This window comes from Pleomorphomonas carboxyditropha, assembly GCF_002770725.1.
In the GTDB taxonomy this organism is placed as follows: Bacteria; Pseudomonadota; Alphaproteobacteria; order Rhizobiales; family Pleomorphomonadaceae; genus Pleomorphomonas; species Pleomorphomonas carboxyditropha.
In genome coordinates this window covers 113,154-168,824 of the sequence record NZ_NQVN01000010.1, presented here as the reverse complement: position 1 = coordinate 168,824, position 55,671 = coordinate 113,154, and the positions used below count along the sequence as shown (strand labels likewise).

Here is a 55,671-nt window from a genome sequence, read left to right as displayed (position 1 = left end):
CCCCTGCCGCCGCTGCCCGCCCCACGCCCGCACCGGCGCCGGAAATGCAGGAACGGCGCAAGTCCGACAGCTACTACGACACCAAGTCGTCGATCTTCTCGGCGCTGATCGAGACCATCGACCTCAGCCAGCTCGCCAAGCTCGATATCGAAACCGCCCGCGAGGAGATTCGCGACATCGTCGGCGACATCATCACCCTGAAGGCGGTGGTGATGTCGATCTCCGAGCAGGAAGAGCTGCTCGACGACATCTGCAACGACGTGCTGGGCTATGGCCCGCTCGAGCCGCTGCTCGCCCGGGACGACATCGCCGACATCATGGTCAACGGCGCCAACGCCACCTTCATCGAAGTGGCCGGCAAGATGGTCAAGACCGGCGTGCGCTTCCGCGACAACGTCCAGTTGATGAACATCTGCCAACGCATCGTCAGCCAGATCGGCCGCCGCGTCGACGAAGCCTCGCCGATCTGCGACGCCCGCCTGCCGGACGGCAGCCGCGTCAACGTCATCGCGCCGCCGCTCGCCATCGACGGGCCGACGCTGACCATCCGCAAGTTCAAGAAGGACAAGCTGACGCTGCCGCAGCTCGTCAAGTTCGGTTCGATCACCCCCGAAGGCGCCACCATCCTGGAGATCATCGGCCGCTGCCGCTGCAACGTGCTGGTCTCCGGCGGCACCGGCTCCGGCAAGACGACGCTGCTCAACTGCCTCACCGCCTATATCGAGCCGACCGAACGCATCATCACCTGCGAGGACGCCGCCGAGCTCCAGCTCCAGCAGCCGCACGTCGTCCGCCTGGAAACCCGCCCGCCCAATCTCGAGGGCGAGGGCCAGGTGACCATGCGCGACCTCGTGAAGAACTGCCTGCGCATGCGCCCCGAGCGGATCATCGTCGGCGAAGTGCGCGGCCCCGAGGCCTTCGATCTCCTGCAGGCGATGAACACCGGCCACGACGGCTCGATGGGCACGCTGCATGCCAACTCGCCGCGCGAGGCGATCTCGCGCGTCGAATCGATGATCTCCATGGGCGGCTACACGCTGCCGTCCAAGACGGTGCGCGAGATGATCGTCACCTCGGTCGACGTGATCATCCAGGCGGCCCGCCTGAGAGACGGCTCGCGCCGCATCACCCACATCACCGAGGTGGTCGGCCTCGAAGGCGACGTGGTGATCACCCAGGACCTGTTCGTCTACGACATCGTCGGCGAGGAGAGCGACGGGCGGCTGATCGGCCGGCACCGGTCGACCGGCATCGGCCGGCCGAAATTCTGGGACCGTGCCCGCTATTATGGCGAGGAGCGGCGGCTCGCCGCCGCCCTCGACGCATCCGAAGCGCCGGCGCCGGCCGGCGCCTACGCCTGATCATCCGCGAGCGATAGGGGAGAGGAGCATGCAGATCGATATCCGCGTCCTCGCGATGATGGGCCTCGTCGGGTTTTCGATCGCCGCGCTGCTCTACGGCTTCCTTTACGACCGCATCGAGCGACAGGCATCGGTCGAGCGGCGGCGCACGCTGGTGGCCGCGCCGTCGGCCGAGGTCGAGCGGACCAGGGCGGCGGCCGCCACGCCGACCGCCCGCCGCCGCAACGTCCAGGAGACGCTGAAGGACCTTGAGGTCAAGCAGAAGCACAAGGCGTCGAAATCGACCAACCCGCCGATGCAGCTCCGGCTCCAGCAGGCCGGCCTGACCCTGTCCATCGGCCGCTTCTACACCTACAGCGCCGTGACGGGCCTCGTCGTCACGCTGGTCTGCTTCCTCGTCGGACTGCCGCTCCTCCTGGTGCTCGGCGCCGGCTTCGTCGGCGCCGTCGGCCTGCCGCGCTTCCTGGTCAACTTCATCCGCAAGCGCCGCCACGCCGCCTTCATCGACGAGCTCGCCAACGCCGTCGAGGTCATCGTCCGCGGCGTCAAGGCCGGCCTGCCGCTCAACGACTGCCTCCGGATGATCGCCAGCGAGGCCAAGGAACCGGTCAGGAGCGAGTTCCGCACCGTCATCGAGGCGATGCAGCTCGGCATGCCGATCGACGAGGCGGTCGTCCGGATGTACGAGCGCGTGCCGCTGCCGGAGACCAACTTCTTCGGCATCGTCCTCTCCATCCAGTCGAAGGCCGGCGGCAACCTTTCCGAGGCGCTCGGCAACCTCGCCAAGGTGCTGCGCGAGCGCAAGAAGATGCGCGCCAAGATCCAGGCGATGAGCATGGAGGCGAAGTCCTCGGCTTCGATCATCGGCTCGCTGCCGATCATCGTCACCGCCCTCGTCTACATGACCAGCCCGGGCTACATCATGGTGCTGTTCGTCACGCCGATCGGGCAGATCGTCCTCGGCGTTTCGATTCTCTGGATGCTGATCGGCGTCTTCGTCATGAAGCGCATGATTTCCTTCGATTTCTGAGGACCACCATGGGCGCGATCATCGATACCCTGCGCGATCCGGTGGCCCTGATGGCCATCCTGGTGTCGCTCGCCATCTTCGCCACCGTCCTCAGCCTCGCCATGCCGCTCTTGTCGAGCGACCGCCTGCCGGCGCGCATGCGGGCGGTGGCCGACGAGCGCGAGAAAATCCGCCAGCGCGAGCGCGCCCGGCTCGCCGAGGAGGGACGCGGCTCGCTGCGCGGCAAGGAATCCAAGGCCTACATGCGCCGCCTGGTCGAGCGGCTGTCGCTCAGGAAGGCGCTGCTCGACGACAAGGGCGAGGAAAAGCTCAAGCAGGCCGGCTTCCGCAGCGAGGCGGCCACCACCACCTTCCTGTTCGCCCGCTTCGTGCTGCCTTTCGGCTTCCTGCTCATCGCGATCTTCTACGTCTTCGTCGTGCTGAAGATCGACCGCCCCTTGCCCTTCAAGGCCGGCATCTGCCTGGTGATCGCCTATGCCGGCTTCTACCTGCCGGTGATCGTCGTCTCCAACGCACTGCAAAAGCGCCAGCAGTCGATCAAGCGCGCCTTTCCGGATTCTCTCGATCTCCTGCTGATCTGCGTCGAGAGCGGCATGTCGATCGAGCTCGCCTTTCGCCGCGTCTCCGAGGAGATCGGCAGTCAGTCGCTGCCGCTGGCCGAGGAGCTCAGCCTGACCACTGCCGAGCTGTCCTTCCTGTCCGATCGCCGGCAGGCCTACGAGAATCTCGCCAACCGCACCGGCCTCGATGGCGTCAAGGCGGTCTGCCTGGCGCTCATCCAGTCCGAGCGCTACGGCACGCCGCTCGGCCAGACGCTGCGCGTGCTCAGCCAGGAAAACCGCGACATGCGCATGAACGAGGCCGAGAAGAAGGCGGCGGCGCTGCCGCCCAAGCTGACCGTGCCGATGATCCTGTTCTTCCTGCCGGTGCTGTTCGCCGTCATCATGGCGCCGGCCATCATCAAGATCACTTCGCTGCATTAAGGGCGTCAGCGCATATGGAAAAGCCCCGGAGACCGGGGCTTTCTTAACATTGCTATGCTGGAGCGCCTACTTGGTGCCGTACATGCGGTCGCCAGCGTCGCCGAGGCCGGGCACGATATAGCCCTTCTCGTTGAGGTGGCTGTCGATGGCCGCCGTGAACACCGACACGTCGGGATGCGCCTCGGTGAAGTGCTTGATGCCTTCCGGTGCCGCCAGCAGGCAGACGAAGCGGATGTCGCGGGCGCCGCGCTCCTTCAGCTTGTCGACGGCGGCGATCGACGAATTGCCGGTGGCCAGCATCGGATCGACGACGATGGTCAGCCGGTCGGACAGGTCGGCCGGCGCCTTGAAGTAATATTCCACCGGCTGCAGCGTCTCGTGGTCGCGGTAGATGCCGATGTGCGCCACGCGGGCCGCCGGCACCAGATCGAGCATGCCCTCGAGCAGGCCGTTGCCGGCGCGCAGCACCGAGGCGAACACCAGCTTCTTGCCCTCGAGGGTCGGCGCCGTCATCGTCTGGAGCGGCGTCTCGATCTCCACCTCGGTCAGCGCCAGGTCACGCGTCACCTCGTAGCAGAGCAGCGTCGAGATCTCGCGCAGAAGCCGCCGGAAGCTCGCCGTCGAGGTTTCCTTGTTGCGCATGATGGTCAGCTTGTGCTGCACCAGCGGATGATCGATGACCTTGACGCTCATGGGTTCCTCGCGGGCTTTGAGTTTCGGCGACCATAGAGGCTCGAAGCCGCCTCCGAAACCGGCATTTTCCCCGATCTCCACCAGATTCAGACCGGTAGCCGGGCGAGGAGCCGCGCTTTCGTCGCCGCGTCGCAGAACGAATCCTCGATCGCCGTCCGCGTCACCGCCGCGAGCTCGGCATCGGTCAGTCCGAAGGCGTCGCGCGCCACCCGATATTCATGCCCGACCGACGTCCAGAAGAACGGCGGATCGTCGGTATTGAGCGAATGACGCACCCCCGCCGCCCTCAGCGCCGGCAGCGGATGATCGGCGTAGTCCCGGTAGACGCCGAGCGTGACGTTGGACACCGGGCAGACTTCGAGATGGATGCCCTCCTCGGCGATGCGGCGAACGAGGTCGGCGTTCTCGACGGCGCGCACGCCATGGCCGATGCGCTTCACCGGAATGGCGTCGAGCGTCGCCGCGACGCCCTCCCAGGAGCACCATTCGCCGGCATGGCAGGTGAGCGGCAGGCCCGCCTCGGCGGCGATCTCGAAAGCGGCGGCAAACTCGTGCGGCGCGTGCAGGCGCTCCTCGCCGGCCATGCCGAAGCCGACGACCTCCGGCACCAGATTGTTCACCGCCGCCCGCGCCGCCTCGACGCCGCGCTCCGGGCCGTAGTGGCGCTCGATGAGCGGGATCACCCGGCCGACGATGCCGGTCGCCGCCTCGGCCCGGCGCAATCCCTCGACGATACCCTCGAGATAGGCGCGGTAACCGAGGCCGGAACGTGCCCCGAAGTCGGGCGACACGAAGAACTCGGTGTAGATCGAGCCGGCGGCGGCGGCCTGCCGCTGGTAGACCTCGGCGACCTCGGCAAAATCCTCGGGCGTGCGGAAGACCGAGGCGGCGAGGTCGTAGGCGACGAGGAAGGACGAGAAATCCGTCCAGAGATAGCGCCCCTCGTCGTCGAACAGCCGCGACACGTCGACCCCGTAGCGGACGGCGTTGCGGCGGACGAGCTCCGGCGCGGCGCCGGCCTCCAGATGGACGTGCAGTTCGGCCTTCGCCACCGAAGGCGCGGCGGTCGGTTCGGTCATCAAGCGTCTTTCAGATCAGCGAGCGGCCGTGCAGGCCCGGCGCCAGGCCGAGCCAGGCGGCGACGGTCTCGGCCATGTCGGCGAAAGTATCGGTCCGGCCGGCCGAACCGGGCGGCACGCCCTGGCCGGCGAACAGCGCCGGCACGCGCTCCCGCGTGTGGTCGCTGCCGCGCCAGGTCGGATCGCAGCCATGATCGGCGGTGATCAGCAGCATGTCGCCCGCGGCCATCGCCGCTTCCACTTCCGGCAGGCGGCGGTCGAAGGCCTCCAGGCAGGCGGCATAGCCGGCGACGTCGCGGCGATGGCCGTATTCGGTGTCGAAGTCGACGAGATTGACGAAGACGAGGTCGCCGGCACCGGCTTCGCCGAGCGCGGCGATGCCGAGGTCGAGGTTGCCGTCGTTGGACTTGCCCTTGCGGCCGATGGTGACGTTCTGGTGGGCGAAGATGTCGCCGATCTTGCCGATGCCGTAGACCTTGCCGCCCGCCGCCTCGACGCGGGTGAGCAGCGTCGGCTCGGGCGGCGGCACGGCGTAGTCGCGCCGGTTGGCGGTGCGCTTGAAGCTGTCCCTGGTTTCGCCGACGAACGGCCGGGCGATCACCCGGCCGACGCGGTAGGGATCGACCAGCCGGCGGGCGATCTCGCAGTCGGCGAGCAGCTTGGCAAGGCCGAAATGCGTCTCGTGAGCGGCGATCTGCATCACCGAATCGGCCGAGGTGTAGACGATCGGCTTGCCGGTGCGGATATGCTCCTCGCCGAAGCGGGCGATGACCTCGGTGCCGGAGGCGTGGCAGTTGCCGAGGATGCCCGGCACGCCGGTCTCGCGCACATAGGCCTCGATCAGCTCGGCCGGGAAGCTCGGCGGCTCCGGCGGGAAATAGCCCCACTCGAAGGGCACCGGCACGCCGGCGATCTCCCAGTGGCCGGACGGCGTGTCCTTGCCGCTCGACACCTCGGCCGGGGCGGCATAGCGGCCCTCGGCGGTGGTGCGGGAGAAGCCGGCCGGCTTCCGGCCGGTGGCGAGTTCGGCGGCGAGGCCAAGGCCGAGGCGCTCGAGATTGGGAAGCGAAAGCGGGCCCGACCGCAAGCCCTCCCGGTCGCCCCGCCCGGCCGCGCATTCGGCGGCGATATGGCCGAGCGTGTCGGCGCCCTCGTCGCCGAAGCGGGCGGCGTCCGGCGCGCCGCCGATGCCGAAGCTGTCGAGCACGATGACGATGGCTCGTTTCATGGTTCCTCCCCGGCGCCCGGTCGGCGCCCAGATCTCTTGCAAAGCTCCGGGGCGGCGCCGTCCGCGGCCGTCCCGGGAAGTTGTTTTAACCGCCGACCCGCTCGACCACCGACGGCCCGCGCTCCGGCCGGTCGCCCAGCCGGTAGGCGGCAACGAGCGCCGCCGCCGCGGCGTCGGCCGCCGACTCGCTCGCCGCATGCACGAAGCCGAGCGGCCGGTCGGGACCGACGTCCTCGCCGCGCCCGGCCAGCGCCGAGAAGCCGACCGACGGATCGATGGCGTCCTGCGGCCGGGTGCGGCCGCCGCCGAGCCCGACGACGGCAACGCCGATCGCCCGCGCGTCGATCGCCGCGACGGTGCCGGCCTGCGGCGGAGGCACCGGCTTCACCACCGGCGCCTTGGCAAGATAGGTGTCGGCCTTCATCACGAAATCGATCGGACCGCCGAGCGCGCTGACCATGCTGCCGAAGATTTCCGCCGCCCGGCCGGAGGTGAGGGCTTCCTCGACCGCGACGCGCGCCTCGCCAAGGTCGGGGCGAAGGCCGCCGATCACCAGCATTTCGGCCGCCAGCGCCACCGTCACCTCCCACATGCGCGGGTCGATGCGCCTGCCGGTCAGGAAATCGACGGCGAGCTGCACTTCCAGCGCGTTGCCAGCCGCCGTGCCCAGCGGCTCGTGCATGTCGGTGATCAGTCCGATGGTCGGCAGGCCGGCGCCATTGGCAACGCTGACCAGGCTTTCGGCCAGCGCCCGCGAGTCTTCGAGGCTTGCCATGAAGGCGCCGGTGCCGGTTTTGACGTCGAGCACCAGCCCGTGAAGGCCGGCGGCGAGTTTCTTCGACAGGATCGACGCGGTGATCAGGTCGATGCTCTCCACCGTGCCGGTCACGTCGCGGATGGCATAGAGCCGCTTGTCGGCCGGCGCCAGATCGGTGGTCTGGCCGATGATGGCGCAGCCGACCTCGCGCACCACCTTGCGGAACAGCTCGTTGTCCGGCTGCGTCCGGTAGCCCGGCACCGCGTCGAGCTTGTCGAGCGTGCCGCCGGTGTGGCCGAGGCCGCGGCCGGAGATCATCGGCACGAAGCCGCCGCAGGCGGCGACGGCCGGCGCCAGCATCAGCGACACGGTATCGCCGATGCCGCCGGTCGAATGCTTGTCGAGGGCCGGTCCCGGCAGGTCGGACCAGTCGAGCACAACGCCCGAGTCGCGCATGGCAAGCGTCAGCGCCACGCGCTCGTCGATGGTCATGCCGCGAAAGAAGGTGGCCATGGCGAAGGCCGCCACCTGCCCCTCGGTCACCGAGCCGACCGTCAGGCCCTCGACCATGAAGGCGATCTCGTCGCGGCCGAGCGCGGCGCCGTCGCGCTTGCGGCGGATGATTTCCTGCGGCAGGAAGCTCATGCGGATGCTCCGTAGGCTGCCCCATACCCCTTGATGACGCGCGGCAGGAGGCGCCGCAGCTTTTCGGCTCCCTTCGGCGCCGCCTCCTTCACCTCCTCGTGGCTGAGCTCCTGGTCGGTGAGGCCGGCGGCCGGGTTGGTGACGGTGGAGACGGCGGCCACCTCGAGGCCCATGTAGCGGGCGAGGATCACCTCCGGCACCGTCGACATGCCGACGGCGTCGCCGCCGAGGATCTTGGCCGCGCGGATTTCGGCCGGCGTCTCGAAGGACGGACCGGTGAACCAGACGTAGACGCCCGCATGCAGCGCGATACCCTCGGCGGCCGCCGCCTCGCGGAACAGCTCCTGCAGGCGTGGGTCGTAGGCCTGCGACATGCCGACGAAGCGCTCGTCGCCGAGTTCGCCGACCAGCGGGTTGGAGCCGGTGAAATTGATGTGGTCGGTGATCAGCATCAGCTCGCCCGGGCCGACCTCCAGGTGCAGGCCGCCGGCCGCGTTGGTCAGGATCACGGCGCGGCAGCCGATCAGCTTCAGCACCTCGATCGGCGTCTTCATGACCGCCGCTTCGCCGTGCTCGTAATAATGGGCGCGGCCCGACAGCACCGCCACCGGCTGGCCGGCGATGCGGCCGACGATCAGCTCGCCCTTGTGGCTGGAGACGGTGGAGACCGGAAAGCCCGGCAGCTCGGCGAAGGAAAAGCGGACGGCGCCCTCCACGCTGTCGGCGAACGAGCCGAGCCCGGAGCCGAGCACCATGCCGACGAGCGGCTTCAGATCCGTCCTGGCGGCGATCATCGCCGCCGCGCGGGCGGCGTTGGAGATTTCGGACATGTTCGTTCACTCCTCCAGAACGAAACCGGCCGGCAGCAGCTCGGCCATGGTGAAACGCTGGCTGGCGCCGTCGGGGTCGGCGGCCCAGATCTCGGTGGCCGGCGACGCCGCGAATTCCATCAGCCGCTGGCGGCAACCGCCGCACGGCGTGCAGAAGCGGCCGCCCGGCACGCGCTCGCCATCGATGCGGCTCGCCACCACCACGGCGCGGACGATACGCCTTGCACCGCCCATTACCAGATGGCCGATGGCCGTCGTCTCGGCGCACCAGCCCTCGGGGAACGAGGCGTTCTCGACATTGCAGCCGGAATAGACCTTGCCGTCGTCGGCCAGCAGCGCCGCGCCGACGGCGTAGTTGGAGTAAGGGGCGTAGGCCCGGGCGCGGGCGGCGCTCGCCGCCGCGAACAATTGGTCGAAATCGGCCATCTCAGCGCTCCTTGACGTAGGGCACGCCGCCGGCCTTGGGCGGCCGGGCGACGCCGATGAAGCCGGCGAGCAGCACGCAGGTCAGCACATAGGGCAGCGCCTGGAAGATCTGCACCGGCACCTCGCCGATGCCCGGCACGCTCTTGCCCTGCATGAAGTTGGCAAAGGCGTCGAGGAAGCCGAACAGCAGGCAGGCCAGCATCACCGGCACCGGCCGCCACTTGGCGAAGATCAGCGCAGCGAGCGCGATATAGCCCTTGCCGGCCGACATGTCCTTCACGAAGCCGGCCGACTGGGCGATGGAGAGATAGGTGCCGGCGCAGCCGCAGAGGATGCCGGCGCAGATGGTCGCGCGATAACGCAGCCAGGTGACCGAGATGCCGGCGGTATCGACGGCGCCCGGATTCTCGCCGACCGCCCGGAGGCGCAGGCCGAAGCGGGTGCGGTAGAGCACCCACCAGGCGGCCGGCACGGCGAGGAAGGCCAGATAGGTCAGGATGTTGTGGCCGGAAATCACGTTGGCGTAGAAGCGGCCGAAGAAGCCCATCTCCCTGAGCTCGGCGGCATAGGGGAAGACGATCTCGGTGAAGCGCGCCGAGGCGGCGAGCGGCGGCGTCCGGCCGCCCTGGCTGAACCAGGCCTGCCCCAGCACCGCCGTCAGGCCGGAGGCCAGGAAGTTGATGGCGACGCCCGACACGATCTGGTTGCCGCGATTGGTGATCGAGGCGAAGCCGTGGATCAGCGAGATCAGCACCGACACGGTGATGCCGGCGAGAAGGCCGAGCCAGGGCGAGCCGGTCATGAAGGCGGCGACGGCGGCGGCGAAGGCCGAGAACAGCATCTTGCCTTCGAGGCCGATGTCGAACACGCCGGCCCGCTCGGTGAACAGGCCCGCCAACGCGGTGAAGATCAGCGGGATCGACAGGCGGATGGTCGAGCCGAGGATCGAGATGAGGTCGAGGTTTTCCATGGATCTCCTCCTCAGGCCTTGCCGAACCGCTGCCAGACCCGGACGATGGCCGGGCGGAACAGGTATTCGAGGGCGCCGGCGAACAGGATCACCAGACCCTGGATGACGACGATCATGTCGCGGGTGATCTTCGGCATGTCGAACGACAGGGCGTCGCCGCCCTGGTAGAGCACGCCGAACAGGACGGCGGCGAGCACGATGCCGAGCGGGTGGCTGCGCCCCATCAGCGACACGGCGATGCCGACGAAGCCGGCGCCGCCGACGAACTCCACCTGCAGGCGGGCCGAGGCGCCGAGCACCGGGTTGAGCGCCATCATGCCGGCGAGGCCGCCGGAGATCAGCATGGTGATGATCACCGTCTTCACATAGGGGATGCCGGCGTAGACGGCGGCCGTCGAGCTGGCGCCGAGCGTGCGGATCTCGTAGCCGAGCTTGGTCCGCCAGATCAGCAGCCAGACGGCGACGCACATGACGAGGGCGATCAGGAACGACACGTTGAACGGCGCCGCCCCGAGCCGGCCGCCGAACAGCGCGATCAGCCAGTCGAGCTTGGGAAGCTGGCCGCCCTCCAGGAAAACGCGGGTTTCCGGCGCCATCTTGCCCGGCACGATCAGCACGTGGACCAGCAGATAGACCATCATCGCCGCGCCGATGAAGTTGAACATGATGGTGGTGATGACGATGTGGCTGCCGCGCTTGGCTTGCAGCCAGGCCGGGATCAGCGCCCAGGCGGCGCCGAAGATCGCCGCGCCGATCACCGCGAAGGGCATGGTCACGTACCAGGGCACGTAGTGGTCGAGGGCGAGCGAGGCCAGCGCCGCGCCGAGGCCGCCGACATAGGCCTGGCCTTCCGAGCCGATGTTGAACAGGCCCGCGTGATAGGCGACGGCCACCGACAGGCCGGTGAAGATGAAGTTGGTGGCGTAGTAGAGCGTGAAGCCGATGCCCTCGCCGTTGCCGAGCGCGCCCTGCAGCAGCAGCTTGACGGCTTCGAGCGGGTTTTCGCCGATGAACCAGACGACGACGCCGGAAATCAGGAATGCGACGACGAGGTTGAGGAACGGCATCAGGCCGTAGGTGATCCAGTTGGGAAGCGGTACGGACGCGGTGCTCATCTCGGCCTCACGCGGCAATGCCGGCCATCATCAGGCCGAGGGTCTGTTCACCGGTATCCGGCGTCTTCTCGCCGACCACATGGCCGGCGAACATCACGAGGATGCGGTCGGAAAGCGAGCGGATCTCGTCGAGCTCCACCGATACCAGCAGCACCGCCTTGCCGGCGTCGCGCATGGCGATCAGCCGGCGGTGGATGAACTCGATGGCACCGATGTCGACGCCGCGCGTCGGCTGCCCGACCACCAACAGCGACGGGTCGCGCTCGATCTCGCGGGCGACGACGATCTTCTGCTGGTTGCCGCCGGAGAAGTTGGCGGTCTTCAGCCGGCAGTTGGGCGGCCGGATATCGTATTTCTCGATCTTGGCCTTGGCGTCGTCGCGGCAGGCGTCGAGATCGAGCAGCGGTCCCCGGCCGTAGCGGCCGTCACGGTGATAGCCGAGGACGGAATTCTCGCTTTCCTCGAAACCCAGCACCAGGCCCATGTGGTGCCGGTCCTCTGGAATGTGGCCGAGGCCGAGCGCCCGCAGGCGGGCGGCGTCGAAGCCGGCGACCGGCTGGCCGTGGATCATAATCTCGCCGGAGACCGGCTTGCGGATGCCGGTGATCGCCTCGAGAAGCTCCGACTGGCCGTTGCCAGCGACGCCGGCGATGCCGACCACCTCGCCGGCGCGAACATCGAAGGAGACGTCGTCGACCATGACGACGCCGCGGCCGTCCTTGACCGTGAGGTTCCGGACCGACAGCACGACCTCGCCCGGCGAGGCCGGCCCCTTTTCGACGCGCAACAGCACGCGGCGGCCGACCATCAGTTCGGCGAGCTCCTCCACTGTCGTCTCGGCGGTGCGGCGGGTCGCCACCATCTCGCCGCGCCGCATCACCGAAACCGTGTCGGTGATCGCCATGATCTCGCGCAGCTTGTGGGTGATGAGGACGATGGTCTTGCCCTGGTCGCGCAGCACGCCGAGGATGCGGAACAGGTGATCGGCCTCGGCCGGCGTCAGCACGCCGGTCGGCTCGTCGAGGATCAGGATCTCGGCGCCGCGATAGAGCGCCTTCAGGATCTCGACACGCTGCTGCAGGCCGACCGGCAGTTCCTCGATGATCGCGTCGGGATCGACTTCGAGGCCGTAATCGGCCTCGAGGCGCTTCAGCGCCGACCGCGCATCGGAGACGCCCCGGCCGAGCAAGGCGCCGCCCTCGACGCCGAGCACCACGTTTTCGAGGACGGAGAAATTCTCGACCAGCATGAAGTGCTGGTGGACCATGCCGATGCCGGCGGAGATCGCCGCCTGGCTGTCATGGATGACGGTGTCCTGGCCGTTGATGCGGATCGCGCCGGCGTCGGCCTGGTAGAAACCGTAGAGGATCGACATCAGCGTCGACTTGCCGGCGCCATTTTCGCCGATGATGCCGTGGATCGAGCCCTTGGCGACGGTGAGGTTGATGTTCCTGTTGGCGTGGACGGCGCCAAACTTCTTGTCGATGCCGATCAGTTCGATGGCGGGCGCTGCGGTCGGGGATGGGCTCACGGCTTGACGGCTCCGGATACGAAAAAGGCGCAAGGCACGCCCGAAAACCGGCCATGCCTTGCGCCCTCATGACTGCGAGATCACTTCGGGCAGGAGTTGTCCGACATATAGTCGTGCACCTTGATGGCACCGGAGACGATATCGGCCTTGGCCTTCTCGACCGCCGCCAGGATCTCGGGGGTGATCAGCGGCTTGTTGTTGTCGTCATAGGCCCAGGCGACGCCGTCTTCCTTGATGCCGAGCGCCTGCACGCCGCCGGTGAACGTGTCACCCTTGGCGTCGGAGAAGGCGTTGTAGACGGCGAGGTCGACGCGCTTGACCATCGAGGTCAGCACCGAACCCGGATGCAGGTAGTTCTGGTTCGAATCGACGCCGATCGAGTACTTGCCCTGGTCGGCCGCCGTCTGCAGCACGCCGATTCCGCTCGCACCCGCCGCCGCGTAGATCACGTCGGCGCCCTGGTCGATCTGGCCCTTGGTCAGCTCGCCGGCGCGCACCGGATCGCTCCAGGCGGCGCCGGTGGTGCCGACGTAGTTCTGGAACACGTCGTTGCCGGCCTTGGCCGCGCGGGCGCCCTGATCGTAGCCGCACTCGAACTTGCGGATCAGCGGAATGTCCATGCCGCCGACGAAGCCGACCTTGCCGGTCTTGGAGAACAGGCCGGCGACGGTGCCGACGAGGTAGGAGCCTTCCTCTTCCTTGTAGACCACGGAACGGACGTTCGGCTTGTCGACCACGGCGTCGACGATGACGAACTTGGTGTCGGGGAACTCGGTCGCCACCTTCTCGATGGCCGACGTCCAGGCGAAGGAGACGGCCACCACCGGGTTGAAGCCCTTGGAGGCAAAGTTACGGATCGCCTGCTCGCCCTGGGTGTCGCCGGTCGGCTCGAAGTCGCGATACTCGATGCCGGTCTCGGCCTTGAACTTCTCGGCGCCGGTGTAGGCCGCCTCGTTGAAGGACTTGTCGAACTTGCCGCCGGTGCCGTAGACGAGCGCCGGCTTGATGTCCGCCGCCATCGCCGTGCTCGCCAGCATGGCTGCGACAAAGGTAGCGCCGATCAGTTTGTTGATCATTGTGTTCCTCACCCCTTTTGGAAGGAGCCCCCGTTCGGGCTGGTCGGCGGAGGAAACCCCAAATTGCCCCTCCCCCGAGTGGCGCATACCTAAGCATGCTTTCCAGCGGTTTGCATCGTCTTTCTTCGGTTTTTGACCAAATGGACAATATTAATGCACAACGCTTTCGGGGGAGGCAGACGCTGCCGGATAACGCGCCAACACCGGCGGAATTGTGCGTCCCGGACGCGTCGCCGGACCGCCGCGCGCCGGTATTGTCGACCGATCGCCGCTGCAATTTTACGCGTTTGCCCGTAGAATAATGGGCTAGCCGTTCGCCTTCATATGGCGGCCGCCGAAATTTCCGAGGGCGAGGAGCAAAACCGATACCGTTTCAGGGGGAAAGGCGCTAAGAGCGTGCCCAGCGAGTTCCCTGCTGCATCCGAAGGACACGATGACCGCGCCGACCGCACCCGCCATCGCCCCAGCCATCGCGCTCGTCGCCCACGACGCCCGGAAGGACGAGATGGTCGCCTTCGCCCGCACTCACGAGCGCTGGCTTTCCGCCTTTCGCCTGTTCGCCACCGGCACCACCGGCGGCCGCATCCAGGAGGCCTGTCCCTCCCTCGACATCACCCGCCTGAAGAGCGGCCCGCTCGGCGGCGATCAGCAGATCGGCGCCATGATCGCCGAGGGGCGGCTCGGCGGCCTGTTCTTCTTCATCGACCCGCTGTCGCCCATGCCGCACGACGTCGACGTCAAGGCGTTGACCCGGCTGTCGGTCGTCTACGACATCCCGATGGCCCTCAACCACGCGACGGCGGAGCTGCTGATCCGCTCCGGCGGTCTCATCCATTCCGTCCCCGTTTCCTCAGACTGAGCGAAGACCACGATGTCCCAGAGCGTCTCCAGCGTCGTCACCTTTCCGGTCCTGTTCGCCGACATCGGCGGCACCAACGCCCGCTTCGCCCTCCTGACCGACGCCGACGGCGACATCCGCCATTTCGACACCGTCGAGACGCGGCTGTTCCCGACCGTCGAGGACGCCATCCAGAGCGCGGTCATCGATGCCGGCGCGCCGGCGCCGAGGTCCCTGGTGTTCGCGCTGGCCGGGCCGATCGGCGAGGAAAGCACCCAGCTCACCAACTGCCCGTGGGTCGTCACCCCGAAGCGCCTCATCGAGCGCTTCCGGCTCGACCACGTCATCCTGTTCAACGACTTCGAGGCGCTCGGCCTTTGCCTGCCGGGCCTGAAGCCGAAGGATCTCGTCACCGTTGGCGGCGCCCTGCCGCCCGAGCGCGGCACCAAGGTGGTGATCGGCCCCGGCACCGGCCTCGGAGCCGCCGGCCTCGTCGACGCCGCCGGCCTGTGGGTGCCGGTGCCCGGCGAGGGCGGTCACATCGACCTCGCGCCGGTGACGGCCCGCGACTACGACATCTGGCCGCATATCGAGCGGGCCGGCGGCCGGGTCACCGGCGAGACGATCATCTGCGGCGCCGGCCTCCTGCGCCTCTACCGGGCGGTCGCCGCCGCCGGCAAGAACTTTCCCGCCTGCGACACGCCGGCCGCCGTCACCGCCGCCGCCGAGGCTGGCGACCCGATCGCGGTCGAAACCGTCGCCCTGTTCGCCGAGCATCTCGGCCGGATCGCCGGCAATCTCGCCCTGACCTTCCTGGCGCACGGCGGCGTCTATCTGGCCGGCGGCATCGCGCCGCGCATCGTCAAGGTATTGCAGCAGGGCAGCTTCCGGGCCGCCTTCGAGGACAAATATCCGCACCAGAGCCTGATGGCCGCCCTGCCGACGGCGATCATCGTCCACGACCGCCCGGCGCTGGCCGGCCTCGTCGACTTCGCCCGCCGCCCCAGCACCTTCGGCCTGCGCCTCGACGGGCGGCACTGGCGCGGCTGAGCAACGACAAAGTGAACGGGAGAGAGGCGCCCGGCGGTCGTCATCTGCTATAGGATCGGCAGAGGTGTGACATGACCGATAGCTCCGTCCGTTCCTTCGACATCCGCGGCATGACCTGCGCCGCCTGCTCGGCCCGCCTCGAACGCGTGCTGAAGAAGACGCCGGGCATTCTCGACGCCCGCGTCAACCTCGCCCTCGAACGCGCCGACATCGCCGTCGGACCGGCGGTAACGCCCGAGGCGATCGCCACCGCCGTCGACCGGGCCGGCTTCTCGGCCATCTTGAGATCCGACGATCCCGTCGTCGCCCGCGCCGAACGGGAGGCGCGCGAGGCCGAGGCCGCGGTAGGCCGCCGTCGCACCGCCTGGCTGCTGGCGGTCTGCGCCCTCATGACGCTGCCCTTCGTCGTCGCCATGGTGGCGATGATGGCCGGCTTCGGCCATATCCTGCCGGCCTATGTGCAATTGGCGCTGGCCACCGCCGTGCAGATTCTCGCCGGCCGCCGCTTCTATCGCGGCGCCTGGAACGCCCTGCGCGGCGGCGGCGCCAACATGGACGTGCTGGTGTCGCTCGGCACCACCGCCGCCTGGGGCTTCTCGGTCTACATGATGGCGACCGTCCATCACATGGTCGAGGAACACCTCTACTTCGAGGCGTCGGCCGTGGTGCTGACGCTGGTCCTGCTGGGCAAATTCCTCGAAGAGCGCGCCAAGGCCTCCACCACCCGCGCCGTGCGGTCGCTGATGGCGCTCCGCCCGGAGACGGCGACCAGGCTTGCCGAGGACGGCAGCCAGACCGTGGTGCCGGTGACGAGCATCCTGCCCGGCGACCGCGTGCTGATCCGCCCCGGCGAGCGCGTGCCGGTCGACGGACGCATCCTCTCGGGCGAGAGCCATTTCGACGAGGCGGTCATCACCGGCGAGAGCCTACCGGTGCGGCGGGCATCCGGCGAGCCGGTGGTGACCGGCGCCGTCAACGGCGAGGGCGCCGTCACCGTTGAGGTGGGCGCCGTCGGCGAGGAATCGACGCTCGGCCGCATCACCCGCCTGGTGGAAAACGCCCAATCCGGCAAGGCGCCGGTGCAGCGCCTCGTCGATCGCGTCGCCGCCGTCTTCGTGCCGGTGGTGGTCGCGGTCGCCGCCATCGCCTTCGCGCTCTGGCTCGCCTTCGGCGGCAGCCTCGAGCAGGCGCTGGCCGCCGCCGTCGCCGTGCTGGTGATCGCCTGCCCCTGTGCCCTCGGCCTCGCCACGCCGACCGCCCTGGTCGCCGGCACCGGCGCCGCCGCCCGCGCCGGCATCCTGATCAAGGACATCGAGGTGCTGGAGCGCGCCGCCCACGTCGGCGCCGTGGTGTTCGACAAGACCGGCACGCTCACCGTCGGGCATCCGGAACTCCAGGAACTCGTGGCCGCCGACGGCATGGAGCCGGCCCGGCTGCTGGCGCTGTCGGCCGGCGCCCAGACCGGCTCGGAACACCCGCTCGCCCGCGCCACGCTGGCCCGCGCCGTGGCCGACGGCATCAATCCGCTCGCCGCCGACGACGTCACGGCGGTGCCGGGCAAGGGGCTCACCGCCCGCGTCGACGGCGCCGACGTGCTGATCGGCACCGCCGCGCTGCTCGACGAGCACGCCGTCGACCACGCCGATATCGACCGGGCCGGCCTCGGCCGCCTGCGGCCGGAAATGACGCTCGCCTACGTCGCCGAGAACGGACGGGCCATTGGCCTGTTCGGCTACGCCGACGCGCTGCGGCCGGAGGCGCCGGCCGCCGTCACCGAGCTGCGCCGGCGCGGCATCCGCACGCTGCTGCTCACCGGCGATCGGCCACCGGCCGCCCGCGCCATTGCCGGCGCCGCCGGCCTCGACGACTGGCGGGCGAACGTGCTGCCCGAGGCCAAGGCCGCCGAGGTCGAGGGCTTGCGCGCCGCCGGCGGCCGCCTTGCCATGGTCGGCGACGGCGTCAACGACGCGCCGGCGCTCGCCGCCGCCGATGTCGGCATCGCCATGGGCTCGGGCACCGACGTCGCCATGGAAACGGCCGGCATCACGCTGATGCGCCCCGATCCGCGCCTCGTCGCCGCCGCCTTCGACATCGCCGCCGCCACGTCGCGCAAGATCCGCCAGAACCTGTTCTGGGCCTTCATCTACAACGTCATCGGCATTCCGCTCGCCGCCTTCGGCCTGCTGACGCCGGCGCTGGCCGGCGCCGCCATGGCCATGAGCTCGGTGTCGGTGGTGACCAACGCCGGCCTGCTCACCCGCTGGGTGCCGAGGCTGCCGCCGGTCGGGTCGGCGAAAGGCTGAACGATCAGGGAATGCAGCGGCCGTCGCGGCCCGGGCGACACTGAGCGGCGCGTGTATTGACCGGCGCCGCGGGGCCGGGCGTCCGCCCGAGCGCCCCGAGGTCGAGCGGTCCGCCGGCGAGGACGGGCGGACGGGACGCCTGCCCCCGCTGCGCCGCCGACGCGAGGCCGGACGGCCGGACCGGCGGCAACGGCGCGGCGATGGCCGGCGACGCGATCGAGGCAACGGGCGGTTCCGCCGGCTTGGACGGTTCGGACAGCTTGTCGATCATCGACGTCATGGCGTCCGGCCCGACGGCTTCGAGCTTCGGCGCCGCTTCGCCGCCGATCAGGCGCGCAAAGCCGCCGTCCATGGTGGCAAGGCGCGCATAGCCCGACGCGGGATCGGCTGAGAGTCCTGGAATGTCGGGATAGAGGCGCGGCGCGGTGAGCGGGCCGACCACGGCCACCGGCACCTCGAAATCGGGGTAGCCCTTCATCTTCGGCCTGAGCCGCAGGTCGAGCGCCCCGCTCGCCAGGCCGAGACTTCCCGAGCCCGACAGTTGGAGACCGCCGGCCGCGAAGGCGAGATTATCGCCCGTCGCCACGCCCCTGGCCAATTTCAGACGACCGGACAGTTTGTCGAAGCCGACGCGGCCCGGATCCGCCCCGACGCCGACCTGCACAGCGCGCGCCAGCCGGCCGATCAGAGCCACCGGATCGAGGCCGTCGAGAACGCCGTGCGCGACGGAGAACTCGGCCGTGCCGGCGGCCGACTTGAAGAGATCGGCCCGCGTCTTCCCCGCGGCGCCGATATCGGCCGTGAGATCGAGTTCGCCATCGACGGCGGCGCCGATGACCGGCGCCAGGCTGGCGAGGCGCGCGCCCTCGAGCTTGCCCTTGGCGGCGAAGGCGGGCCGGTCGCCCGCTTTGACCGTCAGCGTCGCCGTGCCGCTGCCGCCGCCGAGCGACAGCCGGGGAAGCCCGATCTCGGCGCCCTTGCCGCCGACGCGAAGATCGACGGGGCCGCCGGCCGCCGCCACCGGACCGGCGGCGATCCGGCTCGCCTCGATCCGCAGATCGGCGTCGATGGCGGCCGCGAGCTGCCGGCCGGCGCCGGACAGCGCATCGGCCAGCACGCCCGCCAGGGCGGCGACGTCGACCGTATCGCCGCTGAGACGGCCGGTAAGGCGGCCGCGGTCGCCGGCGGCGGACAGATCGATCAGGCCGCTGAAGGCGCCATCGCCGAGCATCAATCGCGCGTCGGACAGCGTCAGGCGACCGGCGCCTGCCTCGAGCCGGCCATCCAGCGAGGCGCTATCCGGCAGGCCGGCGACCCCGGCGAGGGCCGACAGCCGGCGGCTTGCCAGCGTCAGGCTGCCGTCTGCCGCCAGCGCGACCGGATCGACGTCGCCGTCGAAGCCGGCGGACAGGGTCGGCCCGTTGAGCCGAAGCTCGACCGGCGCGGCGCCGCCTTCGATCAGCCGGCGCGGCGCCGCCGTCGCCTCCAGGAAGACGACGCCCGACGATACGGTCGCCTGGCCGGTGAGGCGCGCCGGCTTGTCGAGACCGACCACCGACAGATCGGCGGAAAGTTGCGACAAGGTCGGCAGTGCCGCCCCGCCGACGAGCGGCAGACCGCCGAGTTTCCCATCCCTGAGCTGGCCGGCGCCATCGACCGCCAGCGTCGCCGCCAGTTCGTCGGTCGACCGGCCGTGCGCCGACAGGCGGAGATCGCCGGCAAGACGACCCGTCAGCGGCAAGGCAAGGCCGGCGAGGGCCACGACATCGCCGACCTCGGCGTCCTTGACGGCAAAAAAAGCCCCGAGGCGCCGGCCGTCGCCGTCGGGGACGAGATCGAGCCGGCTCGACAGCGTGCCCTGGCCGGCCGTCGCATCGAGCAGCGCGCCGAAGCGCCCGTCGCGGTCGACGGCGGTGAGCCGGACGTTGCGGATGCTGCCGGCGGCAAGCGCGAGGTCGGCGAGCTTCAGGTCGAGCCCGGCATCAAGGGGCGCGCGGCCGGCGACCGGGTCGAAGCCGAGACGGGCGGCAAGGCTGGCCAGCGTCGCCAGTGACTCCGCCGGCAATCGCCCGAAATCGGCGTGAAGATCGACGGAGGCGCGCGGAGGCCCGAGATCGAGCGCGGCCGACAGCCGTCCGCTGCCGCCGAACGCCGTGGCCGACGCATCGATCATTTCCGCCCGGCCGGTTGCCAGCGTAACGGCGCCGTCGAGCCGGACCGGCCCGGATGCGACGGCAAACGGACCGCCGAGGGCGGCGGCGTCCGGCACCATCAGATCGAGGCGGCCGGCGAAGGCGCCACCGGCAAGGCCACCGTCGAGGCCGAGGCTCATTGCCGGCGTGGTGAAATGCGCCCGGGCAGCGCCGGCCGACCCGGCCTCCATCGTCAGCGACAGCGGCGTGCGATTGAGCATCGCCTGGAGAACGAGACGATCGCCACCGTCGGCACGGCTGGCCGAAACCGTGACCCCGTCAAGGCTGGTTTGCACGCCACCGGCCGAAACACTGAGCCGTCCATCGGTGGCCAGGAAATGCCGGCTGGTTGCCCGGCCGGCCAGCTCAGCCAGCGCGCCGATCGCTTTCGCCGGATCGAGGTCGCCGCCTTCGAGGGACAGACTGAGTGTTGGCCGCTCGACCGTCACGCTGCCGAGCTCGGCCGAGCCGGACAGGAAGGGCAGCGGGCCGAGAGCCAGCAGGAGCCGGTCGGCATGCAGGTTGCCGAGGCCGTCGGGCAGCACGATCCCCACGTCGGTGGCCACGACGCGCGGCGTCGGCAGCAATTCGAGGTCGGCGTCGCCGACCTTGACCACCGTGCCGGTTTCCGCCTCGAAGGCGGCGATGGCCGGCGCGACGAACTTGTCGAGCGGAAACAGCGGCGCCATCGCCAGGCGCAACGCCAGGACGACCAACACCAGCCCCGACAAGGCCGTAACGACGCGAACCATGCCTCCCCGATCCCCCGATGCCTGACCGGCCCGCACCGCCCTCCCCTCCGAGAACCGATGCAAGTTTCTATAATACCAGTCCTTTCGGCCTTTGGCATCCTTCTCCGGCTATCCGATGGGAGAAGCCCCGTGCCGCAGCGCAAAAAGAAATACGTGCGGAGCAAAAGACTTGGCTGCGGTGCACCATTGCCCCTATGCTGGCTGCGCCGCGACAGGACGCGGCGACGCGGCAAGAGGCTCCCCATGTCGAGGGCGAAGCAAAGCACTGTCATCCGGAAATACGCCAACCGGCGGCTCTACGACACCGGCACCTCCAGCTATGTCACGCTGCAGGACCTCGCCGCCATGGTGCGCGCCAATGTCGATTTCATGGTGATCGACGCCAGAAGCGACGAGGACATCACCCACGAGGTGCTGACCCAGATCATTCTCGAGGAAGAGACGCGCGGACCGCATCTCCTGCCGGTCAATTTCCTGCGCCAGCTCATCCGCTTCTACGGCGACGAACTGCAGGCCATGGTGCCCGCCTTCCTCGAATATTCCATCGGCCAGTTCGCGCGCGAGCAGGGCAAGATGCGCGGCATCGCCGGCGAGGCGCTGGGCGCCTCGACCCTCAGCGAGAAGCTCGGCGAGCAGGTGCGGCTCAACGCCGAATCCTTCGAACGGGCGGTGCGCGCCGCCCTGCCCGGCGAGGGCCCCGAGGAAGAGGCGTCCCCTGCCGAAAGCCGCGCCGCCGACATCGGTGCGCTGCGCGACGAGCTCGAGGCCATGCGGCGGCGGCTCGACCGGCTGGCGCCGGAAAGCGAATAATTCGGCCGATAGCATTTTCGAGCGAAGTGGACACCGGTTCGCGTGAAGAAAATGCGTCAACTCAATAAGATAGAGCGTTTCCGCGTTTCCATGAAATGCGGGAACGCTCTAGGCCGGCGCCACGGCGAGCGGACCGCGCAGCCAGCCGTCGTCGTGGAGACCGTCGAGCACCGTGGCGCCCGGCCCCGCCCTGAGGCGCGGCTCGCCGATCAGCCGGCCCTGGAAGGCGGAGATGCCGAGTTCGGCGAGCAGCGCCGCCGAGGCCTCGTCCTGGACGAATTCGGCAACGGTGCGGATGCCGAAATGACCGGCTAGCGTCGTGAGTGCCCTGACGAACACCACGGCGTCGGCGTCGTGGCCGATATCGCGGATGAAGGCGCCGTCGATCTTCAGCCAGTCCGGCTTGATGTCGCGCAGCATCCTCAGCGACGTGTGCCCCGAGCCGAAGTCGTCGATGGCGATGCGGCAGCCGATATCGCGCATGGTGGAAACCAGGCGCCTCAGATCGTCGATGCGCGACAGCGCCGCCGTTTCGGTGATTTCGATGGTCAGCCGCTTGAGCGCTTCGCCGTCGCGGCGGGCACCGGCCACCAGCATGCTGAGCCAGGCCGGATCGGCCAGCGTTTCCGGCGACACGTTGACCGAGAGCCTGAGGGCCGGGGAGGCCTGGAGATCGGCCATCACCAGCGTCAGCGCCCGCATGTCGAGCCGCCGGATGAGGCCGAGCTTTTCCGCCGCCTCGACATAGGGACCGCCGGAGACGATCTCCCCCGACGGCAGCGCCAGGCGGCTGAGCGCCTCATAGGAAATCACCGCCCGGTCGCCGGCGCGGGCGATCGGCTGATAGGCCAGCACGAAGCGATCCTCGGCCAACCCCCGCTGGATCGCCTCGGCGATCTCGATATTGCGGCGGCGGAGGGCGTCGCGGGCAGCCGACGGCTCGTAAAGGGCGAGGTGACGATCGACGTCGCGCCGGGCGTCGCCCAGCGCCTCTTCGGCACGGTTGGCGGCCATGGCGCCGGTGAGCGCGTGCTGCGGCAGCATGACGGCCCCGATGGCGATATCGGCGCGCACGCTGGCGCCGTCGCAGTCGATCGCCTCGCCGCGCACCGCCTCGCGGAAGCGCTCGGTGGCGATGATCAGCGCGTGCTCGTCGCAGTCGTTGAGGACGGCGCCGAACTTGTGGCCGGAAAACGAGCCAAACACGTCGCCCTGCCGCATCCGGCGCAGGATGCGCTCGCCGGCGACGTCGATCACCCGGTCGCCGGCCTCGTAGCCGAAATTGGCGTTGATGCGGCCGATATCCAGCACGGCGATGATCAGGAACACCGCCGAGCCGCCGTTCGTTTCCAGCAGCTTCAGCCGATCGTCGAGGCTCTGCAGCAGTTCGTCGCGGTCGAGCCGCCGGTCCGGCCCGTAGAGGCGGACCGGCGCCGCCGTCTCGACGCCGCGCGGCAGCACGCGCACCGTGCCGCGCGCGCCGAGCGCCGGCCGGCCATCCGGCCCGAACCAGCTGCCGCTCTCCTCGATGCGCACGCCCTGCGGCTTGCCGCCGCGCGGCATCAGGTCGTAGACGATCCGGTAGTCGGGACCGACGCGGTCGGCGGACAGCACCGGCGGCGGCGCCGCGGCGAGCCGTAGCGTCGCCGCCTGCGGCCCGATCAGACGATGGAGCGCCCGGCCGGACAGCGGCACTTCATAGGCCGGCAGATCGAGCACCTCGCCGGCGTTCGGCGACCAGCGCAAACGGTCCTCGGCATAGTCGTGCTCGTAGGCGGCGACGCCCGCCGCCGCCATCGCCGCGCCGATGGCGCCGCCGGCCAGTCCATGTCCTTCCGAAGAAACGGGATCGTCATCCATCAGCCGCCGTCCTCGTCCGTTTTGGAACACCTACCGCAACGCTCCCCGCACGGGAACCGGGTTTTTGATCCATCGGTTACCGATCCATCCCCGAATGGCCGGCCCCGTCGACGTATTTTCAGCCGGCAATCTTGCGGATTAACCTTTTGTTAACCATTCTGGAAGTGTGGCGCGCCGGTTGCTCGGCATGCCCTGCGTCGGTTCATTTCGTGCCGGAACGGCACAGTTCCCGAAAGGCCCGCAACCATGATCGGATCGATCGGCTCCATCGGCGAGAGCGTCCGCGGTGAGGGCATCGACAAGACGGTCCGCCGCGCCTCCGGTCGTTATGTCGAGGCGGCCGAGGGCATGTCCACCGGCGGCGAGCGGCAGCTCGCCTTGGCCGATCTCCGCGCCGCGCCGCAAAAGGACGCGCTCCACGCCGCGATTGCGGCGGGCAACCCCGCTTCCGCGCCCTTCGTCGCCCAGCTCGCCGCCCTTGGCCTCGGCGACGCCGTCGCCGGCGAGCGTCGCGTCCGCCGCGATCCGTCGCTGATCGCCGCCCGGGCCGACGCGCTTTATCGCGACGGCTACCGCCGTGTCACCGACCTCGAGCCGGGTTTCTTCGGCGCCGCCGAATACTGACGCCGCCTCTCAAAAACAAAAAGGCCGGCGCAAGGCACCGGCTCTTTTCAGGTCGATATCCCGGCCGTCGGGGACGGCCGAGCGAATCTCTTGTCAGGCTTCCTTCGGCGCCAGGATCTGGCGGCCACGGTACATGCCGGTCTTGAGATCGACGTGATGGGGACGACGCAGCTCACCCGAGGTCTTGTCCTCGACGTAGGTCGGCTGCTTCAGGGCATCGGCGGACCGACGCATGCCCCGCTTGGACGGCGAGGTCTTTCGCTTGGGAACTGCCATTGTCTTCTACTCCATCGCCCGCTCGGAAGGGGGAACCGCAATGGTCCACCGTTCGGGCGCGCGGGCGCTCGTTCCTAAAGATGCGGCCTTATACAGAGTGTAGCGCCGCTTTGCCAGTGCCTGCCCGGAAAAAAGTGCGCCTCTCCGTCGCAATCCCGATGGCGGCCCGACGCGGCAAGACAGCCGTCCGTCACGGTTTCAGGCACTCGACGTAGGCGCCGGACTGGCCGACGCGCCGTTCGATGATGCGCGACAGCGTCCTTTGCGCCCGGCTCGGCTTCAAGGGATTGCGGACGGCCGGATTGGGCAGGGCGGCGGCGATCAGCGCCGCCTCGCGCCGGCTCAGCTTCGACGCCGGCTTCTTGTAGTAATATTGCGCCGCCGCCTCGACGCCGTAGACGTTGGGACCGAGCTCGGCGATGTTGAGATAGATTTCCAGCGTCCGCCGCTTCGACCAGACGAGATCGGCGTAGAGAGCGAGCGGAATTTCGAGGCCCTTGCGGATGTAGGAGCGCGACGGCCACAGGAAGACGTTCTTCACCGTCTGCATGGTGATGGTGCTGGCGCCGCGGTTGGGGCCGCCGTCCCGGCTCAGCACCGAGCGGAGCTGCGCCCAGTCGACACCGTCGTGAAAGCAGAACTGGCCGTCCTCGCTCATGACGACGGCCTGCTTCATGCTGGGCGCGATATCGTCGAGATCGACCCAGGTCCGGCTGTAGCCCTGCAAGGTCATGAGGTCCCAGACCATCAGCGTCGAGACCGGCCGGACGAACAGATAGAGCGGCGTCAATATGAACGGCAGGACAACCGCCACCGCGGCGGCGACCGAAAGCCGTCTGAGCCAGATCCGCCAGCCAGATCGCCTCACAGCCGCCGCCTCCTCGTCACTCGCCGCCGGCTTGCCTTCGGCCATCGCCTCGCTGAGATCGCTCATGCCCACCCGCCTGTCCGTTTTCTCATAAACCAACGGCACCGGCCGGGCAAACGGCGGAAAAGGCGGCAGCCGGCTGGCGCCATCCCCCACCCGCCTGACGTTCCACTTTTGCAGAAAGGCGTCACAAAAAGCCGTTCTTTACGGCAATTGCCCGCAATTTATACAGAAATGCTATAATTTTGACATGGCGCGAATTGAGGCATCATGAGACCTTCTACTTGTGAGCGCTGCTTTGTCGGTCTTCCGTCTGGGTCTTCCTCCTGATCCACCGTGGCACTCCAGCTTTCCTCCCAGAACTCAGGCCGGTAACCCCGGCCTGTTTTTTTTGCGTTGCCCGCTTCGGCGAAAGCGCAAGAGAAAGGCCGGGGATCGCTCCCCGGCCCCGCCGCCCCCTGTCTTTTGTTCTTTGATCAGTCGTCACCCATGGCAACCAGCGTCGCATTGCCGCCGGCCGCCGCCGTGTTGATCGACACCACCTGCTCCAGCGCGAAGCGGGCGAGATAGTTGGGGCCGCCCGCCTTGGGGCCGGTGCCCGACAGGCCCGAGCCGCCGAACGGCTGCGAGCCGACCACCGCGCCGATCATGTTGCGGTTGACGTAGACGTTGCCGACCGGCAGCCGCTCGACGATGCGCTTCACCGTCGCCTCGATGCGCGAGTGGATGCCGAGCGTCAGGCCGTAGCCGCTTGCCGCGATGTCCCCGATGACCCTGTCGAGGTCCTTCGCCTTGTAGCGAACGACGTGCAGCACCGGCCCGAACACCTCCCGGTCGAGCGCCGCCGCGTCGGGCAGCTCGATAACGGTCGGCGCGAAATAGGTGCCGCCGGCCAACTCCCCCTCCGGCGTCCGGCCGGAAAACAGCACGCCGCCCCTGCCCTGCCAGGCCGCCACGTGAACGGCGAGCTTTTCCGTCTGCTCGCGATCGATGATCGGGCCGACGTCGGTGTCCGGCCGCCGCGGATCGCCGACCTTGAGCTCGGCCGCGGCGCCCCTGACGAGGTCGATCATGTGGTCGGCGACGTCGTCCTGCACGAACAAGAGCCGCAACGCCGAACAGCGCTGGCCGGCCGAGCGGAAGGCCGAGGTGATGACGTCGTCGGTCACCTGCTCGCCGAGCGCCGTGGCGTCGACGATCATGGCGTTGAGGCCGCCGGTCTCGGCGATCAGCGGCACGATCGGCCCGCGCTTGGCGGCGAGCGCCCGGTTGATGGCAAACGCCGTGTCGGTCGAGCCGGTGAAGGCGACGCCGGCGATGCGCGGATCGGCGGTGAGCGCCGCGCCGGCCGTGCCGTCGCCGACCAGAAGCGCCAGCGCCGAAGCCGGCACGCCGGCCTCGTGCAGCAGCCGCACCGCCATGGCGCCGGTGAGCGGCGTCTGCTCGGCGGGTTTTGCCACCACGGCGTTGCCGGCGGCCAGCGCCGCCGCCGTCTGGCCGACGAAGATGGCGAGCGGGAAATTCCAGGGCGCGATGGTGGCGAACACGCCGCGGCCGCGATAGGCGAGCCGGTTTTCCTCGCCGGTCGGTCCGGGCATGGCGACCGGCGCCGCGAACAGACGCCGCGCCTCGGCGGCGTAATAGCGGCAGAAGTCGACCGCCTCGCGCACCTCGGCGACGCCGTCGGCTAGCGTCTTGCCCGCCTCGAGCGCCAGCACCGCCAGGAACGCCGGCAGCCGCTCCTCGAGAAGATCGGCCGCCCGCTCGAGCGCGGCGGCGCGCGTTTCGGCCGGGGCCGCCGACCAGGCGCGGAACCCTTCGGCGGCCGAGGCGACCGCCTTCCTCACCGTCTCGGCATCGGCGTCGACCGCCCGGCCGATCTCCGTCCTGCCGTCGACCGGCGACAGCAGGAGGCGCGCCGCACCGGCCGCGTCGGCGCCGTCGATGATCGAAGCGGCGATGCCGAAATCGCTGCCGACCGCCGCGATGGCGGCGAGCAGCGGTTCGAGCGCCTGCTCGTCGGCCAGTTCCACGCCACGCGAGTTGCGGCGGGCACCGAAGAGGTCGGCGGGCAGCGGGATGCGGGCGTGGCGGGCGCGGTCGCCGCCGGCCAGCACGTCGGCGGGACGGGTGAGCAAGGTCGAGATCTCCACTTTCGGATCGCCGACGGCGGCGACGAAGGACGAATTGGCGCCGTTTTCCAGGAGGCGGCGGACGAGATAGGCGAGAAGGTCCTTGTGGCCGCCGACCGGCGCGTAGATGCGGCAGGGTTGGCCGTCCTTCTCGGTGACCTCGCGATAGAGCGTGTCGCCCATGCCGTGCAGCCGCTGGAACTCGAAATGCCGGTCGGCACCGGCGATCTCCGACACCTCGGCCACGGTCAGCGCGTTATGGGTGGCGAACTGCGGATAGAGGCGCGGCCGCGACCTGAGCAGCTTTTCGGCGCAGACGAGATAGGAAAGATCGGTCGACGCCTTGCGGGTGAACAGCGGATAGTCGGCAAGGCCCCGCTCCTGCCCCCGCTTCATCTCGGTATCCCAGTAGGCGCCCTTGACGAGACGGACCATGAAGCGCTGGTTCAGGCTTTCGGCGAGATCGATCATGTAGTCGATCACCGCCGGCGCCCGCTTCTGATAGGCCTGCACGGCGAGGCCGAAGCCGTCCCAGCCGGCGAGCGACGGATCGGCGGCGACGGCGGCGATCACGTCGAGCGACAGCTTCAGCCGGTCGGCCTCCTCGGCATCGACCGTCAGGTTGAGGTCGTAGCCCTTCGCCGCCCGCGACAGTTCCAGGAGCTTGGGCACCAGCTCGGCCATCACGCGCTCGGCGTTCAGCGCCTCGTAGCGCGGGTGCAGCGCCGACAGCTTGACCGAAATGCCCGGCCGGGCCGGCAATGCCTCGGAGCCGGCCGACCGGCCGATCGCCTCGATGGCCTTTGCATAGTCGGCAAAATAGCGTTCCGCGTCGGCGGCGGTGCGGGCGCCCTCGCCCAGCATGTCGTAGGAATGGCGGTAGCCCTTGCCGGCCAGGCCGCGGGCGCGCGACAGCGCCGCCTCGATCGAGGTGCCCAGCACGAACTGGTGGCCCATGATCTTCATCGCCTGCCGCGTGGCGGCGCGCACCGGCGGCATGCCCAGCCGCTTGACGAGGCCGGTTATGACGTTCTCCGGCGTCTCGCCCGGCTGGAGCACCCGCGTGGTCACGCCGAGCGCCCAGCCGGAGGCGGCCACCAGCCAGGGGTCCTCGCCCTTGCCGTGGAAGCCGAAGGCGGCCGAGGCGAGCTTGTCCTCGATCAGCCGGTCGGCGGTGGCGCCGTCGGGCACGCGCAAGAGCGCCTCGGCCATCACCATGATGGCGAGGCCCTCGCGCGTCGTCAGCGAATAGGCTTTCAGGAAGTCCTCGACGCCGCCGATCGCCGACTTGCCGTCGCGGATCGCCGCGATGAGCCGGCTGGCGTGCGCATCGACGCGCGCTCGCGCGTCGGCATCCTCCGGCCGCGCCGCCAGGAGACGCCGGACCACCGCCGTCTCGTCCTCCGCGTAGGGCGGCGAAAAACACGGAGCCCGGAGGGGCTCGGAAAGAACTGCAGCCATGTGGTCTCCGGAAGGTTGCCGCCTTCGGGGGCGGCTTCTGTTTATAATCCGCAGGATAGCAGCAGGCTTTCGGTGACACTCTCCTTATTGAGGTATAGAATCGGGACTATTCGCGGAATGAACCGTTTGTCTCCGTGAATCTTCCGGAATCATTCGTCTTGGAGGGCCTCGCGATGGCGTCGGCGGTGAGTGATCGGTCTCAGCACGGCAAGGACATTCCGGGCCTCGATCGAATCGACCGCCGGATCCTCGCCGCGCTTCAGGAAGACGGCCGGATCACCAATCTGGAACTCGCCGAGAAGATCGGCATGTCTGCGACGGCCACCGCCGAGCGGGTCAAACGACTGTCGCGCGACGGTTTCATCGTCGGCTATACGGCGCGCCTCGATCCGCTGCATCTGCAGCGCGGCCTGCTGGTGTTCGTCGAGATCAAGCTCGACCGCATGAACCCCGAGGTGTTCACCACCTTCGCCGCCGCCGTGAAGAAGGCGCCGGAGGTGCTTGAATGCCACCTGATCGCCGGCGGCTTCGACTATCTGGTCAAGGCGCGCGTCCGCGACATGGAAGCCTATCGCGAGTTCCTGTCCGAGGTGCTGATGACGCTGCCGGGCGTGCGCGAGACCCACACCTACCCGGTGATGGAGGAGGTGAAGAACACCACCGTGCTGCCGGTATGAAGCACCTTCGTTGCCTTGACCCGAACGCCGGGCCGGCGCTACCACAGCGGCCACCCATTGCCCGACCGGAGCACCGATGACCGCCGCCTTCGAAGCCGCCCTTGCCGATTTTGCCCGTGCCCTGGAGGCCGGACTGGCGGCTCGTCTCGGCGCGGCTCCCCGGCCCGGCGAGATCGCCCGACCGGCGCGGCTGCTCGCCGCCATGCGGCATGCCGTGTTGGCCGGCGGCAAGCGCCTCAGGCCGTTCCTGCTCGCCGAAGTGGCGCGTCTTCTCGACCCCGGCCTGACGGTCGACGCGCTGATGCCGGCGGCGGCGGCCATCGAGTGCCTGCACTGCTATTCGCTGGTCCACGACGACCTGCCGGCCATGGACGACGACGCGCTCCGGCGCGGCCGGCCGACCGTCCACGTCGCCTATGACGAGGCGACGGCCATCCTGGCCGGCGACGGCCTCTTGACGCTCGCCTTCGACCTGCTCGCCGATCCCGCCTGCCACGCCGACCCGGCGGTGCGGGCGGCGCTGGTGCTCGATCTCGCCCGGGCCGGCGGCCTCGGCGGCATGGTCGGCGGCCAGATGCTCGATCTGGCGGCGGAAGGGCGCTTCGGCGACGGCGCGGCACCCGGCGAGGCCGGCATCCGCGAGTTGCAGGCCATGAAGACCGGCGCGCTGATCCGCGCCGCCACGGTGATGGGCGCCCGGCTCGGCGGCGCCGGCGAAGACGAGCTGCGCCGCTTCGGGCGGTTCGGCGATATCCTCGGCCTCGCCTTCCAGCTTGCCGACGACCTCTTGGACGTCACCGCCACCGAGGGGGAGATGGGCAAGGCGGTGGCGAAGGACGCCGCCCATGGCAAGGGCACGCTCATCGCGCTTCTCGGCATCGACGCCGTGCGCGCCGAACTCGACCGGCTCGTCGCCGAGGCGACGGAGCTGCTCGCGCCGTGGGGCAGGCGCTCCGAGACGCTCGCCGCCGCCGCGCGCTTCGTCGCCGAGAGGCGGCGCTAAATCTCGAGCTTATTCGGCCGCCGGCTTGCGATCGGCCCTCTCACCGAACCGCTGCTCGATATAGTCGAGCACCAGCGCCTGGAAATCGCGGGCGATGGTCGGGCCGCGCAGCGTCGCCGCCTTCTGCCCGTCGATGAACACCGGCGCGGCCGGGTTCTCGCCGGTGCCGGGCAGGGAAATGCCGATGTCGGCGTGCTTGGATTCGCCGGGGCCGTTGACGATGCAGCCCATCACCGCCACCTGCAGCGCCTCGACGCCGGGGTAGCGCTGCCGCCACTCCGGCATGGCGTCGCGGATCTGGTCCTGGATGGTCTTGGCCAGTTCCTGGAACACCGTCGAGGTGGTGCGGCCGCAGCCCGGACAGGCGGCGACGATCGGCACGAAGCTGCGGAAGCCCATCACCTGTAGCAGCTCCTGCGCCACCATCACCTCGCGCGTGCGGTCGCCGCCCGGCTCCGGCGTCAGCGACACGCGGATGGTGTCGCCGATGCCCTGTTGCAGGAGGTAGCCCATCGAGGCCGACGAGGCGACGACGCCTTTGGTGCCCATGCCGGCCTCGGTGAGGCCGAGGTGAAGGGCATAGTCGCCGCGCGAGGCGAGCTCGCCATAGACGGCGATCAGGTCCTGCACCTGGCTGACCTTGGCCGACAGCACGATGCGGTCGCGGGCAAGGCCGATCTCCTCGGCGCGGGCGGCCGACAGCAGCGCCGACTGCACCATCGCCTCACGCATCACCTGTTGCGCCGTCATCGGCGAGCCCTTGGCCTTGTTCTCGTCCATCAGGCGCGTCGCCAGCTCCTGGTCGAGCGAACCCCAGTTGACGCCGATGCGGATCGCCTTGCCGTGGCGGGCGGCGATCTCGACGATGTCGGTGAAGTGGCGGTCGCGCTTGGCGCGGACGCCGACGTTGCCGGGGTTGATGCGGTATTTGGCGAGCGCCTCGGCGCAGGCCGGAAACTCGGCGAGCAGCCGGTGGCCGATGAAATGGAAGTCGCCGATCAGCGGCACGTCGACGCCGACCCGGTCGAGCCGCTCGCGGATGCGCGGCACGGCGGCGGCGCTGTCGTCGCGGTCGACGGTGATGCGCACCAGCTCCGAGCCGGCGCGGGCGAGCGCCATCACCTGCCCCACCGTGGCGTCGACGTCGGCGGTGTCGGTGTTGGTCATCGACTGCACGACCACCGGCGCGTCGCCACCGATCTGCACCTTGCCGACGACGACGGGAACCGAGCGGCGGCGCGGCGCCGGACCGAAGGAGTGGGACATGCAATCCTCAACTGTGGCTGTGCGAATGGTCGTGTCGATGGCCGGCCGACCGGCAGGCGGCGCAGAGGCCGCGCACCTCCAGCACCGAGGTCGACGGCGAAAAGCCCTCGGCCGCCGCGATGCCGGCAAGCAGCCTGCCGAGCTCGGCCGGTTCGGCCTCGGTGGCCGAGCCGCAATTCTCGCAGAGCAGGAACACCAGCGGCGCCTCCGGGCCGGAGGCGGAATGGCCGTGCTCCTCGATGCAGGCGAGGAAGGCGTTGCGGCTCTCGATGCGATGGGCGAAGCGGTGGGCAACCAGGAAATCGAGGGCGCGGTAGACCGAGATCGGGCTCGGCCGCCGCGCCTTTCCGGCGATGCGGTCCATGATCTCGTAGGCCGACACCGGCGCGTGGCTCTCCAGCATCGCCTCGAGCACCTGCCGCCGCTGTTCGGTGAGACGCAGGCCCTCGTCGCGGCAGCGCTCCTCGGCGCGGGCGACGGCGCGGCTGCGGCAGGCCTGATGATCGTGGTCGGAATCGTCGAGCAAGGTTCTCTCCAAGCGTTCGCACAGTATATAGTCGGCCGAGCCGTCCGGAGAAAGACTGATTGTCGCGCCGGCCGCCCCGTCCGCCCCAGCCAGAGGTCCGCCATGCGCTTTCCCGCCGTCGACCGCAGCATCCTGATCACCGGCGCCTCCTCCGGCATCGGCCTTGCCGCCGCCACCGTCATGGCCGGGCGCGGCTGGCGGGTGTTCGCGACGGTGCGCCGGGAGGAGGACCGGCAGCGCCTCGCCGCCCTTCCGGGGGTGACGCCGCTTCTGATGGACTATGCCGATCCCGCCTCGATCGCCGCCACCGCCGAGGCGGTGCTGGAGGCGACCCATGGCCGGCTCGGCGTCCTCTACAACAACGGCGCCTACGGCCAGCCCGGCGCGCTGGAGGACCTTACCACCGAGGTGCTGCGGCACGTGTTCGAGGTCAACGTGCTCGGCTGGCACGACCTGACGCGCCGGCTGATCCCGGCCATGCGCCGGGCCGGGGCCGGACGCATCGTCATGTGCTCGTCGATCCTCGGCTTCCTGTCGATGCCCTATCGCGGCGCCTACAACGCTTCCAAGCACGCCATCGAGGGCCTTGCCGACAGTTGGCGGCTGGAACTGATCGACGCCGGCATCCATGTCGCCACGCTCCAGCCGGGGCCGATCGCCACCAATTTCACGGCGGCGTCGATGCGGAAATTCCACGAGAACGTCGACGTGGAGGCCTCCGCCAACGCCGAGGGCTATCGCCAGCGCCTCGCCGACATGCGGCGGCCGCCGGAGGCTTCCTTCTTCCGCAAGCCGCCGGAAGCGGTGGTGGACTGCCTCGTGCACGCCTGCGAATCAGCCCGGCCGCGCCCCTACTACCGGATAACCTGGCTCACCAAGGGCGCGGCGGTCGTCAAGCGCCTCCTGCCGGCCTCCTTGTTCGTCGCGCTGCTGCACCGCGCGGCGAAAGCCGGCAATTGATCAGCATCGGCAATGCCTTGGGCACCAGGCCGACGCGGCATGGCCGGTCCTGGACTTGCCTGCAAAACGGACGGAAAACCACCGCTTTCAGCTTCACATCAGCGACATCATCAGCGTAGAGTATGCGGGCGTGGGGCCGGCCCGGACGCCTGCCTCGGTGAAGGAGAGCGTGAGGTGACGATCGCCGTCTCGCCGGACGCACACCCGGCGCTGGTGTTGAACGCGGACTATCGCCCGCTGAGCTATTTTCCCTTGTCGCTATGGTCCTGGCAGGATGCGATCAAGGCGGTCTTCCTCGACCGGGTCAACATCGTCTCCGAATACGACGTGCTGGTGCGCAGCCCGAGCTTCGAATTCCACCTGCCGTCGGTCGTCTCGCTCAAGACCTTCATCAAGCCGTCGCGCCAGCCCGCCTTCACCCGTTTCAACGTTTTCCTGCGCGATCGCTTCGAGTGCCAGTATTGCGGCAGCCGCGAGGACCTCACCTTCGATCATCTGGTCCCGCGCTCCAAGGGGGGCCAGACCACCTGGGAGAACGTCGTCGCGGCCTGCTCGCCCTGCAATCTGAAGAAGGCCGACAAGACGGTGTCGGAAGTGGGCATGACGCTCGCCGGCCGGCCGTTCGCCCCCACCGTGCACGACCTTCACAACAACGGCCGGCTGTTCCCGCCCAACCATCTTCACGAAAGCTGGCTGGACTTTCTCTACTGGGACGTCGAGCTCGATCCTTAAAACATCATCCGACCGGAGTGAAAAGATGATGCTTAAGGAACAGTGCTCTAAGCCAGCAGTTGTTCAGCCGCCTGCCGCTCTCGGGCGATGCGGCGCAGGATTTCCGAGCGCACGGTCGGCGCGCCGAAATAATAGCCCTGCAACTCGTGGCAGCCGGCCTCTTTCAGCGCCTCGGCCTCCTCGGCCATCTCGATGCCCTCGGCCGTCACTTCGGCGCCCAGCGTCTCGGCCAGCGCCACCGCCGCCTGGACGAGGCTCTGCGACGCCGGATCGCGGATGACGTCGATCACCACCGAGCGGTCGATCTTCACCTTGTCGAAGGCGAAGCGGCGCAGGTAGGCGACCGACGAGAAGCCGGTGCCGAAATCGTCGAGCGCCACCGACACGCCGAGCGCATGCAGCGCCTCGACGCTGCGGCGCGCCCGCTCCGGCTCGGAGGCGAGGAAGCTCTCGGTGATGTCGAGCTCCAGCCGGTCCGGCGGCATGCCCGACCCCTCGAGGATGGCGGCAAGCGCATCGGGAAAGCCGGGATCGCGGAACTGGGCGGCAAACACGTTGACCACCATCTTGAGGCCGCCGAACGCCCGGGCGTCGCGGGCGACCCGCCGCAGCACGTAGGTGCCGATCAGGTCGCTCATCCCGGCCTCCTCGGCAATGGCGAGGAACACCGCCGGGCTGACCGGACCGGCCGGACGGATCCAGCGGACCAGCGCCTCGACGGCGGCAATGCTGCCGGTCTTCGCCGAGATGACCGGCTGATAATGCACCTGGAGGCCGTCGCTCACCGCCGCCTCGCGCAGCTCGGCGGCCAGCGTCGCCCGCGCATGGCGATCGGCATCCATGCCGGCGTCGTAGAGATCGACCCGGTTCTTGCCGCCGGCCTTGGCGACATACATGGCGACATCGGCCCGGCGCACCAGCTCGCCCGGCGTCAGCCGGCCGTCGGCGTCGGCGGCCACGCCCACCGAGCAGCCGACCTTCACCGTCCTTCCTTCGAAGTCGAAGGCCTCGTCGAGGAAATCGACGAAGCTCTCGCCGAGGCCGCGCGCCCGTTCTGCGGCATCGCCGCCTTCCACCACGACGGCGAACTCGTCGCCGCCGAGACGGGCCAGCGTACCGTCACCGCCGACCAGCGCGCGGAATCCGGCCGCCGCCGCCCGGATCAGCCGGTCGCCGACGTCGTGGCCGTAGGTGTCGTTGACTTCCTTGAAGCCGTCGAGATCGGCGAACAGCACGGCGATGGCATGGTCCGGACCGGCATAGGCCTCGGCGAGCCGCTGATGGAAGGAGGCGCGGTTCGGCAGGCCGGACAGCGGATCGTGGCTCGCGGCGTGGCGGGCCGCCGTCTCGTCGTGGCGCAGGCCGCTCATCATCTTCCAGATGGTCACGACGAGAACGCCCATCACCACGAACAACAGTCCCAGAACGCCCAGCACCGGCAGGCGGGCGCGCTCCATCGCCTCGGTGCCCGACACGCGCGGTTCCCAGCCGATGGAGCCGAGGAGCGTGCCGGCGGCCGAGGTCAGCGGCACGGCATTGGCCCCGACCGGCGCCGGGCCGAAGGCGAGATGCCGGACGCCGAGCGCGTCGGCCATGGCCGTAAACTCCGTTCCGGTCATCGGCCGGCCGACCAGGAGATAGCGCGGCGGACCGGCCCGCGGCGCGCCGGCGCGCGGCTCGATCTCGCGCACCCCCGCCACCAGCGGACCAAGGCGGGACTGGACGAAGCCGGTCGCCGGCCGTTGCGGCTCATGGCGCGCGGCGGCGACGAGAGCGGCGACGTCGGCCCGGCTGATGCCGATGCCATCCGGTCCGGCCGCCCGTCCCTCATGGAAGGCGCGTATCGGCATGCCCTCGGCATCGACCACCAGCAGCGTATCGAAAAAGCGGCTGCTTTCGGCGGGAAGGCGCAGATCGCCGCCCGTCAGACCGGCGTCGCCTTCATCCAGCGCGGCGGCGTTCCAGGCGGAGAATTCGCTGGCGGCCAGCCCCATCCGGGCGAGCGCCTCGTCTTTCAGCACGTCGACCACCTGGGCAATGCCCCGCCGATCGATGTCGTTCACCTCGGCCGCCATCCGCGCCATGGCCAGATAGACCACCGCCGCGGCGGCAAGCGCCGTCAGCACGGTCGGGACGACCACACCGAAGACGAACTCCATCCAGCGGCGGTTGACGAAAAACAAGGCAATCATCCATCGGTTCTATCTTGCGCAACCTAGCCCGATACCGTTAAAGGCTCGCAAATTCCTCCGAATATCCTCGGAAAAATACAGATCCGGCTTGCCTCTTTCTGCGGAACGGGCTCGCCGGACCATCAGGAGAGCCAGGCAACCATGTCGAACCGCGCCCGCGCTACCCTGATCGGCCTTGCGGCCATCGTCATGTGGTCGATGCTCGGCGTCTTCACCGGCGGCTCGGGGGCCGTGCCGCCCTTCCTGCTCAACGCCCTCTGCTTCGGCCTGTCCGGCACGGTCGCCACCATCTGGCTGATCGCCCGCGGCCGAGCCAATGTTCTGAGGCAGCCCCTCAAGGTGTGGGCGGTCGGCACGCTCGGCCTGTTCGGCTACCACGCGCTCTATTTCACGGCCTTGCGCACCGTGCCGCTGGTGGAAGCCGGCCTCATCAACTATCTCTGGCCGCTGCTGATCGTGCTGTTCTCCGGCCTCCTGCCGGGCGAGCGCCTGCGCATCCATCACCTGGCCGGCGTCGTGCTCGGCTTTTCCGGCGCGGCGCTTCTGGTGACGGCCGGCCGGTCGCTGGCGCTCGACGGCGGCTACGCCTTCGGCTATCTCGCCGCCTTCCTCGCCGCCGTGGTCTGGGCCGGCTATTCGGTCGTCTCGCGCCGCTTTGCCGGCGTGCCGTCGGAGGCGGTGGCCGGCTTCTGCCTCGCCACCGCTCTTCTCAGCCTTGTCTGCCACGCCGCGTTCGAGCAGACGGTGCTGCCCGACGGCCCCTTCGAATGGTCGATGGTGCTGCTGCTCGGCGCTTTCCCGGTCGGTCTCGCCTTCTTCGTCTGGGACCACGGCGTCAAGCACGGCGACATCCAGCTCATCGGCACCGCCGCCTACGCCACGCCGGTACTGTCGACCCTGCTGCTCACCCTCACCGGCTACGGCACGCTCGGCTGGACGACGGCGATCGCCTGCGCCCTCGTCACCCTCGGCGCCGTCGTCGCCGCCTGGGATGCCCTGCCCTTCCGCCGGCGGGCCGCAGGCCGCCGGGCCGTCACCTGAAGCCGTCTTTCCGCCGGCGCAACTCGGCGAACACCTCCACCGCCGGATGCCCGGCCAGCCCCAGCCTTGCGGCGAGCCCCGGATCGCCGGCCCGCAGGAACGGGTTGGTGAGAAGCTCCCGCCTGAGCGGCACCGGCACCGTCGGCCGGCCGGCGGCGCGCAGCGCCTCCACCTCGGCGATCCGCTCGGCCAGCGCCGCATTGTCGGGATCGACCGTCAGCGCGAAACGGCCGTTGGAGGCGGTATATTCGTGCCCCGGATAGACGCCCGTCTCCGGCGGCAGCGCCGCGAGGCGGAGAAGCGACTCCCACATGTCCGCCACGCTGCCCTCGAACAGCCGGCCGCAGCCGAGCGAGAACAGCGTGTCGCCGGAAAACAGCGCCCGCGCCGCCGGCGCGTGATAGACGATGTGGCCGCGCGTATGGCCGGGCGTCGCGATCACCCGGAAACCGAACGGGCCGACGGAAAAGCCCTCGCCGTCGGCGACCGCCCGGTCGAGCGGCGGCAGCCGGTGGGCGTCGGCGGCCGCGCCGATCAGTTTGGCTCCCGTGCGTCCGACGATGTCGGCCGCGCCTTCGATGTGGTCGCCGTGGTGATGGGTGAGCAGAAGGGCATCGAGCCGGCCGCCCGACGCTTCGACGGCGGCAAGGATCGGCGCCGCCTCCGGGGCGTCGAAAACCACGGCCGCGCCGCTTTCCTCGTCGCGCAGCAGATAGGCATAGTTGTCGCTGAGACAGGCGATGACGTCGATCTTCGGGACCATCGAGAGCCTCCCTTTACCGGCCCGCAAAAAAGCGACCGCCGCCCATTGCGGTGGAGCGACAGTCGATCAATATGGCGGAAAGGGCAAGGGCTGCCCCGGAGCTCAGCATGTTTCTCGACGTCGTCGACCTCAGGGATTTCTATTCGAGCGACCTCGGCCACGTCATCCGACCCATCCTCGTCGATCATTTCAGGAAGATCTGGCCGAGCGTCGCCGGCGACCGGCTGGCCGGCCTCGGCTTCGCGACGCCCTACCTTGCGCCCTTCCGCGACGAGGCCGACCGCACGCTGGCGCTGATGCCGGCGGCGCAGGGCGCGGTCAACTGGCCGGCCGGCGGTCCTTCCGCCTCGGCGCTCGTCTGCGACGACATGCTGCCGCTGCCCGATTCGTCGATCGACCGGCTGCTGATCGTTCACGCGCTCGAGATGGCCAACGATCCGGCCGAGCTCCTGAAGGAAGCCTGGCGGGTGCTGTCGCCCGGCGGCCGGGTGCTGGCCGTCGTGCCCAACCGGCGCGGCCTGTGGGCGCGCGTCGACACCTCGCCCTTCGGCTACGGCCGGCCCTTCTCGCGCGGCCAGATCACCAAGCTCCTGCGCGAGACCTCCTTCTCGCCCACCGCCTGGGACGAGGCGCTCTACGTGATGCCGGTGCCGCGCCGCCACTTCATGCACGCCAGCGCCCGCTGGGAGGCGATCGGCTCCCGCCTGTGGCCGGCCTTTGCCGGCGTCATCCTGGTGGAAGCGGCCAAGCATCTCCACCAGGGCGTACCGGTCATCCGCCGCGTCCGTTCGCCGGCCATCCGTCCCGTGCTGCTGCCGTCGCCGGCCGGCCTGCCCAGCCCGCACCGCACCGGCCCCACCGCCTAAGGCATCGGACCGGAAAGTGGGATCCGGCTTTCGGAAAATCCGATGCGAAAAACAAAAGACCAGATCGTCGTCAGCGGCCGTCGCGCGACAGCAGGAACACCGCCTGCGCCCCGAGGACGTTCCAGACGATCCACGGCAGGCTGAACGGCAGCCGCTTGCCGGCGCCGTCGAGCACGATCGCCTGCTCGACATGGGCGCCGACCTCCCTGGCCAGTTCGACGAAGTCGCGAATGGTGCAGAAGTGGATGTTGGGCGTGTCGTACCAGGAATAGGGCAGACGCTTGGAGACCGGCATCCGGCCGAGGAACATCAGGCGGAAGCGCACGTCGAGATGGCCGAAGTTCGGCAGCGACACCACGACGCGGCGGCCGATGCGCAGCATCTCGTCGAGCACCCGGCGGGCGTTGCGCGTCGCCTGGATGGTATGGCTCAGCACCACGTAGTCGAAGGACTGGTCGGGATACTGCACGAGGTCGCTGTCGGCGTCGCCCTGGATCACCGACAGGCCGCGCGCCACGGCGGCGTTGACGCCCTCCTGGCTGATCTCGATGCCGCGCGCGTCGACGCCGCGCGTCCGCTCCAGGAGCTCGAGCAGCGCGCCGTCGCCGCAGCCGACGTCGAGCACGCGCGAACCCGGCGCGATCAGGTCGGCGATCAGCCTGAGGTCGATGCGGACGTCGGAGGCAAGGTCGGCCAGGTCGGTCATCGATTGTCTTCCTCCGCCGGGCCGGCGATGCCGCGCGCCCGCGCCGCGCCGGTTAGAAAGCCGCGCACGATGCGGAACTGTTCGGGAATATCGAGCAGGAAGCTGTCGTGGCCGCGATCGCTGTCGATCTCCACGAAGCTGACCGGCGCGCCGGCGGCGTTGAGCGCATGCACCACCGCCCGGCTCTCCGCGGTCGGGTAAAGCCAGTCGGAGGTGAAGGACAGCAAGCAGAAGCGCGTCTTCGTCCCCCTGAAGACGTTGGCGAGCACGCCGCCGTGGTCGGCGGCGAGGTCGAAATAATCGGTGGCGCGGGTGACGTAGAGGTAGGAATTGGCGTCGAAGCGGTCGACGAAGCTCATGCCTTGATGGCGAAGGTAGCTTTCAATTTGAAAATCCGCGTCGAAGCCAAAGGCCACCGCCTCGCGGTCCTGCAGGTTGCGGCCGAACTTCTGGTGCAGCGAGCGGTCGGACATGTAGGTGATGTGGGCGGCCATGCGCGCCACGGCGAGGCCCTTCTTCGGGTTGCGCCCGGCCTCGAGATAGCGGCCGCCGCACCAGTCGGGATCGGCCATCACCGCCTGACGCCCCACCTCGTGGAAAGCGATGTTCTGCGAGGAATGGCGATAGCTGGTGGCGATCGCCACCGCCGAGAAGACGCGCTCCGGATAGCTCGCCGCCCATTGCAGCGCCTGCATGCCGCCCATCGAGCCGCCGACCACCGCGAACAGCTGGTCGATGCCGAGCGCCGTCACCAGCATGGCCTGCGCCCGCACCATGTCGGCGATGGTGACCACCGGCAGGTCGAGCCCATAGGGCTGGCCGGTGTCCGGATTGGTGCTGGCCGGCCCGGTGGTGCCGAGGCAGCCGCCCAGCACGTTGGAGCAGATGACGAAGAAGCGGTCGGTGTCGATCGGCCGGCCGGGGCCGACCATCAGCGTCCACCAGCCCGGCTTGCCGGTCACCGGATTGGTGCTGGCGACATGCTGGTCGCCGGTCAGCGCGTGGCAGATCAGGATGGCGTTGGAGCGGTCGGCGTTGAGCTCGCCATAGGTCTGGTAGGCGATCTGCCAGGGAGCGATCGCCGGACCGGCGTCGAGGGTGAGCGGCGCGTCCGTGCCGAAGCGCATGACGAGGCTCGAAGGATTGTCGGCCTCGCTGCGGCGCAGGCTCGCCTGCGCATCGGTCTCGGTAAGGGTCGCGTCCAGCATCGTCTCTTCAGCATCCGGGCAGCTTCCGGGCGGCACGCGCCGTGCCTGCCGCCTCGAAGGTGGTTAGCTATCGGAACGGGGACGGCAAATGTCAAGGAAATCGCCACCACGGCCGCCCGGCGCGGCGGAACATCCGTTCAGCGTGCCGCTTGACGGATGGCCCGGACCAGATCGCGCGCCGTGAGCTTGGCGGCCTGCTGGTCGTCGGCGCCGAGCCGGCTGCAATCATGATCGAAGTTGTCGCGATCCTCGGCGGGAATCGGCCTGTCACCGATCGCCGCGACGACGATGCGCAGGGCGCAGGCCCTCACCGGATCGACCCTGAAGGCGCCGTAGCAGCCGTCGGCGAGACAGAAGGCGAAATTCCGGAGCGACGGAACACTGCCGGCAAGCGCCTTCGGCCATTGCGCGGCCAGCGCCTTCTGCTGGCCGGGACAGGCGGTGTCGCTCGAGGCGGCGCAGTCGGCGAGAAGATCGGCATAGGCCGGCACGCCATCGGCGGCGACGGCCGGCGGATTGCCTGTGGAGACCATGAGGACAAGGGCGATGAGCAGAGCACGCATGAAGACGCTCCGGGCGTCGGTTCGGTCTCGCAGGCGGCCGACCGGCAGCGCGAATACTCGCCCAGCGCCGCCGGCCGCACAAGACCGCCCTTCAGCCCGCGTGCCCGACGCTCCGGTCCAACCGCCGGTCAATGCCGGACGGCGAGGCCGACCATGCGCCTGACGTCGGCGGCGGTGGCGTCGGCCGCCCGCAGCGCCGCCAGCCCTTCCGAGCCTCTGGACTTCGACAGCTTGCGGCCGTCGGCGCCGACGATCAGCCGATGATGATGGTAGCGCGGCGCCGGCAGCCCGAGCAGCGTTTGCAGCAGGCGATGCACGGCGGTGGAAAAATAGAGATCGCGGCCGCGCACCACGTCGGTCACCCCTTGCAGCGCGTCGTCGACGACGACCGCGAGATGATAGGCGGCCGGCGCGAACTTGCCGGCCAGCACGACGTCGCCCCAGGCGGCGGCATCGGCGGCCACCGTCTCGCCCGGACCGCCGAGGCCGTCGCCGAATTCCCGCCAGGACAGCGGCCCGGCGAGACGGACCGCCTTTTCCATGTCGAGCCGCAACGCCGACGGCCGGCCGGCGGCGGCAAGCGCCTGCGCTTCGTCTACCGGCCGGTCGCGGTCGGCGGCGGGATAGAGCGGCGCGCCATCCGGATCGCGCGGCCACGGCCGGCCGTTGCGCGCCTCCTCGGCGGCAATGGCGGCGGCGATCTCCGTCCGGCTCATGAACGAGCGATAGACGAGCCCGAGGGCGGCGAGGCGGTCGAGGGCGGCGGCATAGTCGTCGGCGTGCTCCGACTGCCGGCGGACGGGCGTCTCGTAGCCGATGCCGAGCCAGTCGAGATCGTCGAGGATGGCGCGCTCGTACTCGGGCCGGGCACGGGTGACGTCGACATCCTCGATGCGCACGAGCATGCGGCCGCCGCTCTCGGCGGCCATGTCGGCATTGAGAAGCGCCGACAGGGCGTGGCCGAGGTGCAGCGGCCCGTTGGGCGACGGCGCGAAACGGAAGACGGGAACGGTCATCTCTCGGGCGGTGGCGGCTGCCGGCGCTGCTGCCGGCTTCTGGCGGGCTGGACAGTATACGTTCGCAATGCTGAAGTCTCGTGCCGAAGAAGGACCCGCCATGCGCCTCATCCTGACCGACGCCGACATGATCGAGGGCCTCGATTATCTCGAGCGCGTCGATCCGCGCCTTGTCCCGGTCAGGGCGGCGGCCGGCCCCGTCGACATCCGCTACCGCCCGCCCGGCTTCGAGGGCATCGCCCGCATCGTCGTGGCGCAGCAGCTTTCGGTATCGAGCGCCGACGCCATATGGAGCCGCTTCGAGGCGCTGCTTGGCGAGGCGACGGCCGAAAGCTACCTGCGGCAGACCGAAGAGGCCCTGCGCGCCGCCGGCCTGTCGCGCGGCAAGGTCAAGACGCTCCACGCCCTGGCAGAAGCGGCGGCGGCCGGCCTCGACCTCGCAGGCCTCGCCGCCGAGCCGCCGGAGGCGGCGACCGAGAAGCTGACGACCATCCACGGCATCGGCCGCTGGACGGCCGAAATCTTCCTGCTGTTCTGCGCCCGCAATGCCGACGTGCTGCCGGCCGGCGATCTCGCGCTGCAAGTGGCCGCCGCCGAGGCGCTGGTGTTGCCGGATCGTCCCAGCGAAAAGGAATTGCGGGCGATATCAGAGCTTTGGTCGCCCTGGCGCGGCGTTGCGGCCAAACTGCTTTGGGCCTATTACAAGGCGATGCGGCAGGGCAGGAACGTCCTCCCGGTCTGAACCGATCCCGGAAGGAGCTTTCCATGGCCGATATCGACGGTCCCCGCCTCGAACCCGCAAGCGGCAAGGCCGATGCTCTCGTCGTCCTGCTGCACGGCTACGGCGCCAACGGCGAAGACCTCTACGACATCGCCGAAAGCTGGGCGCCCTTCCTGCCGGATGTCGCCTTCGCCTCGCCCCACGCGCCGGATGCCTGCCCGATGGCGCCGGGCGGCCGCCAGTGGTTTCCGCTGACCATGCGCGACGACGCCGAGCGGTGGACCGGCGTCGCCGCCGCCGGGCCGGCCCTCGACCGCTTCCTCGATGCCGAGCTCGAACGCTGGGGCGTTGCGCCCGATCGCCTCGTGCTGGTCGGCTTCAGCCAGGGCACCATGATGGCCTTGCACGTCGGCTTGCGGCGCAAGGTGGCGCCGGCGCTGATCGTCGGCTATTCGGGTTATCTCGCCGGCGCCGAGCGTCTCGGCGAAATCACGGCCAAGCCGAAGGTGCTGCTCGTCCACGGCACCGCCGACCAGGTGCTGCCGGTCGAAAGCAGCCGGATGGCCGCCGCCGCGCTGACCGCCGCGGGAGTGCCGGTGTCGCTGCATCTGTCGCCCGGCCTCGGTCACGGCATCGACCGCATGGGCCTCGTCCTCGGCCTCAGGACCATCGCCGAGGCGCTCGGCGTCGACCTTCCCGGCGGCGATCGCTGACAACCTCCGCCGCCCAATGACGGATTGAGCGCCCCTTCCATCTACGCGAATATGCGGGGTACGCTTCGCCAGGAGGCAACATGGTTCGGCTCAATCGCATCTACACCCGCACCGGCGACGATGGCTCGAGCGGCCTTTCCACCGGAGAGCGACGCTCCAAGGACGATCCGCGTTTCGAAGCGATCGGCAGTGTCGACGAGACCAATGCGGCGATCGGCATCGCCCGCCTGCATGTCGACGAATATCCCGACCTCGACCTGATGCTGGGGGCCATCCAGAACGATCTGTTCGATCTCGGAGCCGACCTGGCAACACCCGAAGCGCCCGAACCGCCGGCTTTCGAGCCGCTGCGCATCCTGTCCGTCCAGGTCGAGCGGCTCGAGAAGGAAATCGACTATCTCAACCGCGGCCTCGCGCCGCTCACCACCTTCGTGCTGCCGGGCGGCAGCGCCGCCGCCGCGCACCTGCACATGGCGCGCACCGTCTGCCGGCGGGCCGAGCGGGCCGCGGTGAAGCTGGCCCGCACGGCGGGCGAGCCGATCAACCCGGAAGCGGTGCGCTATCTCAACCGCCTGTCCGACTTCCTGTTCGTGGCGAGCCGCTGGGCCAACGATCTTGGCGGCCGCGACGTGCTGTGGGTGCCCGGCCAGAACCGGGAGTGATCGCCCGGCTAAAGCAATCGGATCGGAAAGCGGACTCCGGCTTTCGGCAAATCCGATGCGGGAACAAAAGACTAGAGCATTTCCAGCGAAAACAGGTTCGCCAAAAATGCTCTATCTCTTTGAATAGGCGCAATTTCGGACGCAAAACCGGTTCCCACTTTTGCTGAAATTGCTCTAGATCGCCTCAGGCGATCTTTTCGGCGGCGGGGCGTCCGACCAGCGCCCGCGCCACGGCGACGCGAATTTCGGCCAGCGTGAATGGCTTGGACACGACGTCGCTGACCAGGCTGTCGAGCCCGAAGGCGCGCTCGCGCTGGTCGGCGAAGCCGGTCATCAGCAGGATGGGAAGACCGGGATGGTCGCGGGCGACGGCAAGCGCCAGTGCGATGCCGTCCATCACCGGCATCATGATGTCGGAGAGCAGCAGATCGAAGCTGTCCTGCCGCGTATTGAGGATCTCCAGCGCGATGCCGCCATCCTCGGCCTCGACGATCTCGTGCCCATCGAGTTCCAGCGCCCTCTTCACGAAGGCCCGGACCGACTCGTCGTCCTCAGTCAGCAGAATGCGCGCCATGGTCGCCCCCGGGCACTCCCGTTGGAATCAGAACAAATTCCATATGATTGTTACACAACTGAATTGCTCGTGCCAGATGGATGCACTCAGCCGGTGACAACGCCGACGAAGGGCAACTGGCGATAGGCGTGGGCCGCGTCCATGCCATAGCCGACCACGAACACGTCGGCGCAGGAGAAGCCGACGATGTCGGCCTCGATCTCCGCCTTGCGCTTGCCCGGCTTGTCGAGCAGCACCGCCACCTTGACCTCCTTCGCCCCGCGATCCTCGGTGAGGCGCCGCGCGAAGGCCAGCGTCCGGCCCGACTCCAGGATGTCGTCGATGATCAGCACCGAGCGCCCGGCGACGTCGGTATCGATATCGCGGATGATCTTGACGATGCCGGACGACGTGGTGCCCGTGCCGTAGCTCGACAGCATCATGAACTCCACCTGCGGCTCGAGGCCCTCGCGATGCAGGGCGCGCAGGAGGTCGGCGGCGAACATGAAGCTGCCCTTGAGAATGGCGATCACCATCAGATCGTCGGGCCGGGCGGCGGCGATCTCCTTGGCCATGGCGTCGATGCGCGTGGCGATCGCCTCTTCCGAAAACAGCACGTCGATGGTCCTGCCCGTCATCCCGGTCTCCTCATGAGCGCGCGACGGTCGATGAGCCCCGATCCGCCACGGACTGGCAAGGGCGCGCATCCGGAACCGTCGCCGCCCCGGCCGCTTTCGCGCGGAGCTATATTACGGCTGATGCTGGTCTGTAAACCGGACTTCCACGGTCACCGACGCTTCCGGCGGCGCCAGCAGCCGCGTCTTGAAGTGCACCTTGCCCATCTGGTCGATGTTGCGCTGCGGCAGCGTGTAGTTCCAGGCATAGACGTCGCGGCCGGTCGACGATTTCAGCGTGACGCGGACGGCCGGCAAGCCCTTGGATTCGCTGTCGAGGTTGATGACGTCGCCTTCCACCACCAGCACCGGCGTCGAGCCGTCCATCTCCTGGCGGGCGACCACGCCCTGGAAGTCGAGGCCGCGCAGATTGACCTTGAGGCCGATCAGTTCGTAGATGCCGGCGAAATCGGGAAAAGTCGCCACGATCCTTTCGCGGCCGACCACGGCGACCACGCAGAACAGCACAAGGAAGCCGATCAGCAACGCCGAGGCGACCGGCGTCGACAGGTGCCGGTCGATCATCACGATGGTCGAAGCGCCCCGTCCGGCCTTGCCGCGCGCCTTGCGGCGGCGGCGCTCGAAACCGGCCGGCGGCGCGTCGATGGTGGGAGAGGCGTCGGCGGCGACCGGCGGCGGCGCCTCGTCGTCCAGTGCCGTCTCGATCCTCTCTTCGGCCGGCCCGGCGGCGAACAGGTCGTCGACCGCCGACTGATCGTTGCCGCTCGCCGGATCCTCGTCGGCGACCGCCTCGGCCACGTCGTTTTCGGCGGGACCGGACGCGAACAGATCGTCGATCGCCGACTGGTCGTTGCCGCCCCGGTCGGCAGACGGCGCCTCGGCGTCGAAGGTGCTGCCGGGGCCGTCGCCGGCAATGGCGTCCCGCCACTCGTCCTCGCTGGGCTCGGGTCCGCCGTCCAGCGTCCGCGCCACGGGGACGGCGGCGATCGGCGCTTCGGGATAATCGTTCGGCGTGGCATGCCAGACGGTGCCGCAACGGGCGCACCGCACCTTGCGGCCGGTGACGCCGAGCGTGCCGTCGGCAATCTGGTACCCCGTCTCGCAGGCGGGGCAGACAATTCTCATCTTCGGCCCCCGATCGGCCGCCGGCCGGGATTCCTCTGGAAAGAGGCGGACGACGCGCCTCCTGCACCGCCGCGGTGGCTTTTCCAAGGGATGGCGGCAACATGCTTAATGAAACGTTAAGGACAAGGGCGGCAACATCAATTATGAGGTCTGGGGCCATGCCAACGACAAGAAGGCGCAAATCGAAAGCCAAGGGCCGGAGGCCCGTCGGCGACTGAGGCGGGAAAAAACAAGAAGCCGCACGCGCGGCTTCCGGCGCCAAGCGGCGCCGCGCGGAGCGGGTCTTTCGGGACGAAGCCCCGAAAGACGGAAAGCGGAGCGGAAGCCAAGGGCCGGAGGCCCGCCGGCGACTGAGGCTGGAAAACACAAGAAGCCGCACGCGCGGCTTCCGGCGCCAAGCGGCGCCGCGCGGAGCGGGTCTTTCGGGACGAAGCCCCGAAAGACGAAAAGCGGAGCGTAAAGCCAAGGGCCGGAGGCCCGCCGGCGACTGAGGCAAAGAACAAGAAGCCGCGTGAAGCGGCTTCCGGCGCCAAGCGGCGCCGCGCGGAGCGGAAGCCAAGGGCCGGAGGCCCGCCGGCGACTGAGGCAGAAAAGAAACATGATCAGGTTTGAAAATGTCGGTCTCCGCTATGGAACGGGGCGGGAGGTGCTGAGCGATCTGACGTTCTCGATCGCCCCTCATTCGTTCCAGTTCCTGACCGGCCCCTCCGGCGCCGGCAAGACCACCCTGATCCGGTTGCTGTTCCTCAACCTCAAGCCGACGCGCGGCCTCATCTCCATCTTCGGCAAGGACACCGCCCTTCTGCGGCGCGCCGACATGCCGGCGTTGCGCCGCCGCATCGGCGTCGTCTTCCAGGACTTCCGCCTGCTCGACCATCTCACCACCTACGAGAACGTGGCGCTGCCCTACCGCGTGCTGGGCAAGGACGAGGCGAGCTATCGCGCCGACGTCGCCGACCTCCTGGATTGGGTCGGCCTCGGCGATCGCAAGCACGTTTACCCGCCGGTGCTGTCGGGCGGCGAGAAGCAGCGGGCCGCCATCGCCCGCGCGCTGATCACCAAGCCGGAATTCCTGCTCGCCGACGAGCCGACCGGCAACGTCGACCCGCCGCTCGCCCGCCGCCTGCTGCGCCTTTTCCTGGAACTGAACCGCCTGGGCACCGCCGTGCTCATCGCCACCCACGACATCGGCCTGATGGACCAGCTCGACGCCCGTCGCATGGTCATCGAAGGCGGCCATCTCGAGATCTACGAATGAAGACGGCGGTCCCCAAGCGCACCAGAACCGCCGCCGTTCCCAAAGCGGCCAGAGCGGGCGCCGACGCGGCCAACGCCTCGCCGATCGTGCCGCCACAGGCCATCGCCGGCCGCACGCTGGTGCTGGTCATCGCCATCATGACCTTCCTTGCCGGCTTCACCATTGCCGTCGTCTCGGTGATCGACCGGGCCGCCGACGCCTGGGCGTCCGACATCGGCCGCGAGGTGACCATCGAGGTCAGGCCGCTCGACGGCGTCGCGATCAACGACGAAGTCGACAAGGCGGTGGCGCTGGCCCAGGAATTCTCCGGCGTCGGCGGCGCCCGCGGCCTCAGCGACGCCGAGACGCAGCGGCTGCTGGAGCCATGGCTCGGGCCGGGCACCGACCTTTCCGCCCTGCCGGTGCCTCGCCTGGTCGTCGTTTCGATCGACGACGCCTCTTCCTTCGACGTCAAGGCGCTCGCCGACGCGGTCGGCCGGCAAATCAGGGGCGGCAGCGTCGACGACCACGCGCTCTGGGTCGACCGCCTGTCGGCCATGGCCTCTTCCATGGTGTTCGCCGGCATCGGCCTGATGACGCTGATGCTGGTCGCCCTCGTGCTCTCGGTGGTGTTCGCGACGCGCGCCGCCATGGCGGGAAACCGCGACGTCATCGAGGTGCTGCACTTCTGCGGCGCGGAGGACCGCTTCATCGCCGGCCAGTTCCAGCGCCGCTTCCTGCTGTTCGGCGTCGAAGGCGGCACCATCGGCGGCGCGCTGGCGCTGCTGGCCATGGCCATCGCCGCCTGGGCGATCGGCGGGTCGGCCGGCCGGCCCGGCGCCGACCAGATCGAGGCGCTGTTCGGCCACTTCGAGCTGCCGGGCACCGCCTATGGCCTGGTGCTGGCCCTCGTCGTGGCGGTGGCGCTCCTGACGGCGCTCACCTCGCGCCTTGCCGTGCGCAGGTCGCTGTCGGCGCTCGATTGACGGGCCCGGCAGAAAAGACCCGGATTTGTCAACCGCCGGCCGATTTTCTAGAATGACGTCATGATGGAATCGTCTGCTCCCGCGAGAGAGACAGCCGGCGGCCCCCAGCATGCCTTCGGCGAGCGCACGCGTGCGCGCCGCGCGATCGGCGTCATCGTTGCCGCCGCGCTGCTCATCGGCAGCGGCTTCTTCTTCGGCGGCTTCTTCCGTTTCGTCGACACCATCGTCAACTATCAGACGCCGTCGCCGCTCGCCGCCGACGGCATTGTCGTGCTCACCGGCGGCGCCGAGCGCATCACCGGCGCCATCGAGCTGATGACCGCCGGCAAGGCGCGGCGCCTGCTGATCTCCGGCGTCCACCCCGACACCTCGGCAACCCGGCTGGGGCGCATGGTCGAGGCGGAACCGGACATGATGGCCTGCTGCGTCGATCTCGATCGCCGGGCCGCCAACACCATCGGCAACGCCCTCGAAACGGCCAAGTGGGCGCGCCGCAACGGCTTCCTATCGCTGATCGTCGTCACGTCCGCCTACCACATGCCGCGCTCCATGCTGGAGCTGTCGCACGCTATGCCGGACATTCGCCTCATCCCCTATCCGGTGACCCGGCCCGGCCTGACGCTCGGCAACTGGTCGGAGGACCGGAGCGTGATCCTGCTTCTCCTGCAGGAATACCTGAAGTATACGGCAACGCGCCTCCGCCTGTCGCTCGGCGGCGTCGACGGTCTCGCCGAACTCGTCGGCGGGACTTTCGGCTGACGCATCCGCCCGAAAAGTTGTGAGACTTTTCGGACAAGCGGATGCGCAAGGAGGAAGCCAACGCATCCGCCCGAAAAGTTGTGAGACTTTTCGGACAAGCGGATGCGCAAGGGGGAAACCAACGCATCCGCCCGAAAAGTTGCGAGACTTTTCGGACAAGCGGATGCGCTGAACGAGAGACCGCTCATGCCGGAAGACGATCCATGCTGATCCGTTCCTACCTCTACAGCTTCGCCTTCTTCTCGGTGACCGCCGTCATGGCCATTGCCGGCGCCCCCTTCGCGCTCGGCGGCCACCGGGGTGTGATGATCGTCGTGAAGGCCTGGACCTCGACGCTGATCCGCCTGCACAGCCTGATCACCGGCACGCACCACGAATACCGTCACCTCGAGCGCATCCCGCCGGGTGGCTTCATCCTGGCCTCCAAGCACCAGTCGACCTTCGAGACGCTGGCGCTGGTGCCGTTGCTCGCCGACCCCGCCTTCATCCTGAAGCGGGAGCTGACCTGGATTCCGGTGTTCGGCTGGTGGCTGAAGCTCGCCGGCAACATCGCCATCGATCGCGGCAGCCCCACCGCCGCCCTGAGAAAGGTCATCGAGGGGACCCGCGCCGCCGTCGCCGCCGGCCGGCAGGTGATCATCTTTCCGGAAGGAACGCGCGCCGAGGCCGGCGCCCGGCCGGACTACAAGCAGGGCATCGCCCAGATCTACAAGTCGGTCGACGCGCCGGTGCTGCCGGTCGCCCACAACGCCGGCGCCGTCTGGCCGCGCAAGGCGCGCGTCCACCGGCGCGGCACCATCGTCGTCGAGTTCCTGGAGCCGATCCCGCCCGGCCTCAAGCCGCGCGACATGTTCCAGAGGCTGGAGAGCGACATCGAGGCGGCCTGCGACCGGCTGCTGGTCGAGGCGGCGAGGCGGGGAGACGACCTGCCGGCGACGGCGCGCGCGCGGGTCGCCGAGCTCACGGCCCCGGCATCGTGAGCGCCAGGACCACCCGTTCCAGCGCCTGATCGCGGATGCCCATGTCCTGCAGGCGCCGGAGCGTCGCCGTGACGTAGTCGCGATTCGGCCCCATCTCGCCGGCGCTGCGGCGGATAATGGCGAGCATTTCCTCGAAGCCGAGGCCGCCGGCATATTGTTCGTGCCCCTGATTGGCGACGTAGACCAGCGCCCCCACCGTCTCGCCGCTCGAAAGCCGCGCCGGCCGGACGACCTCGTGGTAAACCATGGAAATCTGCTCGCGCGCCCTGAGGTAGGCGATCACCGCCTCGCGGTCGGCGTCCGCGACCTCGAAGGCGACGCCATGACAGGAGCCGCCGCGGTCGAGGCCGAACACCAGACCGGGGCTTTCGGGCGTGCCGCGATAATGCGTCGAGCGAATGCAGAGGGCGCGGCGGACGCCGTGCATCCGCGCCTGCATCGACCTGAGATAGGGAAAGCCGGGGTTCCACATCAGCGAGCCGTAGCCGAACACCCAGATGCTCGCGTCCATCCTTTCACTCCGTTCCGACGCCGTCAGGACGACCGGCATGCCGACCGATGAATATAACGCCCGGCGAAGACGATTCCATCTTTCGCCATATTACTCTAGTGGATGGAAGGTGAACGGTGCGTCCATAGGGGCGCCTCTATGTCGCGGGGAAGCGCCATGAAGCGGACGATACGATGGGGTCTCTGGGCGATTGTCGCGGTCGCCATCCTGTGGACCGGCGTATGGTTCGGCGCCCGTTGGTGGCTCGGCGATACCCTTCACAAGTCCATCGCCGACCTGTCGGCGAGGAACGGCATCATCGTCGACTGCGCCGGCGAGAAGATCGGCGGCTGGCCCTTTGAGCTGACCGTCAACTGCGGCGACGGCCTCACTGTCGCGCTTCCCGACGGCGGCAAGTTCACGACCGCCGGCGCGCACGGCAAGGGATCGGCCTTCAATCCGCGCCAGCTCGACTTCCGCTTCGAGGCGCCGACCTCCTATACCGCCCCCGACGGCCGGCGGCTCGCCCTGTCCGCCAACGAGCTGGCCGCCAGCGTCGGCCTCGCCAATGGCCTCGCCAACCGGCTTGCCCTCACCACCCGGGACCTCACGGCGACCGGACCGCTCGCCGGCGCCACCGAGGGCAAGTTGACGATCGGGCGCGGCGAGCTGCTCCTGGCCCGCGCCGCCGAACGGCCCAAAGATGCCGATATCGCCGCCACGCTCGACGGTTTCGGGGTCGCCGTCGGCGACACGGCGCTGATGCCGCTTCCCATCCGCCTGACGCTGGCCGCCACCCTCGCCGAGGCCGACATGGCCACGGCCGGTCCCGCGGCGCTCGCCGGCTGGCAGGCGGCGGGTGGCAAGCTGACCTTGCATCGGCTCGCCGCCGAACTCGGCGGCGCCACGCTGACGCTCACGGGCGAAGGCACGGTATCGGAGACCGGCCTCGTGGAGGCCGAAGGGCAAGTGACCGGCCGCGACCTCAATGCGCTGGCGGTCGCCGCCGCGGCCGGCGGCAGAAGCCTTACGCCGGAGATCGCCGGCCTCGTCATGGCCTTCGTCTTCATGGGCTCGGCCGCCGACGACGGCGGCCGCTCCATCGGCCTCAAGGTCACCGACGGCGTCGTGTCGGCCAATGGCCGCGAGATCGCCCGGCTCGCACCGCTATTCTGACGGCGATTTCGGCGGCGCCTTGTGGGAGCGGCCGAAGTCGGCCTCCGGCGCGTCCTGGCCGAGCGTCAGGATGCCGCGGCGGATGGCCCGCGTGCGGCTGAACAGATCGTAGAGCCGGTCGCCCTCGCCCCAGCGGATCTGCCGCTGCAGGGCGAACAGATCCTCCTGGAAGCGCCCGAGCACCTCCAGCACCGCGTCCTTGTTGTGCAGGAACACGTCGCGCCACATGGTGGGGTCGGAGGCGGCGATACGGGTGAAGTCGCGGAAGCCGCCGGCCGAGAATTTCATCACCTCGGATTCGGTGACCTTCTCGAGATCGGCGGCGGTGCCGACGATATTGTAGGCGATGAGGTGCGGCAGATGGCTGGTGATGGCCAGCACCAGATCGTGCCGCTCGGCGCTCATGCATTCGACGTTGGCGCCCATGCCGGCCCAGAAGGCGACGAGCCGGTCGAGCGCCTTGGGATGCGTGCCCTCGTCCGGACAGACGATCGACCAGCGATTGACGAACAGCTCGGCAAAGCCGGCGTCGGGGCCGGAGTATTCGGTGCCGGCCACCGGATGGGCCGGAATGAAATGCACGTGGTCCGGCAGGTGCGGCTTCATCTGGCGGACGACCGACCCCTTCACCGAGCCGACGTCGGAAACGATGGCGCCCGGCTTGAGGCGAGGCGCGATGGCCTGGGCCACCGCCTCGGCGGCGCCGACCGGCACGCAGGCGATCACCAGGTCGGCGTCCGCCACGGCGTCGCCGGCAGCGGCGTGATAGCTGTCGCCGAGCGACAGCTCCTCGGCCCGCTTCAGGATGACCGGCGACAGATCGGAGATGGCGATAGCATCCACCAGGCCGTTGAGGCGGGCCGCCCGGGCGATCGACGAGCCGATCAGGCCGATGCCGATGATGGCGAGGCGGGAAAACAGTGCGTCGCTCATGCCGCCCCCTTCATGAAAACCGTCAGCACCTCGACGAGCCGGCGGCAGGCCTCTTCCGATCCCACGGTCATGCGGAGCGCGTCGGGCAGGCCGTAGCCCCCCACCTTGCGCACCACCACGCCCTCGGCGAGCAGCGCCTTGTCGGCGGCGTCGGCCGTCTTGCCCTCGTCAGGGAAATGCACCAGCAGGAAGTTGGCCACCGATGGCGTCACCGTTAGTCCGAGCTTGCCGAGCTCGGCGGCGAGCCAGGCGCTCCAGCGGAGATTGTGCTCGACCGCCGCCTCGACGAAGGCCCGATCGCACATGGCGGCGGCGCCGGCGGCGATGGCAGCCGCGTTGAGGTTGAACGGCCCGCGCACCCGCTCCAGCACGTCGACGACGGCCTTGGGGCCGTAAAGCCAGCCGATGCGCAGCGCCGCGAGGCCGTGGATCTTCGAGAAGGTACGCGTCATCACCACGTTGTCGGCCGAGGCGACCAGCTCGACGCCGCCCTCGTAGTCGTTGCGGCGCACGTATTCGGCATAGGCGGCGTCGAGCACCAGGAGGACGTTGCCCGGCAAACCGGCGTGCAGCCGCCGCACCTCGGCCATCGGGATGTAGGTGCCGGTGGGATTGTTGGGATTGGCCAGGAACACCATGCGCGTCCGCGGCGTCACGGCGGCGAGGATGGCGTCGACATCCGTGGTGTAGGCGGTCTCCCTGGCCACCACTGGCGTCGCGCCGGCCGCCAGGATGGAGATGCGGTAGACCAGGAAGCCGTGCTCGGAATAGATCGCCTCGTCGCCGGGCGACAGGTAGCACTCGGCAAGCAGGTGCAGGAGCTCGTCCGAGCCGTTGCCGCAGACGATGCGGTCGATGTTGAGGCCATGGGTTTCGGCGATGGCCTGCCTGAGCTCGGTCGACGATCCGTCGGGATAGAGCTCGAGCTTGCCCGCCACCCGCCCATAGGCCTCGAGCGCCTTGGGGCTCGGCCCGAGCGGCGTCTCGTTGGAAGAGAGCTTGTGGAGCTTCTTTCCGGGGGCCGCCTTCGAACCACCGGGAACGTAGAGGTCGATGTCGAGGATGCCGCTGCGGGGGACGGGCACGAGAGAACTGTCGGACATGGGAAGACGCCTCGAAAATACCGGCGCCCGTCATACGGCAGGCGTTGCGGCCACGCAAAGGAAAAGCACTTAGCCGAGGAGCCAGGCCCAGAAGGTCGTGGTCAGCACACCGACGGCGGTGGTGATGGTGATCGACGAGGAGGCGAGGCCATGGCCGACGCCGAAGCGGTTGGCGATCAGCCAGGCGTTGATGCCGGTCGGCACCGACGACGTCAGCACCAGCGCCGCCGTCCAGGTGTCGTCGAGGCCGAGCAGGCGGCTCGCCGCGTAGACGGAGGCGGGCAGCAGGAACAGCTTGAACGCCGAGGTGACGAGCGCCGGCCGGACGCCGTCGGCGACGCCGTATTTCATCAGCGCCATGCCGAGCGAGATCAGCGCCGCCGAACTGGCGATGTCGCCGATGTCGTCGACCACCGTGCCGACGACGCCGGTGAGCGGCAGGTTGGACATGCGCCACAGCGAGCCGAGCACCAGGCCGACCACCAGCGGATTGCGCACGAGGTTGCGTCCGACCTGCTTCAGGATGGCCCCCACCGGCTGGGCCGGCCGGCCGCCGGTCTGCCGCTCGGCCTGCTCCATCAGCACGGTGCCGGCGATCATCATCACCGGCAGGTGGGCGCAGAGCAGGATGGACAGCGCCACGACGCCGTCGTCACCGACGATGCGCTGGACCAGCGGCAGGCCGATGAACAGGTTGTTGGCGAAGGCGGAGCTGACGCCGGCCAGCACGCCGATGCGGGCGTCGCGGCCGAACAGGCGGGTCACCGCCAGATGGCCGGCCGTCCAGGTGACGGCGACGCCGGCGAAATAGGCCACCCAGATCGTCCAGGGCGAACTGCCCTCGACATGCGCCACCGCCACCGTCTTGAACAGCAGCGTCGGCATGGCGATGGTGAAGACGAAATCGGAAAGGCCGTCGCCGACCTCCGCCTTCATCACGCCGCAGCGGACGAGGAGATAACCGATCAGGATCAGCAGGAAGATGGGCAGGACGTCGAGGGCGATGGCGATCACGGGCGGCAACCGGCGCTGGAGCCGAGGAAGGGCCGGCGGCCGTCGCGGCGCGTCGGAGATCGGCGGGAGAATGAGACTTTCTGCCTAATCCCCGTTTCGCTGTTCCCGCAAGGCCGAAGCAATGCGGATCGGTTCGGATATTCGCTTCGCTTGCCTATGGAGGGTGGCAATGACA

At 69.2% G+C, this 55,671-nt stretch carries 52 protein-coding genes (1 of these 52 cut by a window edge); 22 read left to right on the top strand and 30 right to left on the bottom strand.

The window, feature by feature from the left end:
- The 3 genes in view from CJ014_RS15875 to CJ014_RS15865 are tightly spaced (at most 28 nt apart) and all read left to right on the top strand, a layout consistent with a single transcriptional unit that may run on beyond the window.
- Window positions 1-1,361, top strand: the 3' portion of a protein-coding gene (locus CJ014_RS15875; protein WP_100081457.1) for a TadA family conjugal transfer-associated ATPase. It extends 109 nt beyond the left edge of the window; the window shows 1,361 of its 1,470 coding nt (coding positions 110-1,470); its start codon lies beyond the left edge, outside the window; its stop codon occupies window positions 1,359-1,361.
- 28 nt (window positions 1,362-1,389) lie between these two features.
- Window positions 1,390-2,391: a type II secretion system F family protein gene (locus CJ014_RS15870; protein WP_100081456.1), complete on the top strand. Its 1,002-nt coding sequence runs from the start codon at window positions 1,390-1,392 to the stop codon at window positions 2,389-2,391.
- Between the two features lie 8 nt (window positions 2,392-2,399).
- Window positions 2,400-3,374 (top strand): type II secretion system F family protein, encoded by a 975-nt coding sequence (locus CJ014_RS15865; protein WP_100081455.1) that lies wholly within the window; start codon window positions 2,400-2,402, stop codon window positions 3,372-3,374.
- A 66-nt stretch (window positions 3,375-3,440) separates the two neighbouring features.
- Here CJ014_RS15865 and upp read toward each other — a convergent pair whose 3' ends face one another.
- The 10 genes from upp to CJ014_RS15815 all read right to left on the bottom strand — a co-directional run bounded on the left by upp (window position 3,441) and on the right by CJ014_RS15815 (window position 13,724).
- On the bottom strand, window positions 3,441-4,067 hold the full coding sequence (gene upp / locus CJ014_RS15860; protein ID WP_100081454.1) for a uracil phosphoribosyltransferase: 627 nt from the start codon (window positions 4,065-4,067) through the stop codon (window positions 3,441-3,443).
- 86 nt (window positions 4,068-4,153) lie between these two features.
- Window positions 4,154-5,146, bottom strand: coding sequence for an adenosine deaminase (gene add, locus CJ014_RS15855; protein WP_100081453.1), 993 nt, complete (start codon window positions 5,144-5,146; stop codon window positions 4,154-4,156).
- A gap of 10 nt (window positions 5,147-5,156) precedes the next feature.
- Complete coding sequence (locus CJ014_RS15850; RefSeq protein WP_100081452.1) at window positions 5,157-6,374, bottom strand: phosphopentomutase; 1,218 nt, start codon at window positions 6,372-6,374, stop codon at window positions 5,157-5,159.
- Between the two features lie 85 nt (window positions 6,375-6,459).
- Window positions 6,460-7,776 carry a thymidine phosphorylase gene (gene deoA, locus CJ014_RS15845; RefSeq protein ID WP_100081451.1) on the bottom strand — a complete coding sequence of 439 codons (1,317 nt, stop codon included), beginning with the start codon at window positions 7,774-7,776 and terminating at the stop codon, window positions 6,460-6,462.
- Complete coding sequence (locus CJ014_RS15840; protein ID WP_100081450.1) at window positions 7,773-8,606, bottom strand: purine-nucleoside phosphorylase; 834 nt, start codon at window positions 8,604-8,606, stop codon at window positions 7,773-7,775. The genes deoA and CJ014_RS15840 overlap by 4 nt, the downstream gene beginning before the upstream one ends.
- Window positions 8,607-8,612: 6 nt before the next feature.
- On the bottom strand, window positions 8,613-9,032 hold the full coding sequence (gene cdd, locus CJ014_RS15835; protein ID WP_100081449.1) for a cytidine deaminase: 420 nt from the start codon (window positions 9,030-9,032) through the stop codon (window positions 8,613-8,615).
- Between the two features lies 1 nt (window position 9,033).
- Window positions 9,034-10,002: an ABC transporter permease gene (locus tag CJ014_RS15830; protein ID WP_100081448.1), complete on the bottom strand. Its 969-nt coding sequence runs from the start codon at window positions 10,000-10,002 to the stop codon at window positions 9,034-9,036.
- Window positions 10,003-10,013: 11 nt separating this feature from the next.
- A complete protein-coding gene (locus CJ014_RS15825; protein WP_100081447.1) occupies window positions 10,014-11,117 on the bottom strand; it encodes an ABC transporter permease in 1,104 nt (367 codons plus the stop codon).
- A gap of 7 nt (window positions 11,118-11,124) precedes the next feature.
- Window positions 11,125-12,648 (bottom strand): ABC transporter ATP-binding protein, encoded by a 1,524-nt coding sequence (locus CJ014_RS15820; RefSeq protein WP_100081446.1) that lies wholly within the window; start codon window positions 12,646-12,648, stop codon window positions 11,125-11,127.
- Between the two features lie 80 nt (window positions 12,649-12,728).
- A complete protein-coding gene (locus CJ014_RS15815; RefSeq protein WP_100081445.1) occupies window positions 12,729-13,724 on the bottom strand; it encodes a BMP family lipoprotein in 996 nt (331 codons plus the stop codon).
- A 433-nt stretch (window positions 13,725-14,157) separates the two neighbouring features.
- Between CJ014_RS15815 and CJ014_RS15810 the strand changes: the two genes are divergently transcribed.
- From CJ014_RS15810 to CJ014_RS15800, 3 genes are all read left to right on the top strand, one after another.
- On the top strand, window positions 14,158-14,583 hold the full coding sequence (locus CJ014_RS15810) for a methylglyoxal synthase (RefSeq protein WP_100081444.1): 426 nt from the start codon (window positions 14,158-14,160) through the stop codon (window positions 14,581-14,583).
- Between the two features lie 12 nt (window positions 14,584-14,595).
- On the top strand, window positions 14,596-15,612 hold the full coding sequence (glk, locus tag CJ014_RS15805) for a glucokinase (RefSeq protein WP_100081443.1): 1,017 nt from the start codon (window positions 14,596-14,598) through the stop codon (window positions 15,610-15,612).
- Window positions 15,613-15,683: 71 nt separating this feature from the next.
- Window positions 15,684-17,915, top strand: coding sequence for a heavy metal translocating P-type ATPase (locus tag CJ014_RS15800; protein ID WP_100081442.1), 2,232 nt, complete (start codon window positions 15,684-15,686; stop codon window positions 17,913-17,915).
- A 4-nt stretch (window positions 17,916-17,919) separates the two neighbouring features.
- On the opposite strand, the gene CJ014_RS15795 is transcribed toward CJ014_RS15800, so the two are convergent.
- Window positions 17,920-20,859 carry an AsmA family protein gene (locus CJ014_RS15795; RefSeq protein WP_100081441.1) on the bottom strand — a complete coding sequence of 980 codons (2,940 nt, stop codon included), beginning with the start codon at window positions 20,857-20,859 and terminating at the stop codon, window positions 17,920-17,922.
- A gap of 243 nt (window positions 20,860-21,102) precedes the next feature.
- Here CJ014_RS15795 and phaR point away from each other — a divergent pair, with 243 nt between their 5' ends.
- Entirely contained in the window at window positions 21,103-21,669 is a 567-nt protein-coding gene (gene phaR / locus CJ014_RS15790; protein WP_100081440.1) for a polyhydroxyalkanoate synthesis repressor PhaR, read from the top strand.
- A gap of 108 nt (window positions 21,670-21,777) precedes the next feature.
- On the opposite strand, the gene CJ014_RS15785 is transcribed toward phaR, so the two are convergent.
- Entirely contained in the window at window positions 21,778-23,529 is a 1,752-nt protein-coding gene (locus CJ014_RS15785; RefSeq protein ID WP_100081439.1) for an EAL domain-containing protein, read from the bottom strand.
- Between the two features lie 246 nt (window positions 23,530-23,775).
- On the opposite strand from CJ014_RS15785, the gene CJ014_RS15780 reads away from it, so the two are divergent.
- Complete coding sequence (locus CJ014_RS15780; RefSeq protein ID WP_100081438.1) at window positions 23,776-24,153, top strand: hypothetical protein; 378 nt, start codon at window positions 23,776-23,778, stop codon at window positions 24,151-24,153.
- A 93-nt stretch (window positions 24,154-24,246) separates the two neighbouring features.
- On the opposite strand, the gene rpmF is transcribed toward CJ014_RS15780, so the two are convergent.
- From rpmF to putA, 3 genes are all read right to left on the bottom strand, one after another.
- The gene (gene rpmF / locus CJ014_RS15775) at window positions 24,247-24,429 is read right to left on the bottom strand and encodes a 50S ribosomal protein L32 (protein WP_026783867.1); all 183 of its coding nucleotides are present in this window, start codon (window positions 24,427-24,429) and stop codon (window positions 24,247-24,249) included.
- 190 nt (window positions 24,430-24,619) lie between these two features.
- Window positions 24,620-25,363: a monofunctional biosynthetic peptidoglycan transglycosylase gene (gene mtgA / locus CJ014_RS15770; protein WP_245427386.1), complete on the bottom strand. Its 744-nt coding sequence runs from the start codon at window positions 25,361-25,363 to the stop codon at window positions 24,620-24,622.
- Window positions 25,364-25,773: 410 nt separating this feature from the next.
- Entirely contained in the window at window positions 25,774-28,890 is a 3,117-nt protein-coding gene (putA, locus tag CJ014_RS15765) for a bifunctional proline dehydrogenase/L-glutamate gamma-semialdehyde dehydrogenase PutA (RefSeq protein ID WP_100081437.1), read from the bottom strand.
- A 215-nt stretch (window positions 28,891-29,105) separates the two neighbouring features.
- On the opposite strand from putA, the gene CJ014_RS15760 reads away from it, so the two are divergent.
- Window positions 29,106-29,567, top strand: coding sequence for an Lrp/AsnC ligand binding domain-containing protein (locus CJ014_RS15760; RefSeq protein ID WP_100081481.1), 462 nt, complete (start codon window positions 29,106-29,108; stop codon window positions 29,565-29,567).
- 76 nt (window positions 29,568-29,643) lie between these two features.
- Window positions 29,644-30,570 carry a polyprenyl synthetase family protein gene (locus CJ014_RS15755; protein WP_100081436.1) on the top strand — a complete coding sequence of 309 codons (927 nt, stop codon included), beginning with the start codon at window positions 29,644-29,646 and terminating at the stop codon, window positions 30,568-30,570.
- 9 nt (window positions 30,571-30,579) lie between these two features.
- On the opposite strand, the gene ispG is transcribed toward CJ014_RS15755, so the two are convergent.
- Complete coding sequence (gene ispG / locus CJ014_RS15750) at window positions 30,580-31,836, bottom strand: flavodoxin-dependent (E)-4-hydroxy-3-methylbut-2-enyl-diphosphate synthase (protein ID WP_100081435.1); 1,257 nt, start codon at window positions 31,834-31,836, stop codon at window positions 30,580-30,582.
- Between the two features lie 7 nt (window positions 31,837-31,843).
- A complete protein-coding gene (locus CJ014_RS15745; RefSeq protein WP_245427382.1) occupies window positions 31,844-32,362 on the bottom strand; it encodes a Fur family transcriptional regulator in 519 nt (172 codons plus the stop codon).
- 102 nt (window positions 32,363-32,464) lie between these two features.
- Between CJ014_RS15745 and CJ014_RS15740 the strand changes: the two genes are divergently transcribed.
- On the top strand, window positions 32,465-33,322 hold the full coding sequence (locus tag CJ014_RS15740) for an SDR family NAD(P)-dependent oxidoreductase (RefSeq protein ID WP_100081433.1): 858 nt from the start codon (window positions 32,465-32,467) through the stop codon (window positions 33,320-33,322).
- Window positions 33,323-33,496: 174 nt separating this feature from the next.
- Window positions 33,497-34,054 carry an HNH endonuclease gene (locus CJ014_RS15735; RefSeq protein WP_100081432.1) on the top strand — a complete coding sequence of 186 codons (558 nt, stop codon included), beginning with the start codon at window positions 33,497-33,499 and terminating at the stop codon, window positions 34,052-34,054.
- Window positions 34,055-34,101: 47 nt separating this feature from the next.
- On the opposite strand, the gene CJ014_RS15730 is transcribed toward CJ014_RS15735, so the two are convergent.
- Entirely contained in the window at window positions 34,102-36,246 is a 2,145-nt protein-coding gene (locus CJ014_RS15730) for a putative bifunctional diguanylate cyclase/phosphodiesterase (protein ID WP_100081431.1), read from the bottom strand.
- A gap of 141 nt (window positions 36,247-36,387) precedes the next feature.
- On the opposite strand from CJ014_RS15730, the gene yddG reads away from it, so the two are divergent.
- Window positions 36,388-37,287, top strand: a complete 900-nt coding sequence (gene yddG / locus CJ014_RS15725) for an aromatic amino acid exporter YddG (protein WP_100081430.1) — start codon at window positions 36,388-36,390, stop codon at window positions 37,285-37,287.
- Here the strand turns inward: yddG and gloB are convergent.
- The gene (gene gloB, locus CJ014_RS15720) at window positions 37,280-38,050 is read right to left on the bottom strand and encodes a hydroxyacylglutathione hydrolase (protein ID WP_100081429.1); all 771 of its coding nucleotides are present in this window, start codon (window positions 38,048-38,050) and stop codon (window positions 37,280-37,282) included. The two genes, yddG and gloB, sit on opposite strands and share 8 nt — an antisense overlap.
- A 107-nt stretch (window positions 38,051-38,157) precedes the next feature.
- On the opposite strand from gloB, the gene CJ014_RS15715 reads away from it, so the two are divergent.
- Window positions 38,158-38,916 (top strand): class I SAM-dependent methyltransferase, encoded by a 759-nt coding sequence (locus tag CJ014_RS15715; protein ID WP_100081428.1) that lies wholly within the window; start codon window positions 38,158-38,160, stop codon window positions 38,914-38,916.
- 70 nt (window positions 38,917-38,986) lie between these two features.
- On the opposite strand, the gene metW is transcribed toward CJ014_RS15715, so the two are convergent.
- The 4 genes from metW to gluQRS form a co-directional block, all read right to left on the bottom strand.
- On the bottom strand, window positions 38,987-39,622 hold the full coding sequence (metW, locus tag CJ014_RS15710) for a methionine biosynthesis protein MetW (RefSeq protein WP_100081427.1): 636 nt from the start codon (window positions 39,620-39,622) through the stop codon (window positions 38,987-38,989).
- On the bottom strand, window positions 39,619-40,830 hold the full coding sequence (metX, locus tag CJ014_RS15705) for a homoserine O-acetyltransferase MetX (RefSeq protein ID WP_100081426.1): 1,212 nt from the start codon (window positions 40,828-40,830) through the stop codon (window positions 39,619-39,621). The genes metW and metX overlap by 4 nt, the downstream gene beginning before the upstream one ends.
- A gap of 137 nt (window positions 40,831-40,967) precedes the next feature.
- Window positions 40,968-41,393, bottom strand: coding sequence for a hypothetical protein (locus CJ014_RS15700; protein WP_100081425.1), 426 nt, complete (start codon window positions 41,391-41,393; stop codon window positions 40,968-40,970).
- A gap of 128 nt (window positions 41,394-41,521) precedes the next feature.
- A complete protein-coding gene (gluQRS, locus tag CJ014_RS15695; RefSeq protein ID WP_100081424.1) occupies window positions 41,522-42,409 on the bottom strand; it encodes a tRNA glutamyl-Q(34) synthetase GluQRS in 888 nt (295 codons plus the stop codon).
- Between the two features lie 100 nt (window positions 42,410-42,509).
- Between gluQRS and CJ014_RS15690 the strand changes: the two genes are divergently transcribed.
- The 3 genes from CJ014_RS15690 to CJ014_RS15680 all read left to right on the top strand — a co-directional run bounded on the left by CJ014_RS15690 (window position 42,510) and on the right by CJ014_RS15680 (window position 44,505).
- A complete protein-coding gene (locus CJ014_RS15690; protein ID WP_100081423.1) occupies window positions 42,510-43,151 on the top strand; it encodes a DNA-3-methyladenine glycosylase family protein in 642 nt (213 codons plus the stop codon).
- 23 nt (window positions 43,152-43,174) lie between these two features.
- Window positions 43,175-43,843 carry an alpha/beta hydrolase gene (locus tag CJ014_RS15685; protein WP_100081422.1) on the top strand — a complete coding sequence of 223 codons (669 nt, stop codon included), beginning with the start codon at window positions 43,175-43,177 and terminating at the stop codon, window positions 43,841-43,843.
- A gap of 80 nt (window positions 43,844-43,923) precedes the next feature.
- The gene (locus tag CJ014_RS15680; protein WP_100081421.1) at window positions 43,924-44,505 is read left to right on the top strand and encodes a cob(I)yrinic acid a,c-diamide adenosyltransferase; all 582 of its coding nucleotides are present in this window, start codon (window positions 43,924-43,926) and stop codon (window positions 44,503-44,505) included.
- A 184-nt stretch (window positions 44,506-44,689) separates the two neighbouring features.
- Here CJ014_RS15680 and CJ014_RS15675 read toward each other — a convergent pair whose 3' ends face one another.
- The 3 genes from CJ014_RS15675 to CJ014_RS15665 form a co-directional block, all read right to left on the bottom strand.
- Window positions 44,690-45,079: a response regulator gene (locus CJ014_RS15675; RefSeq protein WP_100081420.1), complete on the bottom strand. Its 390-nt coding sequence runs from the start codon at window positions 45,077-45,079 to the stop codon at window positions 44,690-44,692.
- Between the two features lie 86 nt (window positions 45,080-45,165).
- Entirely contained in the window at window positions 45,166-45,696 is a 531-nt protein-coding gene (gene hpt / locus CJ014_RS15670; RefSeq protein ID WP_100081419.1) for a hypoxanthine phosphoribosyltransferase, read from the bottom strand.
- Between the two features lie 111 nt (window positions 45,697-45,807).
- The gene (locus tag CJ014_RS15665; protein ID WP_100081418.1) at window positions 45,808-46,818 is read right to left on the bottom strand and encodes a zinc-ribbon domain-containing protein; all 1,011 of its coding nucleotides are present in this window, start codon (window positions 46,816-46,818) and stop codon (window positions 45,808-45,810) included.
- A gap of 598 nt (window positions 46,819-47,416) precedes the next feature.
- Here CJ014_RS15665 and ftsE point away from each other — a divergent pair.
- From ftsE to CJ014_RS15645, 4 genes are all read left to right on the top strand, one after another.
- A complete protein-coding gene (gene ftsE / locus CJ014_RS15660) occupies window positions 47,417-48,076 on the top strand; it encodes a cell division ATP-binding protein FtsE (RefSeq protein ID WP_026790729.1) in 660 nt (219 codons plus the stop codon).
- Window positions 48,073-49,041, top strand: a complete 969-nt coding sequence (locus tag CJ014_RS15655; RefSeq protein WP_100081417.1) for a cell division protein FtsX — start codon at window positions 48,073-48,075, stop codon at window positions 49,039-49,041. The genes ftsE and CJ014_RS15655 overlap by 4 nt, the downstream gene beginning before the upstream one ends.
- A gap of 60 nt (window positions 49,042-49,101) precedes the next feature.
- Window positions 49,102-49,800, top strand: coding sequence for a YdcF family protein (locus CJ014_RS15650; protein WP_245427380.1), 699 nt, complete (start codon window positions 49,102-49,104; stop codon window positions 49,798-49,800).
- A gap of 203 nt (window positions 49,801-50,003) precedes the next feature.
- Window positions 50,004-50,780: a lysophospholipid acyltransferase family protein gene (locus tag CJ014_RS15645; protein WP_165790856.1), complete on the top strand. Its 777-nt coding sequence runs from the start codon at window positions 50,004-50,006 to the stop codon at window positions 50,778-50,780.
- Here CJ014_RS15645 and CJ014_RS15640 read toward each other — a convergent pair.
- Window positions 50,761-51,291, bottom strand: coding sequence for a gamma-glutamylcyclotransferase (locus CJ014_RS15640; RefSeq protein WP_100081415.1), 531 nt, complete (start codon window positions 51,289-51,291; stop codon window positions 50,761-50,763). The two genes, CJ014_RS15645 and CJ014_RS15640, sit on opposite strands and share 20 nt — an antisense overlap.
- 156 nt (window positions 51,292-51,447) lie before the next feature.
- Here CJ014_RS15640 and CJ014_RS15635 point away from each other — a divergent pair, with 156 nt between their 5' ends.
- Window positions 51,448-52,446 (top strand): DUF2125 domain-containing protein, encoded by a 999-nt coding sequence (locus CJ014_RS15635; protein WP_165790855.1) that lies wholly within the window; start codon window positions 51,448-51,450, stop codon window positions 52,444-52,446.
- Here the strand turns inward: CJ014_RS15635 and CJ014_RS15630 are convergent.
- The 3 genes from CJ014_RS15630 to CJ014_RS15620 all read right to left on the bottom strand — a co-directional run bounded on the left by CJ014_RS15630 (window position 52,438) and on the right by CJ014_RS15620 (window position 55,496).
- The gene (locus CJ014_RS15630; protein ID WP_100081413.1) at window positions 52,438-53,379 is read right to left on the bottom strand and encodes a prephenate/arogenate dehydrogenase family protein; all 942 of its coding nucleotides are present in this window, start codon (window positions 53,377-53,379) and stop codon (window positions 52,438-52,440) included. The two genes, CJ014_RS15635 and CJ014_RS15630, sit on opposite strands and share 9 nt — an antisense overlap.
- On the bottom strand, window positions 53,376-54,482 hold the full coding sequence (hisC, locus tag CJ014_RS15625; RefSeq protein WP_100081412.1) for a histidinol-phosphate transaminase: 1,107 nt from the start codon (window positions 54,480-54,482) through the stop codon (window positions 53,376-53,378). The genes CJ014_RS15630 and hisC overlap by 4 nt, the downstream gene beginning before the upstream one ends.
- A gap of 69 nt (window positions 54,483-54,551) precedes the next feature.
- Window positions 54,552-55,496: an AEC family transporter gene (locus CJ014_RS15620; protein WP_100081479.1), complete on the bottom strand. Its 945-nt coding sequence runs from the start codon at window positions 55,494-55,496 to the stop codon at window positions 54,552-54,554.
- Between the last annotated feature and the right edge of the window lie 175 nt (window positions 55,497-55,671).

Excerpts from the sequence above, each read along its gene's own strand:
- CJ014_RS15870 (WP_100081456.1), top strand. The coding sequence starts at position 1,390 with ATGCAGATCGATATCCGCGTCCTCGCGATGATGGGCCTCGTCGGGTTT.
- CJ014_RS15865 (WP_100081455.1), top strand. The coding sequence starts at position 2,400 with ATGGGCGCGATCATCGATACCCTGCGCGATCCGGTGGCCCTGATGGCC.
- upp (WP_100081454.1), bottom strand. The coding sequence starts at position 4,067 with ATGAGCGTCAAGGTCATCGATCATCCGCTGGTGCAGCACAAGCTGACC.
- add (WP_100081453.1), bottom strand. The coding sequence starts at position 5,146 with ATGACCGAACCGACCGCCGCGCCTTCGGTGGCGAAGGCCGAACTGCAC.
- CJ014_RS15850 (WP_100081452.1), bottom strand. The coding sequence starts at position 6,374 with ATGAAACGAGCCATCGTCATCGTGCTCGACAGCTTCGGCATCGGCGGC.
- deoA (WP_100081451.1), bottom strand. The coding sequence starts at position 7,776 with ATGAGCTTCCTGCCGCAGGAAATCATCCGCCGCAAGCGCGACGGCGCC.
- CJ014_RS15840 (WP_100081450.1), bottom strand. The coding sequence starts at position 8,606 with ATGTCCGAAATCTCCAACGCCGCCCGCGCGGCGGCGATGATCGCCGCC.
- cdd (WP_100081449.1), bottom strand. The coding sequence starts at position 9,032 with ATGGCCGATTTCGACCAATTGTTCGCGGCGGCGAGCGCCGCCCGCGCC.
- CJ014_RS15830 (WP_100081448.1), bottom strand. The coding sequence starts at position 10,002 with ATGGAAAACCTCGACCTCATCTCGATCCTCGGCTCGACCATCCGCCTG.
- CJ014_RS15825 (WP_100081447.1), bottom strand. The coding sequence starts at position 11,117 with ATGAGCACCGCGTCCGTACCGCTTCCCAACTGGATCACCTACGGCCTG.
- CJ014_RS15815 (WP_100081445.1), bottom strand. The coding sequence starts at position 13,724 with ATGATCAACAAACTGATCGGCGCTACCTTTGTCGCAGCCATGCTGGCG.
- CJ014_RS15810 (WP_100081444.1), top strand. The coding sequence starts at position 14,158 with ATGACCGCGCCGACCGCACCCGCCATCGCCCCAGCCATCGCGCTCGTC.
- glk (WP_100081443.1), top strand. The coding sequence starts at position 14,596 with ATGTCCCAGAGCGTCTCCAGCGTCGTCACCTTTCCGGTCCTGTTCGCC.
- CJ014_RS15800 (WP_100081442.1), top strand. The coding sequence starts at position 15,684 with ATGACCGATAGCTCCGTCCGTTCCTTCGACATCCGCGGCATGACCTGC.
- CJ014_RS15795 (WP_100081441.1), bottom strand. The coding sequence starts at position 20,859 with ATGGTTCGCGTCGTTACGGCCTTGTCGGGGCTGGTGTTGGTCGTCCTG.
- phaR (WP_100081440.1), top strand. The coding sequence starts at position 21,103 with ATGTCGAGGGCGAAGCAAAGCACTGTCATCCGGAAATACGCCAACCGG.
- CJ014_RS15785 (WP_100081439.1), bottom strand. The coding sequence starts at position 23,529 with ATGGATGACGATCCCGTTTCTTCGGAAGGACATGGACTGGCCGGCGGC.
- CJ014_RS15780 (WP_100081438.1), top strand. The coding sequence starts at position 23,776 with ATGATCGGATCGATCGGCTCCATCGGCGAGAGCGTCCGCGGTGAGGGC.
- rpmF (WP_026783867.1), bottom strand. The coding sequence starts at position 24,429 with ATGGCAGTTCCCAAGCGAAAGACCTCGCCGTCCAAGCGGGGCATGCGT.
- mtgA (WP_245427386.1), bottom strand. The coding sequence starts at position 25,363 with ATGAGCGATCTCAGCGAGGCGATGGCCGAAGGCAAGCCGGCGGCGAGT.
- putA (WP_100081437.1), bottom strand. The coding sequence starts at position 28,890 with ATGGCTGCAGTTCTTTCCGAGCCCCTCCGGGCTCCGTGTTTTTCGCCG.
- CJ014_RS15755 (WP_100081436.1), top strand. The coding sequence starts at position 29,644 with ATGACCGCCGCCTTCGAAGCCGCCCTTGCCGATTTTGCCCGTGCCCTG.
- ispG (WP_100081435.1), bottom strand. The coding sequence starts at position 31,836 with ATGTCCCACTCCTTCGGTCCGGCGCCGCGCCGCCGCTCGGTTCCCGTC.
- CJ014_RS15740 (WP_100081433.1), top strand. The coding sequence starts at position 32,465 with ATGCGCTTTCCCGCCGTCGACCGCAGCATCCTGATCACCGGCGCCTCC.
- CJ014_RS15730 (WP_100081431.1), bottom strand. The coding sequence starts at position 36,246 with ATGATTGCCTTGTTTTTCGTCAACCGCCGCTGGATGGAGTTCGTCTTC.
- yddG (WP_100081430.1), top strand. The coding sequence starts at position 36,388 with ATGTCGAACCGCGCCCGCGCTACCCTGATCGGCCTTGCGGCCATCGTC.
- gloB (WP_100081429.1), bottom strand. The coding sequence starts at position 38,050 with ATGGTCCCGAAGATCGACGTCATCGCCTGTCTCAGCGACAACTATGCC.
- CJ014_RS15715 (WP_100081428.1), top strand. The coding sequence starts at position 38,158 with ATGTTTCTCGACGTCGTCGACCTCAGGGATTTCTATTCGAGCGACCTC.
- metW (WP_100081427.1), bottom strand. The coding sequence starts at position 39,622 with ATGACCGACCTGGCCGACCTTGCCTCCGACGTCCGCATCGACCTCAGG.
- metX (WP_100081426.1), bottom strand. The coding sequence starts at position 40,830 with ATGCTGGACGCGACCCTTACCGAGACCGATGCGCAGGCGAGCCTGCGC.
- CJ014_RS15700 (WP_100081425.1), bottom strand. The coding sequence starts at position 41,393 with ATGCGTGCTCTGCTCATCGCCCTTGTCCTCATGGTCTCCACAGGCAAT.
- gluQRS (WP_100081424.1), bottom strand. The coding sequence starts at position 42,409 with ATGACCGTTCCCGTCTTCCGTTTCGCGCCGTCGCCCAACGGGCCGCTG.
- CJ014_RS15690 (WP_100081423.1), top strand. The coding sequence starts at position 42,510 with ATGCGCCTCATCCTGACCGACGCCGACATGATCGAGGGCCTCGATTAT.
- CJ014_RS15685 (WP_100081422.1), top strand. The coding sequence starts at position 43,175 with ATGGCCGATATCGACGGTCCCCGCCTCGAACCCGCAAGCGGCAAGGCC.
- CJ014_RS15680 (WP_100081421.1), top strand. The coding sequence starts at position 43,924 with ATGGTTCGGCTCAATCGCATCTACACCCGCACCGGCGACGATGGCTCG.
- CJ014_RS15675 (WP_100081420.1), bottom strand. The coding sequence starts at position 45,079 with ATGGCGCGCATTCTGCTGACTGAGGACGACGAGTCGGTCCGGGCCTTC.
- hpt (WP_100081419.1), bottom strand. The coding sequence starts at position 45,696 with ATGACGGGCAGGACCATCGACGTGCTGTTTTCGGAAGAGGCGATCGCC.
- CJ014_RS15665 (WP_100081418.1), bottom strand. The coding sequence starts at position 46,818 with ATGAGAATTGTCTGCCCCGCCTGCGAGACGGGGTACCAGATTGCCGAC.
- ftsE (WP_026790729.1), top strand. The coding sequence starts at position 47,417 with ATGATCAGGTTTGAAAATGTCGGTCTCCGCTATGGAACGGGGCGGGAG.
- CJ014_RS15655 (WP_100081417.1), top strand. The coding sequence starts at position 48,073 with ATGAAGACGGCGGTCCCCAAGCGCACCAGAACCGCCGCCGTTCCCAAA.
- CJ014_RS15650 (WP_245427380.1), top strand. The coding sequence starts at position 49,102 with ATGATGGAATCGTCTGCTCCCGCGAGAGAGACAGCCGGCGGCCCCCAG.
- CJ014_RS15645 (WP_165790856.1), top strand. The coding sequence starts at position 50,004 with ATGCTGATCCGTTCCTACCTCTACAGCTTCGCCTTCTTCTCGGTGACC.
- CJ014_RS15640 (WP_100081415.1), bottom strand. The coding sequence starts at position 51,291 with ATGGACGCGAGCATCTGGGTGTTCGGCTACGGCTCGCTGATGTGGAAC.
- CJ014_RS15635 (WP_165790855.1), top strand. The coding sequence starts at position 51,448 with ATGAAGCGGACGATACGATGGGGTCTCTGGGCGATTGTCGCGGTCGCC.
- CJ014_RS15630 (WP_100081413.1), bottom strand. The coding sequence starts at position 53,379 with ATGAGCGACGCACTGTTTTCCCGCCTCGCCATCATCGGCATCGGCCTG.
- hisC (WP_100081412.1), bottom strand. The coding sequence starts at position 54,482 with ATGTCCGACAGTTCTCTCGTGCCCGTCCCCCGCAGCGGCATCCTCGAC.